Source organism: Nonomuraea rubra, from assembly GCF_014207985.1.
GTDB classification, from domain to species: Bacteria; Actinomycetota; Actinomycetes; order Streptosporangiales; family Streptosporangiaceae; genus Nonomuraea; species Nonomuraea rubra.
This window is the reverse complement of record NZ_JACHMI010000001.1, coordinates 9998006-10054890: the sequence shown is the minus strand read 5'-3', so window position 1 is coordinate 10054890 and position 56885 is coordinate 9998006. Positions and strand designations below refer to the sequence as shown.

51 protein-coding genes (2 of these 51 running past the window's edge) are annotated in these 56885 nt (G+C 71.7%); 24 read left to right on the top strand and 27 right to left on the bottom strand.

Features of this window, described 5'->3' with window-relative positions:
• The 3 genes in view from HD593_RS45765 to HD593_RS45755 are tightly spaced (at most 2 nt apart) and all read right to left on the bottom strand, a layout consistent with a single transcriptional unit that may run on beyond the window.
• Positions 1-203 carry the 5' end (the start) of a carbohydrate ABC transporter permease gene (locus tag HD593_RS45765; RefSeq protein WP_185109174.1) on the bottom strand. 649 nt of this gene lie to the left of the window's left edge, so only the first 203 of its 852 coding nucleotides appear in the window; the start codon lies at positions 201-203; the stop codon falls past the left edge of the window.
• Positions 200-1210, bottom strand: a complete 1011-nt coding sequence (locus HD593_RS45760) for a carbohydrate ABC transporter permease (protein WP_185109173.1) — start codon at positions 1208-1210, stop codon at positions 200-202. The genes HD593_RS45765 and HD593_RS45760 overlap by 4 nt, the downstream gene beginning before the upstream one ends.
• Before the next feature lie 2 nt (positions 1211-1212).
• Positions 1213-2532 carry an extracellular solute-binding protein gene (locus HD593_RS45755; protein WP_185109172.1) on the bottom strand — a complete coding sequence of 440 codons (1320 nt, stop codon included), beginning with the start codon at positions 2530-2532 and terminating at the stop codon, positions 1213-1215.
• Between the two features lie 136 nt (positions 2533-2668).
• On the opposite strand from HD593_RS45755, the gene HD593_RS45750 reads away from it, so the two are divergent.
• The 3 genes from HD593_RS45750 to HD593_RS45740 all read left to right on the top strand — a co-directional run bounded on the left by HD593_RS45750 (position 2669) and on the right by HD593_RS45740 (position 5641).
• Positions 2669-3817 carry an ROK family transcriptional regulator gene (locus HD593_RS45750; RefSeq protein ID WP_185109171.1) on the top strand — a complete coding sequence of 383 codons (1149 nt, stop codon included), beginning with the start codon at positions 2669-2671 and terminating at the stop codon, positions 3815-3817.
• A 12-nt stretch (positions 3818-3829) separates the two neighbouring features.
• Positions 3830-4480, top strand: a complete 651-nt coding sequence (locus tag HD593_RS45745) for a M15 family metallopeptidase (RefSeq protein ID WP_185109170.1) — start codon at positions 3830-3832, stop codon at positions 4478-4480.
• Positions 4481-4555: 75 nt separating this feature from the next.
• Complete coding sequence (locus HD593_RS45740) at positions 4556-5641, top strand: carboxylate-amine ligase (protein ID WP_185109169.1); 1086 nt, start codon at positions 4556-4558, stop codon at positions 5639-5641.
• On the opposite strand, the gene HD593_RS45735 is transcribed toward HD593_RS45740, so the two are convergent.
• The 13 genes from HD593_RS45735 to HD593_RS45675 form a co-directional block, all read right to left on the bottom strand.
• Positions 5638-6378, bottom strand: a complete 741-nt coding sequence (locus HD593_RS45735; protein WP_185109168.1) for a sulfite exporter TauE/SafE family protein — start codon at positions 6376-6378, stop codon at positions 5638-5640. The genes HD593_RS45740 and HD593_RS45735 overlap by 4 nt on opposite strands.
• Positions 6375-8156, bottom strand: coding sequence for a gamma-glutamyltransferase family protein (locus tag HD593_RS45730; protein ID WP_185112530.1), 1782 nt, complete (start codon positions 8154-8156; stop codon positions 6375-6377). The genes HD593_RS45735 and HD593_RS45730 overlap by 4 nt, the downstream gene beginning before the upstream one ends.
• A 48-nt stretch (positions 8157-8204) precedes the next feature.
• Positions 8205-9167, bottom strand: a complete 963-nt coding sequence (locus HD593_RS62695; protein ID WP_312904202.1) for an ABC transporter ATP-binding protein — start codon at positions 9165-9167, stop codon at positions 8205-8207.
• Positions 9164-10129, bottom strand: a complete 966-nt coding sequence (locus HD593_RS62690) for an ABC transporter ATP-binding protein (protein WP_185109167.1) — start codon at positions 10127-10129, stop codon at positions 9164-9166. The genes HD593_RS62695 and HD593_RS62690 overlap by 4 nt, the downstream gene beginning before the upstream one ends.
• Positions 10126-10953 (bottom strand): ABC transporter permease, encoded by an 828-nt coding sequence (locus HD593_RS45715; RefSeq protein ID WP_185109166.1) that lies wholly within the window; start codon positions 10951-10953, stop codon positions 10126-10128. Before HD593_RS45715 ends, HD593_RS62690 begins: the two co-directional genes overlap by 4 nt.
• On the bottom strand, positions 10946-11905 hold the full coding sequence (locus tag HD593_RS45710) for an ABC transporter permease (RefSeq protein ID WP_185109165.1): 960 nt from the start codon (positions 11903-11905) through the stop codon (positions 10946-10948). Before HD593_RS45710 ends, HD593_RS45715 begins: the two co-directional genes overlap by 8 nt.
• Entirely contained in the window at positions 11905-13521 is a 1617-nt protein-coding gene (locus tag HD593_RS45705; RefSeq protein ID WP_185109164.1) for an ABC transporter substrate-binding protein, read from the bottom strand. Before HD593_RS45705 ends, HD593_RS45710 begins: the two co-directional genes overlap by 1 nt.
• A 90-nt stretch (positions 13522-13611) precedes the next feature.
• On the bottom strand, positions 13612-14289 hold the full coding sequence (locus HD593_RS45700) for a GntR family transcriptional regulator (protein ID WP_185109163.1): 678 nt from the start codon (positions 14287-14289) through the stop codon (positions 13612-13614).
• Between the two features lie 25 nt (positions 14290-14314).
• Complete coding sequence (locus tag HD593_RS45695; protein ID WP_185109162.1) at positions 14315-15103, bottom strand: hypothetical protein; 789 nt, start codon at positions 15101-15103, stop codon at positions 14315-14317.
• A 10-nt stretch (positions 15104-15113) separates the two neighbouring features.
• Complete coding sequence (locus tag HD593_RS45690) at positions 15114-16868, bottom strand: hypothetical protein (RefSeq protein WP_185109161.1); 1755 nt, start codon at positions 16866-16868, stop codon at positions 15114-15116.
• Positions 16859-17611 carry an ABC transporter ATP-binding protein gene (locus tag HD593_RS45685; RefSeq protein WP_185109160.1) on the bottom strand — a complete coding sequence of 251 codons (753 nt, stop codon included), beginning with the start codon at positions 17609-17611 and terminating at the stop codon, positions 16859-16861. Before HD593_RS45685 ends, HD593_RS45690 begins: the two co-directional genes overlap by 10 nt.
• Positions 17608-18213, bottom strand: coding sequence for a TetR/AcrR family transcriptional regulator (locus tag HD593_RS45680; RefSeq protein WP_185109159.1), 606 nt, complete (start codon positions 18211-18213; stop codon positions 17608-17610). Before HD593_RS45680 ends, HD593_RS45685 begins: the two co-directional genes overlap by 4 nt.
• 69 nt (positions 18214-18282) lie before the next feature.
• Complete coding sequence (locus HD593_RS45675; RefSeq protein WP_379478778.1) at positions 18283-22881, bottom strand: ATP-dependent helicase; 4599 nt, start codon at positions 22879-22881, stop codon at positions 18283-18285.
• A 189-nt stretch (positions 22882-23070) separates the two neighbouring features.
• Between HD593_RS45675 and HD593_RS45670 the strand changes: the two genes are divergently transcribed.
• On the top strand, positions 23071-23457 hold the full coding sequence (locus HD593_RS45670) for a VOC family protein (RefSeq protein WP_246547069.1): 387 nt from the start codon (positions 23071-23073) through the stop codon (positions 23455-23457).
• 12 nt (positions 23458-23469) lie between these two features.
• Here HD593_RS45670 and HD593_RS45665 read toward each other — a convergent pair whose 3' ends face one another.
• Positions 23470-23664, bottom strand: a complete 195-nt coding sequence (locus HD593_RS45665) for a hypothetical protein (protein WP_185109156.1) — start codon at positions 23662-23664, stop codon at positions 23470-23472.
• 44 nt (positions 23665-23708) lie between these two features.
• Here HD593_RS45665 and HD593_RS45660 point away from each other — a divergent pair, with 44 nt between their 5' ends.
• Positions 23709-23903 carry a DUF3046 domain-containing protein gene (locus tag HD593_RS45660; protein WP_148439320.1) on the top strand — a complete coding sequence of 65 codons (195 nt, stop codon included), beginning with the start codon at positions 23709-23711 and terminating at the stop codon, positions 23901-23903.
• On the opposite strand, the gene HD593_RS45655 is transcribed toward HD593_RS45660, so the two are convergent.
• Entirely contained in the window at positions 23900-24175 is a 276-nt protein-coding gene (locus tag HD593_RS45655) for a hypothetical protein (RefSeq protein ID WP_185109155.1), read from the bottom strand. The genes HD593_RS45660 and HD593_RS45655 overlap by 4 nt on opposite strands.
• Before the next feature lie 82 nt (positions 24176-24257).
• Entirely contained in the window at positions 24258-25445 is a 1188-nt protein-coding gene (locus HD593_RS45650) for a retropepsin-like aspartic protease (protein ID WP_185109154.1), read from the bottom strand.
• 65 nt (positions 25446-25510) lie between these two features.
• On the opposite strand from HD593_RS45650, the gene HD593_RS45645 reads away from it, so the two are divergent.
• The 4 genes from HD593_RS45645 (at position 25511) to rny (ending at position 31000) form a co-directional block, all read left to right on the top strand.
• Entirely contained in the window at positions 25511-26266 is a 756-nt protein-coding gene (locus tag HD593_RS45645) for a TetR/AcrR family transcriptional regulator (protein WP_185109153.1), read from the top strand.
• A 196-nt stretch (positions 26267-26462) separates the two neighbouring features.
• Positions 26463-27548 (top strand): recombinase RecA, encoded by a 1086-nt coding sequence (gene recA, locus HD593_RS45640; RefSeq protein WP_185109152.1) that lies wholly within the window; start codon positions 26463-26465, stop codon positions 27546-27548.
• Between the two features lie 11 nt (positions 27549-27559).
• Entirely contained in the window at positions 27560-28567 is a 1008-nt protein-coding gene (recX, locus tag HD593_RS45635) for a recombination regulator RecX (protein WP_185109151.1), read from the top strand.
• Between the two features lie 816 nt (positions 28568-29383).
• Positions 29384-31000: a ribonuclease Y gene (gene rny, locus HD593_RS45630; RefSeq protein ID WP_185109150.1), complete on the top strand. Its 1617-nt coding sequence runs from the start codon at positions 29384-29386 to the stop codon at positions 30998-31000.
• Positions 31001-31098: 98 nt separating this feature from the next.
• On the opposite strand, the gene HD593_RS63970 is transcribed toward rny, so the two are convergent.
• From HD593_RS63970 to HD593_RS45600, 6 genes are all read right to left on the bottom strand, one after another.
• Positions 31099-32949 (bottom strand): S9 family peptidase, encoded by a 1851-nt coding sequence (locus HD593_RS63970; RefSeq protein ID WP_185109149.1) that lies wholly within the window; start codon positions 32947-32949, stop codon positions 31099-31101.
• 50 nt (positions 32950-32999) lie between these two features.
• Positions 33000-33845 (bottom strand): glutamate ABC transporter substrate-binding protein, encoded by an 846-nt coding sequence (locus tag HD593_RS45620; protein ID WP_246547067.1) that lies wholly within the window; start codon positions 33843-33845, stop codon positions 33000-33002.
• A gap of 99 nt (positions 33846-33944) precedes the next feature.
• Positions 33945-34862, bottom strand: a complete 918-nt coding sequence (locus tag HD593_RS45615) for an amino acid ABC transporter permease (protein ID WP_185109147.1) — start codon at positions 34860-34862, stop codon at positions 33945-33947.
• Positions 34859-35527 carry an amino acid ABC transporter permease gene (locus tag HD593_RS45610; RefSeq protein ID WP_185109146.1) on the bottom strand — a complete coding sequence of 223 codons (669 nt, stop codon included), beginning with the start codon at positions 35525-35527 and terminating at the stop codon, positions 34859-34861. The genes HD593_RS45615 and HD593_RS45610 overlap by 4 nt, the downstream gene beginning before the upstream one ends.
• Before the next feature lie 58 nt (positions 35528-35585).
• On the bottom strand, positions 35586-36446 hold the full coding sequence (locus HD593_RS45605; protein ID WP_185109145.1) for a glutamate ABC transporter substrate-binding protein: 861 nt from the start codon (positions 36444-36446) through the stop codon (positions 35586-35588).
• 20 nt (positions 36447-36466) lie between these two features.
• Positions 36467-37222: an amino acid ABC transporter ATP-binding protein gene (locus tag HD593_RS45600; protein WP_185109144.1), complete on the bottom strand. Its 756-nt coding sequence runs from the start codon at positions 37220-37222 to the stop codon at positions 36467-36469.
• Positions 37223-37359: 137 nt separating this feature from the next.
• Between HD593_RS45600 and miaB the strand changes: the two genes are divergently transcribed.
• From miaB to HD593_RS45580, 4 genes are all read left to right on the top strand, one after another.
• Entirely contained in the window at positions 37360-38856 is a 1497-nt protein-coding gene (miaB, locus tag HD593_RS45595) for a tRNA (N6-isopentenyl adenosine(37)-C2)-methylthiotransferase MiaB (protein ID WP_221525314.1), read from the top strand.
• 1314 nt (positions 38857-40170) lie between these two features.
• The gene (locus HD593_RS45590) at positions 40171-40740 is read left to right on the top strand and encodes a hypothetical protein (protein WP_185109142.1); all 570 of its coding nucleotides are present in this window, start codon (positions 40171-40173) and stop codon (positions 40738-40740) included.
• Between the two features lie 151 nt (positions 40741-40891).
• A complete protein-coding gene (locus HD593_RS45585) occupies positions 40892-41635 on the top strand; it encodes an isocitrate lyase/PEP mutase family protein (protein ID WP_185109141.1) in 744 nt (247 codons plus the stop codon).
• A 47-nt stretch (positions 41636-41682) separates the two neighbouring features.
• Complete coding sequence (locus tag HD593_RS45580) at positions 41683-42336, top strand: class III extradiol ring-cleavage dioxygenase family protein (protein WP_185109140.1); 654 nt, start codon at positions 41683-41685, stop codon at positions 42334-42336.
• Here the strand turns inward: HD593_RS45580 and HD593_RS45575 are convergent.
• Positions 42309-43226, bottom strand: coding sequence for a ribonuclease Z (locus tag HD593_RS45575; RefSeq protein WP_185109139.1), 918 nt, complete (start codon positions 43224-43226; stop codon positions 42309-42311). The genes HD593_RS45580 and HD593_RS45575 overlap by 28 nt on opposite strands.
• A gap of 1 nt (position 43227) precedes the next feature.
• Between HD593_RS45575 and HD593_RS45570 the strand changes: the two genes are divergently transcribed.
• From HD593_RS45570 to HD593_RS45545, 6 genes are all read left to right on the top strand, one after another.
• The gene (locus tag HD593_RS45570) at positions 43228-43740 is read left to right on the top strand and encodes a methylated-DNA--[protein]-cysteine S-methyltransferase (protein ID WP_185109138.1); all 513 of its coding nucleotides are present in this window, start codon (positions 43228-43230) and stop codon (positions 43738-43740) included.
• A 13-nt stretch (positions 43741-43753) separates the two neighbouring features.
• On the top strand, positions 43754-44659 hold the full coding sequence (miaA, locus tag HD593_RS45565) for a tRNA (adenosine(37)-N6)-dimethylallyltransferase MiaA (RefSeq protein ID WP_312904199.1): 906 nt from the start codon (positions 43754-43756) through the stop codon (positions 44657-44659).
• 9 nt (positions 44660-44668) lie between these two features.
• Positions 44669-45481, top strand: a complete 813-nt coding sequence (gene dapF, locus HD593_RS45560) for a diaminopimelate epimerase (RefSeq protein ID WP_185109136.1) — start codon at positions 44669-44671, stop codon at positions 45479-45481.
• A gap of 48 nt (positions 45482-45529) precedes the next feature.
• Complete coding sequence (locus HD593_RS45555; RefSeq protein WP_246547065.1) at positions 45530-46285, top strand: SCO6745 family protein; 756 nt, start codon at positions 45530-45532, stop codon at positions 46283-46285.
• Positions 46286-46304: 19 nt separating this feature from the next.
• Positions 46305-48581 (top strand): tetratricopeptide repeat protein, encoded by a 2277-nt coding sequence (locus HD593_RS45550; protein ID WP_185109135.1) that lies wholly within the window; start codon positions 46305-46307, stop codon positions 48579-48581.
• 118 nt (positions 48582-48699) lie between these two features.
• The gene (locus tag HD593_RS45545; RefSeq protein WP_185109134.1) at positions 48700-49458 is read left to right on the top strand and encodes an SDR family NAD(P)-dependent oxidoreductase; all 759 of its coding nucleotides are present in this window, start codon (positions 48700-48702) and stop codon (positions 49456-49458) included.
• A gap of 7 nt (positions 49459-49465) precedes the next feature.
• On the opposite strand, the gene HD593_RS45540 is transcribed toward HD593_RS45545, so the two are convergent.
• Positions 49466-50467, bottom strand: a complete 1002-nt coding sequence (locus HD593_RS45540) for a helix-turn-helix domain-containing protein (RefSeq protein WP_312904196.1) — start codon at positions 50465-50467, stop codon at positions 49466-49468.
• A gap of 31 nt (positions 50468-50498) precedes the next feature.
• Between HD593_RS45540 and HD593_RS45535 the strand changes: the two genes are divergently transcribed.
• From HD593_RS45535 to HD593_RS45515, 5 genes are all read left to right on the top strand, one after another.
• Entirely contained in the window at positions 50499-51116 is a 618-nt protein-coding gene (locus HD593_RS45535) for a GNAT family N-acetyltransferase (protein WP_185109133.1), read from the top strand.
• Between the two features lie 82 nt (positions 51117-51198).
• The gene (locus HD593_RS45530; RefSeq protein ID WP_185109132.1) at positions 51199-53649 is read left to right on the top strand and encodes a GcvT family protein; all 2451 of its coding nucleotides are present in this window, start codon (positions 51199-51201) and stop codon (positions 53647-53649) included.
• Positions 53646-54848, top strand: coding sequence for a sarcosine oxidase subunit beta family protein (locus tag HD593_RS45525; protein ID WP_185109131.1), 1203 nt, complete (start codon positions 53646-53648; stop codon positions 54846-54848). The genes HD593_RS45530 and HD593_RS45525 overlap by 4 nt, the downstream gene beginning before the upstream one ends.
• On the top strand, positions 54848-55090 hold the full coding sequence (locus HD593_RS45520) for a sarcosine oxidase subunit delta (protein WP_185109130.1): 243 nt from the start codon (positions 54848-54850) through the stop codon (positions 55088-55090). Before HD593_RS45525 ends, HD593_RS45520 begins: the two co-directional genes overlap by 1 nt.
• A protein-coding gene (locus HD593_RS45515; RefSeq protein WP_185109129.1) for a 2Fe-2S iron-sulfur cluster-binding protein crosses the window boundary here: on the top strand, positions 55087-56885 show its 5' portion. 1264 nt of this gene lie beyond the right edge of the window; only the first 1799 of its 3063 coding nucleotides appear in the window; the start codon lies at positions 55087-55089; its stop codon lies beyond the right edge, outside the window. Before HD593_RS45520 ends, HD593_RS45515 begins: the two co-directional genes overlap by 4 nt.

The window sequence follows — 56885 nt, the reverse complement described above, 5'->3', positions numbered from 1 at the left end:
ACGCCCTCGGTCAGCACCCGCTCGAAGTGCTCGAACGTGAAGTGCGTCGGGAACGGGATGAACTCCGTGGTGAAGATCTGGTCGTTCTCCTTGAAGCCCGTCGAGACCATCCAGTAGACGGGGAAGGTCGCGAACAGGAAGACCAGCAGGCCGGCGGCGTTCAGCGCGACCTTGCCGAGCCTCTTGCGGGCGATCGGGCTCACATCTCCTCCTGCTTCACGATCTGCCTGACGTAGAACACGGTGATGATCAGCAGGATGATCGTCAGGACGATGGAGATCGCCGCGCCGGTGCCCAGCTTCTGCGGGGGCCGGAACGCCTCGGCGACGGCGTACATGGACAGGTTGAAGCCGTCACGGTTCGTGGGGCCGTTCATGAGCACGTAGAGCTGGCTGAACACCTTGAAGTCCCAGATGATCGACAGCATCGTGAGAACGGCGAAGACCGGCCGGAGCATGGGCAGGGTGATCTTCCTGAACGTGTGCCAGGCCCCCGACCCGTCCACCTTGGCCGCCTCGTACAGCTCGGCGGGGATGCCCTTGAGCCCGGCCAGCACGGAGACCGCGATGAACGGGAAGCCGGCCCACACCACGCAGATGACCAGCGCGATGTAGAGGGGCAGGGTGTCGTTGAGCCACGGGGTGCCGCTCCAGCTCGTCTGGCCGTCCGGCGGGGCGGCCAGCCAGTCGGGCAGCAGGTTCAGCGCCCAGTTGACGATGCCGGCCTCCGCGTCGAACAGGGAGCGCCAGATGACGCCCTGCGCGACGGGCGGCACGGCCCAGGCGAACATGCAGCCGATGACCACGAACAGCGACATCTTCCTGCCCAGCCGGTGCAGCAGCACGCCGACCGCGGTGCCGAGGATCAGCGTGAGGCTGACGCCGAAGAAGGCGAAGGCCAGGCTGTTGCGCAGGGCCGACCAGAAGATGTCGTTGGACAGGACCTTCTCGAAGTTCTCCAGGCCGACCCACTCGGCGGGCCTGGTCCCCCTGACCTGCGCCAGCCCGACCTTCTGGAACGACATGATGCCGAGCTGGACCATCGGGTAGAGCAGCAGGCCGGCGATGACCAGCAGTCCGGGGACGAGCAGAAGGTACGGGATGCTCCAGGCCGGCATCCCGCTGGCGCGCACGCGCCCGGCGTCCTTGCGCCGGTGCCCCGGGGAGGGGGAGGAACCCCTGCCCCGGGTGACCGTTGTCGTGTTCGCCATCGTTACTGGTTCAGGATCTCTTCGAGTTCCTTGTTGGCGTCAGCGAGGGCGGTGGTGGTGTCCTTCTTGCCCTCGATGACGGCACGAGCGGCGTTCTGCAGCACCGCCTTGGTCGCGTCGGCCTCGGACCAGTTGGGGTCGGCGGGGAACGCCTTGGCCTTGGCGAACGCCTGCGCGAACGCGCCCTGCGCCGGGTCCTCGTTCATCGCCTGGAGGGTGTCGGGGTAGACAGGGAGCAGGCCGCCCTCCTTGGCGTACCGGTCGGCCCAGGTCTTGCTGGTGGCCAGCTTGATGTACTCCTTGCCCAGCTCCGCCTGCTGGGTGGTGCCCCACAGCGCGATGTCGTTGCCGCCGAAGAAGGAGGGCGCCACGCCGCCGGTCTTGGCGGGCAGCGGGAAGAAGCCGATCTTGTCGCCCTTCAGCTTGCCCTTGGACTCCTCCTCGATGCCCGACAGGTCCCAGGCGGCGGTGAGGTACATCGCGACCTTGTCGTTGGCGAAGCGGGTGCGGATGTGGGTGGTGTCGTGCGTCAGGTTCGCCTTGTTGGACAGGCCGGTGGTGACCAGGCCGGTGTAGGTCTCGAAGCCCTTCTGGAAGCCGGGCTCGGTGAGCTTGCCGACCCACTTGTCGCCCTCCTTGACGGCGTACTCGCCGCCCTCGGACCAGGCGAAGGCCGCCAGCAGGTGGTTGGCGTCCGAGCCGCCGTTGAAGGCGAAGCCGTCCACGCCCTTCTTCTCGGCCTGGATCTTCTTGGCCGCGGCGACGAGGTCGTCCCAGGTCTGCGGGACCTCGATCTTGAGGTCCTCGAACCAGTCCTTGCGGTAGAGCACCGCGCGGGCCCCCGCGCCCCACGGCACGGCGTAGATCTCGTTGTCCACGGTCTCGTAGCCGTAGAGGTTCTGGGGGATCTGGGACCGGTCGCCCTCGCGGGCGATGTCGGTGATCGGCGTCAGCGCGTCCTGGCTCTGCCACATCGGGACCTGGTCGTTGCCGATCTCGGTCACGTCGGGGCCGGTGCCGGTCGCGGCGGCGGCGAACTTGTCGGCCACCTGGGGCCACGGGATCCACTCCAGCTTGACCTGCGCACCGGTCTGCTTGGTGAACTCGGCGTTGAGCTCCTCCATGTACGTGGCCGCGGCCGGGTTGCTGTTCCCGAGCCGCCAGACGCTCAGCGTCTTGCCGGCGAACTTGGGGCCGGAGGCGGCGGCGCTGGGTGAGGACGAGGGGGGTTGCTCAGCGGAGCCACCGGAGCCACAGGCGGCCAGGCCCAGGGCCAGCGCGGCCGTGGTGACCGTAGCGGCTGTGATCTTCGCGATCCTCACAGGGTTCTCCCTTCCCGGGTGCTGGCCTACGGTCCGCACCAGGCTGATCGTCAAATCCGAACGATGCTGGTAAACTAACAAGAAACTTTCTTAAAAGAAACGCCCGTTAGCCGATCGTGACGAGAAGGGTGCGCCGATGAGCCGAGACCCGGGAACCCCCCGGTTGCTGCGCCGGTTGAACGACCGCGCCGCGCTCGAACTGCTCCTCGGAGACGGTCCTCTCACCCGTGCCGAGCTCGGTGAGCGGACCGGGCTCTCCAAGGTAACCGCAGGTCAGCTCCTCGCGCGCCTGGAGGAACGGGGGCTCGTGGAGGTCGCGGGCGAGCGGGCGGGAGGCAGGGGGCCGCACGCCGCCCTGTACGCCGTGGTCCCGTCGAGCGCGTACGTCGCCGGCCTGGAGGTCCTGCCCGACAGCCTCACCGTCGGTGTGGCGGACATCACAGGCAGAGTCGTGGTCGAGATCACGGTCAACCCCTCCGACGCGCGCGATCCGGTCAAGGCGGTGCACGCCGCCGTGCAGCGGGCGTGCGACGCCGCCAGTGTCAGCCTGTCGCAACTGCGGGCGTTCGTCATCGGCACGAGAGGCGTGGTCGACCCGGCCACCGGCGACGTGCGCATCTCGGTGGACCTGCCGGCCTGGCACGTCGGCGTGCTGGCCAGCCTGCGCGAGACGCTCGGCGCCTCGGTGACCATCGAGAACGACGTCAACCTGGTCGCCCTGGCCGAGCACCGGCACGGCGCCGCCGTCGGCCACGACGACTTCGTGGTCATCTGGGCGGGCGTCGGCCAGGGCCTCGGCGTCATGCTCGGCGGCAGGCTGCACCGGGGCATCACCGGCGGCGCCGGCGAGATCGGCTGGCTGCCCGTCCCGGGCGAGCCGCTGCCCACCGACGTCACCCGGCCGCAGACGGGCTCGTTCCAGCGCCTGGTGGGCCACGACGCGCTGCGCGGGCTCGCCGACGAGCGCGGCGTGAGCGGCCACACGGTGCCCGACCTGGTACGCGGCGGCGACGAGGCGTACCTGGACGCCGTGGCGGCCCGGCTGGCCCTGGGCGCGGCGGCCGTCACGGTCGTGCTCGACCCCGGCCTCATCGTGCTGAGCGGCGACATCGGCCGGGCTGGCGGCGAGCGGCTGGCGGCCAAGGTGCAGGAGGCCGTGGCCAGGGTGTGCCCGAGCCGCCCGACCGTCGTCACGACCAGGGTCGCGGGCAACCCGGTGCTGCGCGGCGCCCTGGTGGCCGCCCTGGAACAGGCCCGGGAGCAGGTCTTCTCCGACACTGTGTGAGAATTCTTGCCCATGTGGCAGTCCCCGAACGAGGTCGTGCTGATCTCGGACCCCCGCGTGACCTCGATCCCGGCGAAGGAGAGCGGCGAACCGCTCGCGGACGTGCGCGGGCGGCTGCGCGTGGACCGGCGCATGGCCGACGAGCAGGGCGCCTACGCACACCTGCGCGCCGGCGTGCTGCGGCGCCTGGAGCACGCGGAGAGCCTGTTGCCCGACGGCTACCACCTGCTGATCGTCGAGGGGTACCGCCCCGTCGCCACCCAGCGCCGCATCTTCGACGAGTACCGCGCCACGCTCACCGGGCTGACGGCCGAGGAGTCGTACGTCGCGGCCAGCCGCTACGTCTCCCCGGTCGAGGTGGCCCCGCACACCGCAGGCGCCGCCGTGGACCTGACCCTGTGCGCCCCCGACGGCACCGAGTACGACATGGGCACCGAGGTCAACGACAACCCGGAGCAGAGCTCCGGCGCCTGCTACACCGCCGCCCCGAACATCTCCGACGACGCCCGCGCCCACCGCAAGCTGCTCGCCGCCGCGCTGGAGCCCGCCGGCCTGGTCAACTACCCCACCGAGTGGTGGCACTGGTCGTACGGCGACCGTTACTGGGCGATGACCACCCGCGCCGCGCACGCACTCTACGGCCCCGTGGAGTTCACCCTCTGACAACCGGGTTTTCCCGGGGGTGAGGTAGGGGCACAACTCCCTACGGAGGGTTGGACTCCCCAGCGAGGTGTGGGCATGGTTCCGCTCATCGGGATCGAGGAGGAGTACCTCATCGTCGATCCCCGCACCCGCCACGTGGCTCCCCGGGCGGCCGAGGTTCTGGCCGCCGCGACGGACATGCTCGACGTGGTACAAGAAATCACCCGATTCCAGGTGGAGGCCCGTACGCCGCCCTCCGCCGACCTGAGCGAGCTCGGCTCGCAACTGCGCGCGGCCCGCAAGGAGGTGGCGGGCGCCGCCCGCTCGTGCGGCCTGGCCGTCGTCGCCAGCGGCATCCCCGTGCTCGGCAACGTCATGCCGCCGCCGCTCACCGACGACGACCGCTACCACCAGGGCCGCACGCTCTACCGCGCGCTGCAGGACGAGATCAGCATCTGCGCCCTGCACGTGCACGTGGACGTGCCCGACGCCGAGCACGCCGTCTACGTGGGCAACCACCTGCGGCCCTGGTTACCGACGCTGATCGCGCTGGCCGCCAACTCGCCGTTCTTCGTGGGCCGCGACACCGGGTACGCCTCCTGGAGGGTGATCAGCTGGGGGCGGTGGCCGGTCTCCGGCGCGCCCCCGTTCTTCCCGTCGTTCGGGGCGTACGAGCTGGCCCTGCGGGCGCTGGCGGAGTCGGGCGCGCTGCTCGACGCCAAGACCGTCTACTGGGACACGCGCCCGTCGTCCCGCCTGCCCACCGTGGAGATCAGGGTGGCCGACGTGCCGCTCGACGTGGCCGACAGCCTCACCCTGATCGGGCTCATCCGCGGGCTGGTGGTCACCGCGCTGGCCGCCGTCGCGCGCGGCGACCGCGGCCTGCCCGTGCCCGCCGAGGTGCTGCGCGCCGCCTACTGGCGGGCCGCCCGCGACGGGCTGCAGGGCGACAGCCTCGACGTACGGCACGGCACCCTCGTGCCCGCCGCGGTGCTGGCCGGGCGCCTCCTGGAGCACGTACGCCCGGCGCTGGCCGAGGCCGGCGACCTGACGTTCATCCAGGAGGGCCTCGACCGGCTGCTGCGCAAGGGGTCGGGGGCCACGCGGCAGCGGCGGGCGTACGCGAGGGGGAACGCCCTCGAAGAGGTGGTGGACGACCTCATCGAGGCCACCGTCGCCTAGTGCAGGGCCAGCGCGACGGCCACCCCCAGGCCGAACGCGACGACCACGCCCCTGAGCACCTTGGCGGGCATCAGCCTGGCCAGCCGCGTGCCGAGGAACCCGCCTGCCAGGCTGGCCGGCGCGATCACCGCCGCGGCCCGCCACTCCACGGGCCCGAACAGGGAGAACGCGACGACCGAGACCGAGCTGACGACCAGCGAGAGCACGGCCCGCACGGCGTTGACGCGATGCAGGTTGTCGTGCAGGAACAGGCCGAGCACGGTCAGCAGCACCACGCCCATGCCGCCGTTGAAGTAGGCGCCGTAGCACCCGCCGGCGAACACCCCGGCGTACACCATGGGGCTGGTCCGCTCATCGGCCTCCCCGCCGATGAGCTTGCGCAGCCACGGCTGCGCGAGCAGGGCGAGGCTGGCGAAGGCCACCAGCCACGGCACCATCGACTCGAACAGCTTGCCCGGAGTGAGCAGCAGCAGCGAGCTGCCCACGCAGGCCCCCAGCACCGCGGTGATCGACAGCAGCGTGGCCCTGCGCCGCTGCCCCTTCAGCTCGGCCCGGTAGCCGAGCACACCCCCCAGATAGCCGGGCCACAACGCCACCGCGTTCGTGACGGTGGCGGTCAGGCCCGGGTAACCCAGCGCCAGGAGGGCGGGGAACGAGATGAGCGTCCCCCCGCCCGCCAGGGCGTTCACCACACCGGCCAGCAGGCCGGCACCGAGCAGGAAGAGCAGGTCGGTCATCGGCCGGCAGCGTAGCCCTGGGCGCCACGCGGGTTGGCGGCGGCCTTGAGGAAGGCGCCGTCACGGGCGACCGCGCTCAGCCGGCCGAGCGACCACGAGTCCTGTACCTCGACCTCGTGCCCGCGCCGCCGCAGCTCCGCGATGACGCCCGCGTCCACCCGGTCCTCGACGTGCATGACGCCGGGGCGGGAGCCGCGCGGGAAGAACGAGCTGGGGAAGTGCTCGGAGTGGAACATGGGGGCGTCGATGGCCTCCTGGAGGTTCAGCCTGCCGTGGACGACCGCGAGGAAGAAGTTCAGGCTCCACTGGTCCTGCTGGTCGCCGCCCGGGGTGCCGAACGCCAGCCACGGCTTGCCGTCCCTGAGCGCGAACGACGGCGACAGCGTCGTACGCGGGCGCGCGCTGGGCCGCAGCGCGGTGGCCACGCCCTCCTGCAGCCAGAACATCTGGGCCCGGGTGCCCAGGCAGAAACCCAGGCTCGGGATGGTGGGGGAGCTCTGCAGCCAGCCGCCGCTGGGGGTGGCCGACACCATGTTGCCGAAGCGGTCCACGACGTCCACGTGGCAGGTGTCGCCCTTGACCATGCCGTCGCGGGAGACCGTGGGCTCGCCGACGCCCTTTCCGACTGTCGGCTCGCCGACCCCCTGCGGCTTGCGGGCGCCGGAGAGGCCGGGCGCGTCGCTGGCCGTGCCCGGGTCGGGGAAGACGGGCAGCCGGGGGGCCCGGCCGCCGGGAGCGCCCGGCCGCAGCTCCAGGCTCGCCCGGTCGCCGATCAGCCGCCGCCGCTCGGCGTTGTAGGCCGGGCTGAGCAGGTCGGCCATGGGCACGTCGGTGTCGCCGTACCAGGCCTCGCGGTCGGCGAAGGCCAGCTTGGCGGCCTCCGTCACCGTGTGCAGGTAGTCGGCGCCGAGGAAGTCCATGCCGTCCAGGTCGAAGCCGTCGAGCAGGGCGAGCTGCTGCAGGAACGCCGGGCCCTGGCCCCACGGCCCGGTCTTGGCCACGGTGTAGCCCCGGTAGTCGTAGGTCAGCGGCTCCTCCACCGAGGCCGACCAGCCCGCCAGGTCGTCGCCCGTGAGCAGGCCGCCGTGCACCTCGCCCGAGCTGTCGCGCCAGGCCGTCGTCGCGCTGAACTCGGCGATCGCCTCGGCCACGAAGCCCTCGTACCAGGCCTTCCTGGCGGCGGCGAGCTGCCCCTCGCGGGTGCTCGACGCGGCCTCGGCCTCGGCGACCACCCGGCGGTAGGTGGCGGCCAGCACGGGGTTGGCCAGCTTCGAGCCGGGTTTCGGAACGTTCCCATCCGGCAGCCAGGTGGCCGCCGACGTCGGCCAGTCCTGCCTGAACAGCTCCTCGACCGAGCCGATCGTGGCCGAGATGCGCTCCAGCACCGGCACGCCGTGCTCGGCGTAGTGGATCGCCGGCGCCAGCACGTCGGCCAGCGACCAGGTGCCCCAGCGCTCCAGCATCAGAATCCAGCCGCCGAACGCTCCCGGCACGGTCGCCGCGAGCAGCCCGGTGCCGGGCACGACGTCCAGGCCCAGCTCGGCGAAGCGCTCGATGGTGGCCGCGGCGGGGGCCACGCCCTGACCGCACACGACCGACACCTTCTGCTCGGCCTCGCTCCACAACAGGATCGGCACCTCGCCGCCGGGGCCGTTCAGGTGCGGCTCGGCGACCTGCAGCACGAACCCGGCCGCCACCGCGGCGTCGAACGCGTTGCCGCCGCGCTCCAGGACGCCCATGCCGGTGGCGGAGGCCAGCCAGTGCGTGCTGGCGACCATGCCGAAGTCGCCCGACAGCTCGGGCCTGGTGGTGAACAAGTTTTCTCCTTACTTGGCCGCGTCGGGGACGCGGTCCGCCGTTACCAGGTGGCACGCGGCGGGGTGACCGCTGCCACGCGGGTCGTTCAAAAGAGGCTCGGAGGTGCGGCACTCGTCGTAGGCGAGCGGGCACCGCGTGTGGAAGCGGCAGCCGGGCGGCGGGTCGATCGTGCTCGGCACGTCGCCGCCGAGCACGATCCTGCGCCGCTCCCGCTGCCTGGCCGGGTCCGCCACCGGCGCCGCCGACAGCAGGGCCTGCGTGTACGGGTGCCGCGGCCCCGCGAAGATCTCGGCCGTCGGCCCGGACTCCACGATCCTGCCCAGGTACATGACGGCGATCCGGTCGGCCAGGAACTCCACGACCGACAGGTCATGGGTGATGAACAGGCACGAGAACCCCATGTCCCGCTGCAGGTCGGTGATCAGGTTGAGCACCGACGCCTGCACGGACACGTCCAGGGCCGACACCGGCTCGTCCGCCACGACCAGCTTGGGCTCCAGGATCAGCGCCCTGGCCAGCCCCACCCGCTGCCGCTGCCCGCCGGACAGCTCGTGCGGGAACCGCTTGCGCATCTCCTGGCGCAGCCCGACCTTCTCCAGCATCGCCGCCACCCGGTTCGCGACCTCGCGCCGGTCGGTGACCTTGTGCCGCAGCAGCGGCTCGGCCACGATCCGCTCGATCGTGAAGCGCGGGTTGAGCGAGGAGAACGGGTCCTGGAAGACCATGTGCACGTCCCTGCGCAGCGGGCGCATGGCCCGGCGCGACAGGTGGGTGATGTCCTTGCCGCCCAGCTCGATCGAGCCCGCGGTCGGCTCGGTCAGGCGCAGCACGCACTTGCCGACCGTGGACTTGCCGCTGCCCGACTCGCCGACCAGGCCGAGCACCTCGCCCTCGCCGATCTCCAGCGACAGGCCGTCCACGGCCCGCACGGGGCCGTAGTGCTTGACCAGGTTGTCGATCCGCAGGATCACGACTGACCTCCGGGGTGGAAGCAGGCCGCCAGGTGGTCTTCGGCCTGGCGTTCGAGCAGGGGCCTGGACGCCCGGCAGTCCGCCTGGGCGAACCGGCAGCGGTCGTGGAAGGCGCACTCGTCCGGGTCCGACAGCGGCGAGGGCACCATGCCGGGGATCTCCGCCAGGCGGCCGTTCACGGCGGCGGAGGGCAGGGCCTTCATCAGGCCCAGCGTGTACGGGTGCCGCGGGTTCGCGAACAGCTCGGCCACCGGGGCCTGCTCGACGGCGCGGCCCGCGTACATGACCATGGCCCTGTCGGCGATGTCGGCCACCACGCCCAGATCGTGCGTGATCAGGATGATCGCGGTGCCGAGCCGGTCGCGCAGGTCGCGGAAGACGTCCAGCACGCCCGCCTGGATCGTCACGTCGAGCGCCGTGGTGGGCTCGTCGGCGATCAGCACCCGCGGCGAGCAGGCCACGGCGATGGCGATCATCACGCGCTGCCGCATGCCGCCGGAGAGCTGGTGCGGGTACTCCTTCATCCGGCGCACCGGCGCCGGGATGCCGACCAGCTCCAGCAGCTCGACGGCCCGCTTGGCGGCGGCCTGCCGCGACAGCTTCTCGTGCCGGCGCAGCACCTCGGTGATCTGGTACCCGACCGTGAACGACGGGTTCAGCGAGGTCATCGGCTCCTGGAAGACGACCGAGACGGTCTTGCCGCGTACCTGCCGCATCTCCGGCTCGGGCAGCGTGGTCAGCTCGCGGCCGTCCAGCTTGATCGAGCCGGACAGCCGCGTCGTGTCGGGCGGCAGCAGCCGGGGGATGGACATCGCGGTGACCGACTTGCCGCAGCCCGACTCCCCGCACAGCGCGAGGATCTCGCCCTCGTCCAGGGTGAGCGAGATGTTCCTGACCGCCTGGACGTGGCCGTCCTCGGTGTCGAAGCCGACCTTGAGGTCGGTGATCTCCAGCAGGCTCATCGGTGGCTCCTCGGGTCCAGTACGTCGCGCAGCCCGTCGCCCAGCAGGTTGAAGCCGAGCGTGGCCAGGGCGATCATCAGCCCGGGCCAGATGGCCAGCCACGGCGCGTCGCTCAGGTACTGCTGCGCGGTCGTCAGCATCACGCCCCACGACGGCGTCGGCGGCTGCACGCCCAGACCCAGGAACGACAGCGTGGACTCGCCGATGATCGCCGCCGGGATCGCCACCGTGGCCTGCACGATGAGCGGGCTGGCGCAGTTCGGCAGCACGTAGCGGAAGATGATGTGCCCGTCGCCCGCGCCGTCGGCGATGGCCGCGGCCACGTAGTCCATCTCCCTGACCGCCAGCACCTCGCCGCGGGTGATCCGGATGATCGCCGGGAGCTGGGAGAAGCCCAGCGCCAGCACGACGCCCTTCAATGAGGGCCCGATGATCGCCGCCAGGCCGACCGCGAACACCAGGAACGGGAACGCCAGCGTCACGTCCACCAGCCGCATCACGATCGGGTCCAGCCAGCGCCGGTAGAAGCCGGCGACCAGCCCGATCGGGATGCCGACCACCATCGCCAGCAGCGTGGACAGCACGCCCGCCTGCAACGACACCTGGGCGCCGTGCGCGATCCTGGCGAAGGCGTCCCGGCCCAGGTCGTCGGTGCCCATCGGGTGCGCGCCCGACGGGGGAGCCAGCGTCGCCAGGTAGTCCTGTGCCGCGGGGTCGCCGGTCACCAGCGGGCCGATCAGGGCCAGCAGGACGAACGCGACCACCAGCACCAGGCCCGCCATCGGCATCGGCCGGCGCCTGAAACGTCGCCAGTGCCTAGTCACGGGCGCCTCCCGACAGCCGGATCCGGGGGTTGAGGAAGGCGTAGGCGATGTCGACCAGCAGGTTCACCAGCACGTAGCCGATGACCGTGACCAGCACGACCGCCTGGATGACGGGATAGTTCCTGGTCAGCACCGCGTCCACGGTGAGCTTGCCGAAGCCGGGGATGACGAAGATCTGCTCGGTCACCACGGCGCCGCTGATGAGCGCGCCGAGCTGCAGGCCGAGCACGGTCACCACGGTCGTCAGGCTGTTGCGCAGCGCGTGCGCGCCCACCACCTTGGCCTCGGACAGGCCCTTGGACCTGGCCGTCCTGACGTAGTCGGCCGACAGCGCGCCCAGCATGGCCGAGCGGGTCTGCCGCATCAGGATCGCCGCGAAGCCGGTGCCGAGCACCAGGGCCGGCAGGATCATGCGCTGCAGGTTCGCGGCCGGGTCCTCGGTGAACGGGACGTACCCGGAGGCCGGCAGCACGCGCCAGGTGACGGCGAACAGCAGGATGCCGAGCAGGCCCAGCCAGAAGTGCGGCACCGACAGCCCGGCCAGGCCGAAGCCGGTGGCCACGTAGTCGGCGAACCTGCCGCGGCGGACGGCGGCCACGATGCCCGCCCCCACGCCGACGACGATCGCGACCAGCATGGCCAGCAGCGACAGCTCCAGCGTCACCGGCAGCCGCTCGGCCAGGATGTCGGCCACGGGGATCTGGTCCTGGGTCGAGCGGCCGAAGTTGCCGGTGAGGGTCTGGCCGACGTAGTCCACGTACTGCGCGGGCAGCGGCTTGTCCAGGCCGAACTCCTTGCGGATGGCCTCGATCGCGGCCGGCGAGGCCTCCTGGCCGGCCATGACCGAGGCCGGGTCACCGGGCAGCGCCCGGATCCCCAGGAAGATCAGGACGCTGGACAGGAACAGCACGAGCACGGCCGATCCGCAGCGCCGGAGGATGAACCAGAGCATCAGGCGGCGAACCCGGCGGTGACGTAGCGGGGCAGGCCGTCCTTGAAGTACTGGACACCGGCGACGGTCTTGTGCATGCCGAGGTAGTACAGGTTGTGGTACAGGTACACCACGCCACGCAGCTCGGCGGCCTTCTTCATGGCGCTGCCGTACAGCTCGGCCCGCTTGGCGGTGTCCGTCTCGGCGGCGGCCTGCTTGATCGGGTCGTCGATGCCGGGGTCGGACATGCCCGCGTAGTTGTTGCTGCCCTGGGTGGTGACCAGGTTCGTGAGGTTGCCGTCCGGGTCGACGCGGCCGGACCAGCCGCTCAGCAGGACGTCGAACTTGCCTGCCTTGCCCTGCTCCAGCACGCTGACGAACTCGGCCGTCTGCACGCTCACGTTGAAGCCGGCCTCCTTGGTCATCGACTGGATGACCTGCGCCAGGCGCTGGTTGACGGCGTCGTTCGGGGTGGCGAGGGTGACCGCGATCGGCGTCGGCACGCCGGACGCCTGCACGAGCTGCTTGGCCTTGGCCAGGTCACGCTTGGGGCAGGTCAGGTCCTTCGGCCGGTACGGGCTGTCCAGCGGGACGGGGTAGCAGTCGACCTCGTGCAGCCCGTTGTAGACGGCCTTGTTGATGGCGTCGCGGTCCAGCGCCAGCTCGAACGCCTCGCGCAGCTCGGGGCTCTTGCCCAGCGGCGTGTCGATCGGGCCGGGCTTCTCGGTCGAGCCGCTGGCGTTGCCGATGTTGATCTGGAAGCCGTAGTAGCCGAGGCCGCCGCCGGACACGACGGTCAGGTTCGGGTCGGACTGCACGCCCGCGACCGTGTTCGTGGCGAGCTGGTCGGCAACCTGCACGTCGCCGGACTTGAGGTTGGCGGCCCGCACGTTGGGGTCGACGATGATTTTGTATACGAGCTTGTCGAGCTTGACCTTGGCGGCGTCGTAGTACTCGGCCGACTTCTCCAGCACGATCTGGCTGCCGGAGGTGCGGCTGGCGAACTTGAACGGCCCGACGCAGACCGGGCCGGCACCGAAGTTGTCGCCCTCGGACTCCAGCGCCTTCGGCGACATGATCATGCCGGCGCGGTCGGCGAGCTGCGCGGTCAGCGGCGTGAACGGCTGCGTCAGCGTGAGCTTGATCGTCGCGGGGTCGACCACCTCCACCTTGGTCACGGCGGCCAGGTCGGCCTGCCGCGCCGACTTCTCCCAGGTGCGGTGCCGGTCCAGCGACTTCTTGACCGCCTCGGCGTCGAGCGGGGTGCCGTCGTTGAACTTGACGCCTTCGCGCAGCTTGATCGTCACTTCCCTGCCGCCGTCCGACAGCTCGGGCATGGCCGCGGCGAGCTGCGGGATCAGGGTGGAGGAGGCGTCGATGTCGTAGAGCTTCTCGCACATGTTCGCGAACACCTCGCGGCCCACGAGCGTGGTCGAGATGCTCGGGTCCAGGGCGTCGGGGTCGGCGTTGAGCGCGATGTTGAGCGTGCCGCCGGCCTTGACCGGCCGGTGGTCGGCCGAGGCGCTGGCTATGGAACTCGGTGCCGCGGGCGTGCTGCTCGTTCCGCCTCCACCACAGGCCGCCAGGGCGAGGGGGAGAGTGACGAGCGCCGCGACGACCTTGGGGGACGGTCGCATGATGCCTCCGTTGAAACGTTTAGGAGACTGTATACAAGATGCCACATTTCAGCGGTGTTTCATCACCCTATGTTGTTACCTGAGCGTTTCCTAATCGTTTGGGTGTTTTGTCCTGCGGCCGACGGCCTCCAGGAACGACCGCCGGGCGGCGGCCACGTGTGCGATGGCTCTGGCCTGCGCTTCGTCCTCGTCGCCCGCCGCGATCGCCTCGCACAGGCTCAGGTGCTCGGTCCAGGAGTGCGGCCCGCGCGCGGCGGCGGTCTGGCTGAAGATCCACTGCGCCCGCTGGAGCATGGGCTTCATCATCAGCGCCAGGTACGAGTTCCCCGTCGCCTCGCCCACGGCCAGGTGGAAGGACGTGTTCAGATCGGCCACCTCCTCCAGCCGCCCCGCCTCGACCGCCTCCCTCGCCTGGTCCAGCAGCCGGCGCAGCCGATCGGCCGTGGCGGGGGAGCGCTTGCGCGCGGCCAGCCGCGCCGCCAGCCCTTCGATGGCCATGCGCACGTCGAAGAGCTCCTCGCCCTCCTCGGCCGACAGCCGGGCCACCGTGGCGCCCAGGCGGGGGACGACCTGGATGAATCCCTCGGCGGCCAGCACCCGGATGGACTCGCGTACGGGGTTGCGCGAGACGCCGAGCGCGGCGGCCAGCCGGTCCTCGACCAGGCGTTCACCCTGGGCGAGCTCGCCGGAGAGAATGCGGCGGCGCAGCTCCTTGGTGACCTCGTCACGCAAGGTCTGATGGGCCCCGCCCAGCGTCATATCAGTCATAGGGGGATTTATCGTATACAAGATGTTAGGGATGCCGCGCCGGATACCAGTCGGTGTCCGTAACTTCTCTCGCGACCTCCCAGAGCCGGTCGAACTCCGCCACGAAGTACCGGCACCACTGATGATCGCGGCGGTTGGAGAGCGTGAAGCCCGGCGTGGGCCCCGGCGAACGATGACCGCCCAGCTCGACGTGGACCAGGCCGTCCTCGTCACCGGCATCCAGCGCGAACATCATGAACGCTGGCACGAACGGCAGCAGCCTGACCTCCAGCCGCTCCCTGACGGGCAGGTCCCGCAGCAGGTACAGCGTGGATCTGACGCGGTGCTCGAACACGTCGGGCTGGTCCGGGATCGTCGACCGCCTGGCGGCCTCCTCCGGCACGGGGCCCGCGGGATCGATCAGCAGCACCTTGACCGACGCTCCCCGCTCCAGCGCCTTGCGCAGATCGTTCACGTAGGAGCGCATCGTGCGGTTGAGCGTCACCCCGGCGAAGCGGAGGTCGAGGCTGCGGCTGATGCGCGCGTCGAACTCCTTGGTGTCGCCGGACAGGAAGTCACCGCCGGGCATCCCCGCCTCCAGCAGGCGGCTCAGCTCGGCGACCCGCTTCTCGAGGTCGGCGACCTGGTGGCGGGGGCCCAGCGCGTTCACCGCCACCAGTGCCAGCGTGGCCAGCGTGGCGGCGCCCACGACCTTCGCGTCCACGAGGTCGAAGACGCCGAGCACGCCGACCACCAGGGCGATCGCCGCCGTCAGGTAGATCTCGAGGTTCTTGCCGGTGGCGAGGTCCGCGCGTAATCGCGCCAGTGGTCGCATACCGCGGTTCCTACCCCGCGGCGGCCCTCTTCGCCCGCAACCACAACCACAGGGCGGTGCCGTACATGGCCAGGCCGAGCAGGACGAACCCGATCGCCACCGGCCAGCGCAGGCCGGGCGGCATGTGCGTGGCCAGGAACCACGACTGCCGGAGCTGCCCGTTCGACAGGAAGACCATGGCCACGATGCCCTGCGGCACCAGCGGGATCGCGCCGAGCGACGAGCAGATGATCACGATCAGCCGCTGTGTCCGCGTCATGTTGTCGGGCAGCTTGAACGTCTCCGACGCCTTGGCGCCGCTGTCGGGCCGGCGGCCCGTACGCATGAGGTGCAGCAGCTCCGGCCCCTGGGCCGTCAGCCGCCGCTCCGCCAGCAGGCCGAACCCCCACCAGCACAGTGCCCCGGACAGCAGCCCGGCCGGCACGCCCCACCAGCCGAAGAACACCGCCACCGCCACGGCCGGCGCCGCCGTGAGCGCCACCAGGAGCAGCATCAGGTACGCCATGCCGGTGGCCGAGCCGTCGTCCTCGCTCGTACGCAGCGGGTTGCCGCCCCGGTTCTTCGGGTCGATGCCCGGGATCAGCCCGACCACCGACACCAGCGGCACCAGCCCCACAGCCCCGCCGATCAGCGCGAACGTGGCCGCCATGACCAGCGGCCACGGGCCGCCCACGATCGCCGTGCAGGCCACCGCCAGCACCAGCCCGACCGGCCCCACCGCCGCCAGCCAGGCGAGCTGCCTGCCCCGCACGTCGGAGGCGCCCGGGGTCATGAGCGTCAGCCAGTGGGCGGTGCCGTCGGTGCCGTACGCGTTGGCGGTCATCGCCGCCGCCATCATGATGAACAGCGGCCCGGCCAGCGGCAACATCTCCGCGATGCCCAGCACCAGCGGCACGGCCGCGAACGCCACGCCATACGTGAAGGCGAAGGCGAGCTGGTGGTTGCGCACCAGGTCCCGCGTCCACGACCGCAGCTCCTTGGCCACCACGGCGCCGTGCGGGGTGGCGGCCCGCATCGGCCTGCGGCCCCGCGTCGAGGGCCGGCTCCGGCCGGCCCGCCTGGTCAGCAGCGCCGCCCACGCCGCCAGCAGCAGCACGACCAGCACCGCCATCGCGGCCAGCGCCAGGTACTCACCCTGTACGGCCAGCAGCCCCCACCCGGACGGCAGGTACCGGACGACCTCCGGGACCTGCCCGCCCTGGCCGAAGGCCACCATGAACACCCAGATCTGCCCCAGGAAGGCGAGGATCACCCCGTTGACCACCCCGGCGCCGATCGCCCCGATCCTGGAGCCCAGCGCGAGCCCCATCAGCGCCACGGTCACCTTCGACAGCAGCACGAACACGGCCAGCTGCAACACCATCGCCGGCACGGCCACGAGCGCCCCGGCGACGCCCTCGCGTACGCCCGCGACCACCAGCCCCGCCAGCGCGAGCAGGCTGACCGCGGGGGCCACACCCACGAACGCCGCCACCAGCAGCCCTGCCGCCATGCGCTGCGGCCGCAGGCCGAGCAGCGAGAAGAACTCCGGCCGCAGCGTCTCGTCACCCCCGCCTGAGAACACCGGGCCGATGATCCAGCCGAGCAGCCACACGGAGTACGCGGCGGCCAGCCAGTCGCCGTCCAGGAACGCCAGCACGATCGTGCCGCCCGCCAGCAGGACGCCGACACTGCCGGCGGAGGCCATCATGCCGCCCTGCTGGCCCTGGGTCGAGTGGCGCAGGATCGACAGCTTCATCCTGGCCATGGTGAGCGCTACAGCCATGACAGCCCCCTGGCGGCGGTGGAGCCGGCGCCGACCAGCTCGACGAACCGGTCCTCCAGCGTCGCCGTCCCGCGCACCTCGTCCAGCGGGCCCGCCGCGGCCACCCGGCCCTTGTCGATCACGCCCACGTGGTCGCAGAGCTGCTCCACCAGCGCCATCACGTGGCTGGACAGCACGATCGAGCCGCCGCCCGCCACGAAACCGCGCAGGATCTGCTTGATCGTCGCCGCCGACACCGGGTCCACCGCCTCGAACGGCTCGTCCAGCACCAGCAGCCTGGGCGCGTGGAGCAGCGCCGTGGCCAGGCCGATCTTCTTGCGCATGCCGGTGGAGTACTCGATGACCAGCGTCTTCTCCGCCGCGTCCAGCTCCAGCACCGACAGCAGCTCCTCGGCCCGCTCGGCCACCACCTCCTTGCTCAGCCCGCGCAGCAGGCCGAGGTAGGTCAGCACCTCGCGGCCGGTGAGCCGCTCGGGCATGGCCATCCCGTCGGGCAGCACGCCGACGAGCTGCTTGGCCCTGGCGGGGTCGGCCCACGCGTCCGCGCCGAAGATGCGCGCGGTGCCCGCGTCGGGGCGCAGCAGGCCCACCGCCATGGACAGCGTGGTCGTCTTGCCGGCGCCGTTCTGCCCGACCAGGCCGTAGAACGAGCCCTGGGGAACGCTCAGGTCGACGTGGTCGACGGCGACGTTCTCACCGAAGGCCTTGGTGAGGCCCTTGATCTCTAATGCGGGCGCCGTCATGGCTGTCTCCTGGTGGCGAGGGTGAAGGTGGTGACCAGCTCGCGGGCGAGCAGGTCGAGGTCGAAGGCGGGGTCCTTGAGCAGCCGGCCGGGCACGGCGTCGATGGCGCCCCTGATGGCGATGGCCATGCTGCGCAGGTCGAAGTCGCGGAACTCGCCGGAGCGCTGCCCCCAGTCGAGCAGCTTCTCCAGGTCGGTGATGGCCACGTCGGCCTGGTGGTCGTACGGGCCGGCGCGGCTGCCCTCCCCGACCGCGTGCGTGACGATCTGCACCAGCGCCAGGAGGGGCTTGCGATGCAGCCGCATGAACTCGAGGTTGCTCTCGATGTAGGCGCGCAGGCCCTCCATGGCGGTGGTCTGGGCCAGGATGCGCGGGATCATCAGGTCGGTGGCCAGCTTGGCCACCTCCGCGACCACGGCCTCGATGAGCTGGTCCTTGCCGCCGAAGTGGTACGAGATGACGCCGGTGCTGATCCTGGCTCGCTGGGCGATCCTGGCCAGGGTCGTGTGGGGGTAGCCGTGCTCGGCGAGCACGTCGATCGCGCACTCGATGATCTGGGCCCGGCGCGCCTCTTCAATGAACGTTCGACTTTCTGGCGTCACGCTCAGGATTTTAAACGGTCATTCAAATTTTGGGGAGACCGGGGGCCGGCCTCATGCCGGAAGGGTCGTTCAGGCGCGCAGGCGCAGCCCTCGCGGCGTCGGGTGGAAGCCGGCCGCCTCCAGGGCCGCCGCCAGCGGCGAGTCGACGATGGCGGTGCCGTCGGCCCGCTCCACGGTCAGCTTGCCCAGCGCCCCGTCACGTACGGCCAGGGCCAGCGCGTCGACCGCCGGCTGCAGCCGGTCGCCGTCGTGGAACGACAGCAGCGTCTTGCCGCCGCGCTCGACGTACAGCACCAGGTGGCCGTCCACGAGCACGACCAGCGAACCGGCCTTCCTGCCGGGCTTGTGCCCGACGTCGCCGGGGTGCTGCGGCCAGGGCAGCGCGGCGCCGTACGGGCTGGCCGGGTCGGCGGCGGCCAGCACCACGGCCCGCCGCCCCTCACCACCGCTTCCCGGGGACCCGATCGCGGGCGCCATGGCCCGCATGCGGTCCACCGCCCCGGGCAGCGCGAACTGCGCGCCGCCCAGCCCCTCGACGAAGTACCCCCTGCGGCACCGCCCGCTCTCCTCGTAGGCCCGCAGCACCTGGTAGATCGGCGTGAACCCGCCGGGCAGCCGCTCCGACGTCACCGCCCCGCGCGTCACCACGCCGTGCCGCTCCAGCAGCACCTCGGCCTGCGCGTTCGCCCGCTGGGTCGCGTCGGGGGCGGCCGGCGGCAGCAGCCACCACCGGCCCGCCACCGTCGGCGGGCCGCTCCTGCTCGGCAGCACCGCCCTGCGCCGCCGCGTCGTCGCGGGCCGGTGGGCGGGCCGCCCGGTGCCGAGCGTGGCCCGCAGCGGGGCGAGCGTGTCGCCCGAGACCCGCCCGGACCACACCAGGTCCCACAGCGCGGCCACCAGCGTGGTGTCGTCCTGTGCGGAGCCGAACTGGTCGGAGATGCCGCGGAAGAACAGCGCGCCGCCCCCGCCGAGCAGCTCCAGCACGCGCTCGTGCACCGGCGTCATCGTGATCTCGGCAGGTTCGGGCATCAGCAGCGGCGCCGTGTCGGCGAAGTACAGCGACACCCAGCCGTCGCCGCCGGGCAGCGAACCCTGCCCCACCCAGATGACGTCGCCCGCCGAGGTCAGCTCGTCGAGCAGGGCCGGATGGTAGCCGGGCACCCGCGAGGGCAGCACCAGCGTCTCCAGCGCCGACGCGGGCACGGCGGCCCCCTGGAGCTGCTCGATCGAGCGCACCAGCGCGTCCATCGCCTGCGCGGAGCCCCCCTTCGCCACCTTCTCCGAGCTGGTGACGCCGTGCCAGGCCGGCAGGAACAGCGCCAGGGTCTCCGGGGCGACCGGCTCGACCTCCTTGCGCAGCCTGGCCAGCGACCTGCGGCGCAGCATCCGCAACACGCCCGCGTCGCACCACTCCTCGCCCCGCCCGCCGGGCCGGAACTCACCGCTGACGACCCGCCCCGTCGCGGCCAGCCGCCGCAGCGCGTCGGTCACCACGGCCACCCCGAGCCCGAACCTGGCGGCGGCCGTGCCCGCGTGGAACGGGCCCCGTGTACGGGCGTGCCGCGCCACCAGGTCGGCCAGCGGATCGGCCACCGGCTCCAGGAACGCGTGCGGGATCCCGACCGGCAGTGGCACGCCCAGCGCGTCACGCATGCGCGCGGCGTCCTCGATGGCCGCCCACTGCTCCTCACCGGCGACCCGCACCCTGATCGCTCGCCGCGACCGTTCGAGCTCCTCCAGCCAGGCCGGATCACCGCCGCGCACACTCACGTCGGGCGCCAGCAGCGGCCCGTGCGAGCGCAGCAGGTCGGCGAGGTCCTCCAGGTCGCGCAGCGGCCGGTCGAGCCTGGCCAGCTCGCGCTCGCTGTCGGAGATCACGTCGGGGTCGAGCAGCTCGCGCAGGTCGGCCTGGCCGAGCAGCTCGGCCAGCAGCGTGGTGTCGAGCGCCAGGGCCTGCGCCCTCCGCTCGGCCAGCGGGGCGTCGCCCTCGTACATGAACGCGCCCACGTAGTGGAACAGCAGCGCCGCCGCGAACGGCGAGGCCTGCGACGTCTCCACCTCCACCACCCGCACCCTGCGCGCGGCGATGTCGCGCATGAGCTGGACCAGGCCCGGCACGTCGAAGACGTCCTGAAGGCACTCGCGCATCGTCTCGAGCACGATCGGGAACGAGGCGTACTGCGAGGCCACGCCGAGCAGGTGGGCCGCCCGCTGCCGCTGCTGCCACAGCGGGCTGCGCCGGCCCGGCGTGCGGCGCGGCAGCAGCAGCGCCCGGCCCGCGCACTCCCTGAACCGGGAGGCGAACATGGCCGACCCGCCCAGCTCCTCGGTGACGATCTGCTCGATCTCCTCGGCGTCGAAGGCCGCCACGTCGGTGGGCGGCTCGGCCAGCGTGTCGGGGATGCGCAGCACGATGCCGTCGTCGGAGTGCACCGCCTGCACGTCGATGCCGTAGCGCTCGCGCAGCCGCCGGCTGATCGCCAGCGCCCACGGCGCGTGCACCCGGGCGCCGTACGGGGAGTGGATGACCACGCGCCAGTCGCCCAGCTCGTCGTGGAAGCGCTCCACCAGCAGGGTGCGGTCGTCGGGGACGTAACCGGTCGCCTCGCGCTGCTCCTTCAGATAGGCCAGCAGGTTGCCCGAGGCGTACTCGTCCAGGCCCGCCTCCCGCATCCGGTCCGTCGAGCCCTGCTTGGCCTGCTCGCGCAGGAACTGCCCGATCGCCCGGCCCAGCTCGGCCGGCCGCCCCGGCGCGTCGCCGTGCCAGAACGGCAGCTTGCCCGGCTGCCCCGGCGCGGGCGAGACGAGCACCCGGTCGGCCGTGATGTCCTCGATCCGCCAGGAGGTCGCGCCCAGCACGAACACGTCGCCGACCCGCGACTCGTAGACCATCTCCTCGTCCAGCTCGCCCACCCTGGAGGCCCGCTCGCCCACCAGGAACACGCCGAACAGGCCCCGGTCGGGGATCGTGCCGCCGTTCGTCACCGCCAGCCGCTGCGCGCCGGGACGCCCCTGGAGGGTGCCGGTCACGCGGTCCCACACGATGCGCGGCCGCAGCTCGGCGAACTCCTCGCTCGGATAGCGCCCGGCCAGCATGTCGAGCGTGGCCTCCAGCGCGGTGCGCGGCAGCGTGGCGTAGGGGGCGGCCCGCCTGATCACGCTCTCCAGCTCGTCGACCGTCCACTCGTCGAGCGCGGTCATCGCCACGATCTGCTGGGCGAGCACGTCGAGCGGGTTACGCGGATAGCGCAGCTCCTCGATCAGACCGCTCTTCATCCGCTCCGCCACCACGGCGGTCTGCACCAGGTCGCCCCGGTACTTGGGGAAGATGACGCCCCTGGACACCGCGCCCACCTGGTGACCCGCCCGGCCGATGCGCTGCAGCCCGCTGGCCACGCTCGGCGGCGCCTCCACGCACGCCACCAGGTCGACCGCGCCCATGTCGATGCCCAGCTCCAGGCTGGAGGTGGCGACCACGGCAGGCAACCGGCCCGACTTGAGCGCCTCCTCGATCTGCGCCCGCTCCTCCTTGGAGACCGAGCCGTGGTGGGCGCGTACGATCTCCGTCACCACGCCCTTGCTCGCACCCGCCTGCGCCATCACCTCGGCGGGCATCGGCTTCGACGGCCCGGTCTCCCAGATGGACAGGTCGACGGTCTCGGTGCCCTGCTCCCGCTCGTAGGCCAGCTCGTTCAGCCGCGTGCACAGCCGCTCGGCCAGCCGCCGCGAGTTGGCGAAGACGATCGTGGAGCTGTGGGCCTCGATCAGGTCGAACAGCCGGTCCTCGACGTGGGGCCAGATCGACCGGTTGCCCGGCTCCGGCGCGAACTCCTCCTCCTGGGCGGCTCCCTGCGCGCGGCCCTCCATCTCCGTCATGTCCTCGACGGGGACGACGACCTCGACCTCGATCCGCTTGTCGGACGGCGGCTGCACCACCGTCGCCGGCCGCGCCCCGCCCAGGAACGCCGCCACCTCGCTCACCGGCCGCACGGTCGCCGACAGCCCCACCCGCTGCGCGGGCCGGTCGAGCAGCGCGTCGAGCCGCTCCAGGCTGAGCGCGAGATGGGCGCCGCGCTTGGTGCCCGCGACCGCGTGCACCTCGTCCACGATCACCGTCTCCACGCCGCGCAGCGCCTCCCGCGCCTGGCTGGTGAGCAGCAGGAACAGCGACTCAGGGGTGGTGATCAGGATGTCGGACGGCTTCGCGGCGAACCGCCTGCGGTCCTCGGCGGGGGTGTCGCCCGAGCGGATCGCCACCGAGATCTCGGGCACCGGCAGGCCCAGCCGCCGCGCCGTCTGCTTCAGCCCGGCCAGTGGCGCGCGCAGGTTGCGCTCGACGTCCACGGCCAGGGCCTTGAGCGGCGACACGTACAGGACCCTCGTGCCCTTGCGCTCCTTCGCCTGCTCCGGTGCGGCCTGCTCCGATGTGGTCTGCTCCGGTGCGGCCTGCCCTGGGGCGGCCTGTTCCGGGGCGGCGGCCAGCCGGTCGAGCGACCACAGGAACGCCGCCAGCGTCTTGCCCGAGCCCGTCGGCGCGACGACCAGCGTGTGGTCGCCCCGCGAGATCGACTCCCACGCCCCCTCCTGGGCGGCGGTGGGCGCGTGGAAGGCCCCGGCGAACCATTGCCTGGTCACCTGGCTGAACTGGGCTAGGGAGCTCACCTGCACATAGTGCCTCCCGCCACCGACAGAAAACGCATTTGGCGCGGTGGCGGGTGATTGAGCCGGCGCCCTGGCGGACATACAGCGACCGTGACCACCATCGATTACACGGCCATCGAAGCCCGCCGAGCGGAGATAAGGCAGCGCTACGTTTTACCGCACCGGCCGTCCAGCAGCGCGCGTGGTCTGCACCACATGGCGCTCATCTCGTCCGACGTGGAACGCACCATCAAGTTCTACCAGGAGCTCCTGGAGTTCCCGCTCACGGAGATCATCGAGAATCGCGACTACAAGGGGTCGAACCACTTCTTCTTCGACATCGGGAACGGGAACCTGCTCGCCTTCTTCGACTTCCCCGGCCTCGACCTCGGGCCGTACCAGGAAGTGCTCGGCGGGCTGCACCACATCGCGATCTCCGTCGACCCCGCCACGTGGGAGAGGCTGCGCGGGAAGCTGGAGATGGCCGGCGTGCCGCACCAGATAGAGAGCGGCGCCTCCATTTACTTCAAGGACCCCGACGGCGCCCGGCTGGAGCTGCTCGCCGACCATCTCGGTGAGATGTACGGCGCGCGCGTGCTGTGACCCGTGAGGTGACTAGCGCCGCGACGCCCTGCGCGTGCGCGGCTTGCCCGCACGCGGCTCCTGCCTGAGACCGGCGTGCCGCTCGGCACGCTCCTCCTTCTCCTTCCGTACGGCCAGCCGCAGCTCGAGCAGTAACCGGCGGCGCCTGGCCCTGTTGGCCTTCGTCTTGGCTGTCTTCGGGGGTGAAGACTTGGGGGTCTTTGGCATGGGGATGTCCTACCCACCCCTCGGGCGCTTCCATACTTGAGTTCATGCGCCTGACCGAGTTCTGGAGACGGATGAACGCTCACTTCGGTGAGATGTACGCGGAGTCGTGGGCCCGCGACTACGTCCTGGCCCCGCTCGGCGGCCGCACCGTCGTTCAGGCGCTGGCCGACGGCGAGAGCGCCAAGACGGTGTGGCGGGCGGTCTGCCAGGTGGAGGACGTCTCGCCCAAGCTGCGCTAGGCCGGCTGCCCCTGATCGAGCGCGTCACGCAGCGCCGTGGCCGCGCGCTCCGGCTCGGCCGCCGGGCACTGCCCGCCCGGCGACCACAGGAACTGCCAGCCGTGGTTCGACGGCGTGGCGAAGATGATCGTCTGGCGGCCCGTGCGCGGGTGCCACACCCACAACACCGGGTCCTCGCCGCCGACCATGCGGCTCACCAGGCCGTGGGCGGGTAGCAGCTCGGCGAGTGCCTCGAGATGGACGCGTCGTTCCCCGGTGTAGCCGCTCGCCACGTGCCGCCTCCAGTTGTCGCTCTGAGATGAGTCTCCCCAGCTCATGGCGCCCGGCAACACGCGAGAGGCAACCGCCCGCGCGTCATTCCCCGGGGGTGTCCATCAGGATGCGCATGCCCGCGAAGTCGAACGTGAGCGCGTACGGACGGAAGAACTCGTGCGTGGGCAGCCCGCCGATCCGGAACCCGAACCCGTGCTCGAACCACTCGGGGAACACCCCCGCCAGACCGGGGACGTCGTGGCGCACGGCGGTGCCGAGCGTCACCCGGCCGGCCGTCACCGGATGCGGGCCGCCGTCCGCGGGGACGGCGATCCCGGCCGCTTCGAGGGTGGAGCGGGGAGCCGTGAAACCGATGTCGCCGCCGCCGGTGTCGACGAAGAACACCATCCGGTCGAGATGGTTCACGGTGCCGTGGGACAGCAGGAAGTGGTCGCCCAGGAACCACAGGGGCGCGCTGTGCCCGGCCTGGCCGGCCTGCACGGCCGCGCGCACGTCCCGGCTGTCCTGGCTGTTCCGGCTGTTCCGGCGCAGGACGAGTGCCCGGCCCGGGTAGTCGATGGTGGACAGGAAGCGGGCCAGCACGCTGGTGCCGATCGCGCCCTGGGTCTGCCTGCCGTCGGGCGCGGTGAGGCGGATCTCGTCCGGGATGGTGTGCACCGGCACCTGCTCGATGGTCAGGGCGCCCAGGGTGAGGCGGTCCACGCGGCCCTGGAGGTTCGGGTGCTCGCCGTAGAGGGTGCGGCCCGTCGTATGGCCGTACGTGGGGATGCCGAGGCGGGCGGCGTAGTCGTCGTTGAGCGCGAACAGCGCGCCGGTGTCGAGGAAGAACAGGGCGGGCGGCGCGCCGTTCAGTGACGCCTCGATCATGGGCAGCGGGCTCTCCGCCGCGAACGGGATCCGCGTGGTCGCGGGCCCCGAGATCTCGTATGGCGTGCGCCCGGCGAAGCTCCTGAGCTGCTCGGGCGTGGCCGAGAGAGCGCCCTCCACCACCTCGGGCAGGAGCCCGGCCAGCTCGGCGAACTTGTCAGCCCGCCACAGGGTGTCGGCCAGGTGGCGCAGCGCGCGCCCGTGCCGGGGGTCCAGGTGCAGGACCCTTCTGAGCAGGCGCTCGGCCGCCGGGAGCCGGTTGGACAGGAGGGTCAGGTAGGCGTGCTGGGCGAGGGCGTGCACGTGGTCGGGGTCCGTCGCGAGCACCCGCCGGTAGAGGTCGCCGGCGGTGTCGAAGTCGCCTGCCTCGAACAGCTCGTCGGCGCGCTCCAAGGTGTCCATTCGCTTCCCTCTTTCGCATACTCTTCGGTATTCGGATACCAGTCAGTATTTGGATACTCTTGGGGATGTCAACCCGGTGGAGAGTGCGGAGCGTGGTGGCGATGGAACGGCTCAGCAGGCAGGAGCAGCGCGAACGCAACCGGCTCGCCCTGCTGGAGGCGGCGGAGAAGGTGTTCGCCGAGCGGGGGATCCAGGGGGCGTCGGTGGACGAGGTGGCCGCCGAGGCCGGGCTCACCAAGGGGGCCGTGTACTCGAACTTCGACGGCAAGGAGGATCTGCTGCTCGCCGTCCTGCGGCACGGGCTGGGGCGGGAGGCGCGGGCCCAGGCCGAGCGGCTGCTTCACGGCGGGCGTGAGGCGGGGGCGCTGGTGGAGGAGTTCGGGGCGTACTGGGTGGAGGGCGCCCGGGGTGGCGGGCAGGACTCCTTCGCCCGGCTGACGGTGGAGTTCATGGTGCACGCCACTCGCCATCCGGCCGTGCGTGAGCAGCTCGTCGCCGTGTTGTTCCCCGATGAGGGGACGGGTTCCGGGCGGCATCCGCTGGCGCCGGAGGGGAGCGGGCTGGCTGAGCTTCCGTACGGGGAGGCCGACGCCATCCTGAAGTCGCTGGACCTCGGCATGCGCCTGCTGACCCTGCTCGCGCCCGAACGCTGCCCCCCGGAGCTCTTCCTCGAAGCGCTCCGCCTCCTGTCCGCGCCGAAGGCGGCCGGGCCGGGTGGCGGGGTGGCGGGTGAGGAGGCGGGCGCGGCGGCGGGTGGCGCGGTTGGCGGGGCAGCGGGCGCGGCGGCGGGCGGGGCGGTTGACGAGGCGCGGCTGGGCTGACGGCTGGCCAGGGAGAACGGGCAGATGTGCGTACTCTCATGGTCGACCTGCGTGTTCTTGCTGTGATCGAACAGCCGTTCGGCTACCATTGAGACAGCCGAGCCGCCACGTCTTCCCCGACACGGCAGAAATTGTCGGTGGCAGGCCGTAGCTTTCACTCGACTGATCGGACCACGACCCTCCAGGGGGAGTTCCCATGGCTATCAACGACCGCGAGAAGGCCCTCGAGACCGCGCTGGCTCAGATCGAGCGTCAGTTCGGCAAGGGCTCCGTCATGAGGCTGGGCGACGAGGCCCGAGCTCCCATCGAGGTGGTCCCCACGGGGTCGATCTCCCTTGACGTCGCCCTCGGCATCGGCGGCCTGCCGCGCGGCCGCATCGTCGAGATCTACGGCCCCGAGTCCTCGGGTAAGACGACGATCGCCCTGCACGCCGTGGCCAACGCCCAGCGGGCCGGAGGCATCGCGGCGTTCGTCGACGCCGAGCACGCCCTCGACCCCGAATACGCCAAGAAGCTGGGGGTCGACACCGACGCCCTGCTGGTCTCCCAGCCCGACACCGGTGAGCAGGCGCTCGAGATCGCCGACATGCTGATCAGGTCCGGCGCCGTCGACATCATCGTCATCGACTCGGTCGCGGCCCTGGTGCCCAAGGCCGAGATCGAGGGCGAGATGGGCGACAGCCACGTCGGTCTCCAGGCCCGCCTCATGTCCCAGGCCCTGCGCAAGATCGCCGGCGCCCTCAACAGCACCGGCACCACCGCCATCTTCATCAACCAGCTCCGCGAGAAGATCGGCGTCATGTTCGGCAGCCCCGAGACCACGACCGGTGGTAAGGCGCTGAAGTTCTACGCCTCGGTCCGGATGGACATCCGCCGCATCGAGACCCTCAAGGACGGCACGGAGGCGGTCGGCAACCGTACCAGGGTCAAGGTCGTCAAGAACAAGATGGCCCCGCCCTTCCGGGTCGCCGACTTCGACATCCTCTACGGCGTGGGCATCTCCCGCGAGGGCGGCCTCATCGACATGGGTGTGGAGCACGGCTTCGTCCGCAAGTCCGGCGCCTGGTACACGTACGAGGGCGACCAGCTCGGCCAGGGCAAGGAGAACGCCCGCAACTTCCTGAAGAACCACCCCGACATGGCCAACGAGATCGAGAAGAAGATCAAGGACAAGCTGGGCGTGGGCCCGCGCCTCGACGCTCCCGCCGCTGCCGCCCCTGCTCCGGCCGCCGCTCCGTCGGGCCGTGGCTCGAAGTCCACCCCCAAGCCGGGTGACGTCTGATCGCTGACCCCATGAGCAGCACGGACCGGCCGCAAGCGCCCCAGCCGCCGGAGCGGGGCGCCTGGCCCGACCCCACGTCCTCCCGCCCGCGCGACCTGGCCGGCTCCGCCACGGACGGCTGGCCATCGGTGGCGGAGTGGCGCGAGCAACGCGACCGCCTGCGCGCCGCCACTCCTCTCGAGGACGACACCCCCGCCCCACACGGCCGGCCGGCCGTCACTCCGCCGCCTGTCTCCGGTGAAGCCGACGGAGGAGACGACCGTGGCGCCAGGCGGTTCGGTGATGGAGCTGGACGGACTGATGAAGGGCTCGGCTGGCTCGGTGAGGGTGCCGGGCCGGTTGAGGGCGCTGGGCCCGCTGAGGGTGCCGGGCCGGTTGAGGGCGCTCGGTCGGTTGAGGACGGCGGAGGGCTGTTCGGGGGAGGTGCTGGGGGACGGTCCCGGCGGGGCGGCCGGAAGGGCACTCGGCGGCGGGGGCGGCTGCCCGACGGGCCAGACGACGAGAGCCCGGCCGGTACGGGGCCCCAGGCGGATCCTGAGTCGGTGGCGCGGAACATCTGCCTGCGCCTGCTCACCATGGCACCCAAGACGCGCGCCCAGCTCGCCGAGGCCCTGCGCAAGCGGGACGTGCCGGAGGAGGCAGCGGAGGCGGTGCTCAGCCGCTTCTCCGAGCTGGGGCTGATCAACGACGAAGCGTTCGCCGCGGCCTGGGTCGATTCCAGGCACCACGGCCGAGGGCTGGCCAAGCGCGCCCTGGCGGCCGAGCTGCGCCACCGGGGCGTCGACAGTGACACGGTCAACGAGGCCGTGGAACGGCTGGATCCCGACCAGGAGGAGGAGACGGCCAGGCGGCTGGTGGAACGCAAGCTCGCAGCCACCCGTTCGCTCGACCCGCAGACCCGTACCCGTCGGCTGGCCGGCATGCTCGCACGCAAGGGCTACCCCTCCGGCCTGGCCTTCCGCGTCATCCGGGAAGCGCTCGAACAGGAGGGCGTCGAGGTGGAGGAGGACTTCTCCTGAGGTACGTTCCGATGTCCCCGCTTCTCGGGCGTCATGGGACGGATCGGCACTCGGATGTCATGGGGACGGACCGGTCGGTCTCCGTTTTCGCAGGTGACGGCGACCTTTCGTAAGCGACCGTGATCAGCGCATGTGGCCGTGAACTGCATAGGTGGCCGTGAACTGCGCACGTGGCGGTGAACTGCGCACGTGGCGGTGAAGTTCGCAAGTGGCGGCGCATCTCGCAAGTGGCGGCGAGCTTCGCGAGTGTCGTGATCTTCGCATGTAGCGATGAGCTTCGCGAGTGTCGTTGAGCTTCGCAAGTAGCGATGAGCTCGCAGGTGGCGACGACCTTCAAAGTGGGCGGCGACGCCTCTGCTTGTCGCGCCCGGCGGCGCGTGGGGGGCCTTGGCCGTTCGGCGACCCGGTGTCGACCTGGCCGGCGTACGGTCGTAGCGTCGCATGGGCGACATGCCGCAGTATGCCCCAACCGGATGGGCGATTCCGGCACTCATGGGTGACACCTGTCTGAACGTGGAGATGCAGGCCTGTAAGACACGCTTGATGACGCGTTTGCTTGCTCGTGACCTGTTCGACGCATAACCTCGACGGCAGTGAGGAGTTACTCCGCGCAGTGCGGATTGCCATACCGGTGAGCGACGGACGAATTGAACAAGGCAGGAGAGGTGTCGGCACGAGCGGTCGACGCCCCATCAGCCTTGGCTTGACATCGATCCCGGCGATGACGCCGACAGGGCTTTCCGCGGCGCGCCTGTGACCCCTCCCGTTTGTGGCCGCGTTATGAGTTCTTGACGACGCGAGGAGGGCGGGGCACACATGGGGCCGCTGGTCGTGGTGCTGATGGTGGCGGTGCTCGTGCTCGCGTTCGGAATGATCGTGGCGCTTCTCGTCGTCGTACGCCGCACCTCGGGCAGCCTGCCCGGCAAGGCGAAGCCCAGCGCCGAGCAGGTGGAGGCGGTGCACGAGGAGCTGGAGCAGGCGCGGGAGGAGGCGCGGGAGATCCGCCACAAGGCGGAGAGCGACGCCGAGGACATGCTGCGCAGGTCGGAGGCGGCGGCCGAGAGCGCGGCGCAGATGCGGCGCGAGGTCGAGGAGGAGAGCCGGATACTCAAGTCCGAGCTCAAGGAGCTGCGCGCAGACCTGGAACGCCGGGAGGCGAGGCTGGCCGAGCGGGAGCAGCGGCTCGACGAGGAGGCCAGGCGGCAGGCGGAACGTGACAGGAAGCTGGCCGAGACCGAGGTCGAGCTGGCCGACCGGCGCGAGGAGCTGCTGCAGGTCGAGCAGGAGCGGCGGCTCATCCTGGAGCGGGTGGCCGGGCTGACCGGCGAGCAGGCCAAGAACGAGCTGGTCAAGGAGATCGAGAACCAGGCCAAGCGCGAGGCCGCGCTGATCGTCAGGGAGATCGAGGGCGATGCCCGCAAGGAGGGCGAGAAGCGCGCCACGAAGATCGTGACGCTGGCCGTGCAGCGGCTGGCGGCCGAGCAGACGGCCGAGTCGGTCGTGAGCGTGCTGCACCTGCCGGGCGACGAGATGAAGGGCCGGATCATCGGCCGTGAGGGCCGCAACATCCGCGCCTTCGAGTCCACGACCGGCGTGAACCTCATCATCGACGACACCCCCGAGGCGGTCCTGCTGTCGTGCTTCGACCCGGTCAGGCGGGAGACGGCGCGGCTGACGCTGGAGAAGCTCGTGCTCGACGGCCGCATCCACCCGCAGCGCATCGAGGAGGCGCACGACCGCAGCCGCCAGGAGGTCCAGGACCTGTGCGCGCGGGCCGGCGAGGACGCCCTGGTCGAGCTGGGCATCACCGACATGCACCCCGAGCTGACGCTGCTGCTCGGGCAGTTGCGCTACCGCACCTCCTACGGGCAGAACGTGCTCAAGCACCTCATCGAGTCCGCCCACATCGCCGGCATCATGGCCGCCGAGCTCAAGATGAACCAGTCGCTGATGAAGCGCTGCGCCCTGCTCCACGACATCGGCAAGGCCCTGACGCACGAGGTCGAGGGCAGCCACGCGCTGATCGGCGCGGAGATCGCCCGCAGGTACGGCGAGGAGGAGGACGTGGTGCACGCCATCGAGGCGCACCACAACGAGGTCGAGGTGCGTACCGTCGAGGCGGTGCTCACGCAGGCGGCCGACGCGATCAGCGGCAGCCGGCCCGGCGCCCGGCGCGAGTCCCTGGAGGCGTACGTCAAGCGGCTGGAGCGGCTGGAGGAGATCGCGCAGTCGTACGACGGCGTGGAGAAGGTGTTCGCCATGCAGGCCGGGCGGGAGATCCGGGTCATGGTCAAGCCGGACGCCATCGACGACATCCAGGCCCAGGTCATCGCCAGGGACGTGGCCAAGCAGGTGGAGGAGGAGCTCACCTACCCCGGGCAGATCCGCATCACGGTGGTGCGCGAGTCGCGGGCGACCGAGTTCGCCCGCTGAGCCGAGCCCAACATAGCCGGCAGGACCGAGCCGGCAGGACCGAGCCGGCAGGACCGAGCCGGCAGGACCGAGCCGAGCACTCCGACGACGATGATCGGCTACGAGAAGATCTGCTGGTAGAAGGCCAGCTCCGCCGCCAGGGCCGCCGCGCGGGTCTCGATGCGGCGGAAGCCGTGCGACTCGCCCTCGAAGGCCAGGTACGTGCACGGCACCCCGCGTTCGGCGAGCGCGTCGGCGAAGGCGGAGGACTGCTCGGGCGGCACCACGGGATCGTCGAGCCCCTGCAGGAGCAGCATGGGGCAGCTCACCCCGTTCACCAGCGCGAGAGGCTCGCGCGCGGCGTACACCTGCGGATCCTCCGGCCCCACCAGCCACTCCACGTACCGGGACTCGAAGTCGTGGGTGTGCGCGGCGAGCGGGCCGAGGGCGCTGATGCCGTAGTAGGAGACGCCTCCGGCGAACACGCCGGAGCGGCAGCAGGCGGCCATCACCGTCCAGCCACCCGAGCTGCTCCCGCGTACCGCGATGCGGCCGGGGTCGGCCAGGCCCTCGCCGGCCAGCCATTCGGCGGCGGCGATCGTGTCCTCGACGTCCACCACGCCCCACTGGCCCCTGAGCCGGTCGCGGTAGGCGCGGCCGTAGCCGGTCGAGCCGCCGTAGTTGAGGTCGAGCACGCCGATGCCGCGTGAGGTGAGGAACGCCTTCTCCAGGTCGAGCGCGGTGTCGGCGTGGGCGGTCGGGCCGCCGTGCACGAAGATCACGTACGGGGGTGTGCCGTCGGTGGCGAGGGGGTGGGGCGGGTACAGGTACGCGTGCACGTCGGCCGAGGGGCGCCGCACGAGCACGGGCTCGGGGACGGGCAGGTAGGCCGGGTCGGGCAGGGGGGCGGCGTCGTGTTCGAGCGCCTGGTGCCGGCCGGTGGCGGTGTCGACGGCGATGACGGAGCGGGATGCGGTGGCGGCGTACCCGATCCCGATGACGGACGTGCCGTCGGCGGCCAGCGAGGCGTTCCAGCCGGTGCAGGGCAGGTCGAGGTCGGTCAGCGTGCCCGCGCCGGGGTCGAGCAGGCCCAGCCGCAGGTCGCCGCGCCCGTGCAGGACCGCGAGCCGCCCGCCGGGGAGCACCGCGTACGGCATCCCGCCGAGCTGCCACGGCGGCAGCGTGAACTCCTCCTCGGCCGGGTGGAGCGCCCGCGCGTCCTCGCCGCGCAGGCCCACCTCGTAGAGGTTCCACCAGCCGGAGGCGTCGGAGATCAGGTAGAGCCGGGAGTCGTCCTTCCAGGCGGGTGCGAGCACGGACTCGGCCGGGCCGCCGCGGACCCGCCACGCGGTGCCGCCGCCGTCGAGGGCGCCGTCGAGGGCGCCGTCGAGGGGGACGACGCGCAGCTCGGTGCCGTCCCAGGGCATGCGGGGGTGGTTCCAGCAGACGTAGGCCAGATGCCGCCCGTCGGGCGAGACGGCCGGACCGGCGTAGAAGTCGCAGCCGGTGGCCCACACGCGGGCCTCGCCGCCGTCCAGCGGGATCGCGACGACGGCCCTGGTGACCTTGCCGTCCTCGTCGTGCTGCTCGCGTACGCACCACACCTGGCCGCCGTGCACCAGCAGGTCCGCGTAGCGGCAGCCGTCGTCGGTGAGGGGCTCCGGCTCGCCGTCACCGGACACGACGTACAGCCGCTGGTCCTCGAGGTTGGCGAAGACCACGTCGCCCGCGGGGGTCACGGTGTACGGGCTGCCGCCGTACTCGTGCACCCGCGTGCGCGCGCACCAGGGCGGGGGCAGCACGTCGCGGCGGGTGCCGTCGGCGGCGCGGTGGACGATCACCGTGCGCCCGCCCTCGTCGGGACGGTCCTCGGTCCACCACACCTGGCCGTCCATGGCCACGGGCCAGCCGGGACGCACGCCGGAACCGGCCACGTCTCTGGTCGATATGGGGGAGGGCCAGAAGGGCATACCCGCATCCTGCCGGAAGATCGCTTGGAGTGCGGCCCGGTCCCCGTAGATCAGGGACAGCCCTCGGGCCGCGGCAGGGCGGACGGCAGGACGAGATCAGTCCTGCCGAACCATTTGCGCAGCAGCCGCGCGGTCGTCCCGTCCCGCCACATGCCGGCGATGGCCCGGTTGACGGCCTCGCAGGTCTCGGTGTCGCCCTTCTTGATCCCGACGGACCACTTCTCGTCCGTGATCGGGTCGTTGAGCAGCCGGAACCTGCCGGGGTCCTGCTCGGCGAACCCGGCCAGGATCAGGCTCTCGGTGCTGACGGCGTCCAGCTGGTCCGCGGCGAGCTTGCGTACGCAGTCGGAGTAGTTGGCGGCGTGCACCAGCTGGGCCGGCAGGTCCAGCTTGCCGTCGGGGGGCGGGTCCACGATCCGCCGGTACGAGTTCGACCCCTCGGCCAGGCAGATCCGCTTGCCCCGCAGGTCGCTCGTCTTCTTGATGCGCGTGTCGTCCGCCCGGACCATGGTGTCCTGGGGGACGATCGCGTACGGCCCGCCGAAGGTCACCTTGGGCTTGCGGGCCTCCGTGATGGAGTAGGAGGCCACGATCATGTCCACGGTGCCGTTCTGCAGCAGCGCCTCGCGGGTGGACGACGGCGCCTCGCGCCAGGTGATCCGCACGTCGGAGCGGCCGGTGAGGTGGCTGACGAGGTAGCGGGCCACGTCGGCGTCGAAGCCCTGGGGCTCCTCGTTGCCGATCTTCAGCCCCAGGCCCGGCTGGTCCCACTTCGTGCCGACGACGACGGTGCCGGTGTTCTCGACCTTGTCCACGACCGTGGCGTACGAGCCGCCGCCGCCACACGCGGCCAGCCCCACCGTCACAGCCGCCCCCGCGAGCGCCGCCCTGCGCATGCTCACCCGGATACCCGCGTCAGGCGCACTGTAATGCGGAGCTGGGGCTTTCTTTGACATCTCGGGCGGCGAGCATGACGCCCGCCGCCCGGGAAGGGGTCATTCCAGGGGCTTGTCGGGCGCCAGCCCGCCGCCCTCGGTGCCCTGGCCCGCGCCGACGCCGACCTCTGCCGAGCCGGGCGCGGCGACCGGGCGCGCCGCCGTCTTGCGGCTGCGCCTGCTGCGCTTCTCCAGCCACGTGGCCAGGTAGCTCAGCGCCATGTTGAGCGCCAGGTAGATGACGCCGATGACGATGGCCGCCGGGATCAGCGAGCCGAAGAAGCGGGCCGGGAGGATCTTGAAGCCGGTGTTGAGCAGGTCGACGTAGGCGATGATGTAGCCGAGCGCGGTGTCCTTGAGCAGCACCACGAGCTGGCTGACGATCGCCGGCATCATCGCCGTGACGCCCTGCGGCAGCAGCACCAGCCTCATCACCTGGTTCTTGCGCATGCCCACCGCGTACGCGGCCTCGGACTGCCCCTTGGGCACCGCGTGCACGCCGGCCCTGACGACCTCGGCCAGCACCGAGCCGTTGTAGAGCATGAGGCCGAGCACGACCGCCATGAAGGCGTAGTCGCCGCCACCGGCGATCATCGGCGCCAGGTAGAAGATGAAGAAGATCAGCAGCAGCAGCGGGATGGCCCTGAACACCTCGACCACCACGCCGGCCGGCACCCGGATCCACTTGTGGTCCGAAAGCCTGGCCAGGCCGAAGATCGCGCCGAACGCCAGCGCGAGCACCGCCGCCACGGCCGCCGCCCGCAACGTGCCGATGAGGCCGGGGATGATGTAGAAGTCCCAGGTCTCCCACTGCAGGAACGGCTGCCAGATCTTGCCCTCGAACTGGCCCTTGGCGTCGAACCCGCGGTAGATGCCGTACAGGACGGCGGCGACCGCGATGACGCTGACCACCGTGAGCGTGTGGTTGCGGATCCGCCCGCGCGGGCCCGGCGCGTCGAACAGCACGGAGGTGCTCATCGGACCACCGCCAGCCGTCGCGCCAGCCAGCCGGTGAAGAACCCGATCGGCATGGTCAGCGCCATGAACGCGACGACGATGCCGAGGAAGATCGGGATCGACGCGCCAGTCGTGTCGAACGTGATCTTCATGACCGCCGCGGAGTCGAGCAGGAACCCGCCGGCGGTCGCGACCGTGGTGTTCTTGATCATGGCGATCATCACGCTGCCCAGCGGCGCGATGACCGCGCGGAAGGCCTGGGGCAGGATGATCATCGTCAGCGACTGCATGAACGTCAGCCCGATCGCCCTGGCCGCCTCGGCCTGGCCCATCGGCACCGTGTTCACGCCGGCGCGCAGCGCCTCGCAGACGAAGGCCGCCGTGTAGAGCGACAGCCCCATCGCGACGATCCAGAACGAGTTGGTCGTCGGCGTCTCGGAGAAGACCAGGCCGAGCTGGTCGCTCAGGCCCAGCGCGGAGAACGCCAGCACCAGCGTCAGCGGGGTGTTGCGTACCACGTTGACGTAGACGGTGCCGGCCGCGCGCAGGACCGGGGTGGGGGAGACCCGCATCGCCACCAGGATCGTGCCGAGGAGCAGGGCGGCGATCGCGCCCACGATCGACAGCTTGACATTCTCCAGGAAGCCCAGCGCGAGGTCCGGCCCGTACTTGATTAGTTCGTCCATCGTGCTCCACCGAAGGGGCGACGGGCGGCCGGGTCACCGGCCGCCGTCACCGACGTGGTCAGGCGCAACCCTCGGCCTCCGGCGCGGCCGTGGACACGTTCAGGCCCTGGATGCCGCCGAACCACTTGTCCAGCAGCGTCTTCATGGTGCCGTTGCTCCACAGCGTGGCCACCGCCTTGTTGACGGCCTCGCAGGTCTTGGTGTCGCCCTTCTTCAGGCCGATGCCGTACTTCTCGTCCGTGAAGCCCTGGCCCAGCACCTTGAAGTTGCCGCCGGCCTGCTTGGCGAAGCCCGCCAGGATCAGGTCGTCGGTGGTGACGGCGTCGAGGTTGCTGCCGGAGAGCTTCTGCACGCACTCGGAGTAGTTGGCCGCGTCGACGGTGGTGGCGTCGAGGTCGAGCTCGCCGTCCGGGGGCGGGTCGGTGATGCGCTTGTACGAGTTCGAGCCCGCCGCCTTGCAGATCTTCTTGCCGACGAGGTCCTGCGGCTTGTTGATCGAGGCGTCGTCCTTGCGGACCATGACGTCCTGGTGGGCGACGACGTACGGGCCGCCGAAGGTGACCTTGGTCTTGCGCTCCTCGGTGATGGAGTAGGTGGCGAAGACGATGTCGACCGTGCCGTTCTGGAGGAACGGCTCGCGGTTGGACGAGGCCGACTCCTTCCACTCGATCTTCACATCCTTGCCGCCGGCCACTTCCTTCAGCACGGCCTTGGCGACGTCGACGTCGAAGCCCTCGGGCTCGTTGCCCATCTTCAGGCCCAGGCTCGGCTGGTCCCACTTGGTGCCGACCACGACCGTGCCGCCGCCGGTGATCTTGTCGGCCACGGTGGCGTACGTCTGTTCCCCACCGCCACAAGCGGCCAGGCCCGCGGCGAGTGCCGCAATGGAGAGCACCGCTCCCGTTCGACGCATGTGCATGTGTACCTGCCTCATAACTCTCAGTGCGTGAGGATCTTCGAAAGGAAGTCGCGCGCACGATCCGTCTGCGCGTTGGTGAAGAACTCGTCGGGGGTGTTCTCCTCGACGATCTGCCCGTCCGCCATGAACACGACCCGGTTGGCGGCGCGGCGGGCGAACCCCATCTCGTGCGTGACGACCATCATGGTCATGCCGTCACGCGCCAGCCCGATCATCACATCGAGCACCTCCTGCACCATCTCGGGGTCCAGTGCGGAGGTCGGCTCGTCGAACAGGATCATCTTCGGATCCATGGCCAGCGCCCTGGCGATCGCGACGCGCTGCTGCTGACCGCCGGAGAGCTGCGCGGGGTACTTGTCGGCCTGCGCCGCGATGCCCACCCGCTCCAGCAGCTCCATCGCCCGCTTGTCGGCGGCGTCCTTGGGGACGCCGCGGACCTTGGTCGGGCCGAGCGTGACGTTCTCGCGGATGGTCTTGTGGGCGAACAGATTGAACGACTGGAAGACCATCCCGACTTCGGACCGCAGCCTCGCCAGCGCCTTGCCCTCGGCCGGCAGCACCTGGCCGTCAAATATGATCTTGCCGTCGTTGATCGTCTCCAACCGGTTGATCGTGCGGCAGAGCGTGCTCTTCCCGCCGCCCGAAGGGCCGATGACGACCAGAACCTCGCCGCGAGAGACGGTCAAGTTGATGTCCTTCAGGACGTGCAGCGCCCCGAAGTGCTTGTTGACGTTCTCCAACTGGACCAGTGGAGTGGCGTCCCCGTTCTCCGTCATGGAGTAAAACGTAGAGGGCGTTAGAACGCTGTGCACTAACCGAGCGGTACCGATCCGATCACATCATGCCGCCAAGCTGGCCTTTTAGATCCATACGGGCCGCCGCAAGCCGCACAACGACTACCCTTGAACGTGCCATGACTGTGACCCAGGAGGGCGCCCGCACGTACCAAGTGCGCACATACGGGTGCCAGATGAACGTCCACGACTCCGAGCGGCTGTCAGGCCTGCTGGAGGACGCCGGCTACGTGCCCGCCCCCGACGGCGAGACGGCCGACGTGGTCGTGTTCAACACGTGTGCCGTACGGGAGAACGCCGACAACCGCCTCTACGGCAACCTCGGACACCTCCGGCCGGCCAAGACGCGCAACCCGCGCATGCAGATCGCCGTCGGCGGCTGCCTGGCGCAGAAGGACCAGGGCGAGATCGTCCGCAAGGCGCCGTGGGTCGACGTGGTCTTCGGCACGCACAACATCGGCTCGCTGCCGGTGCTGCTGGAGCGGGCCCGCGTCGAGGGCGAGGCGCAGGTCGAGCTGAAGGAGTCGCTGGAGGTCTTCCCCTCCACGCTGCCCACCAAGCGCGAGTCCGCGTACGCCGCCTGGGTGTCGATCTCGGTCGGCTGCAACAACACCTGCACGTTCTGCATCGTGCCGTCGCTGCGCGGCAAGGAGAAGGACCGCCGGCCCGGCGACATCTTGGCCGAAGTCCGGACATTGGTGGATCAGGGGGCGCTGGAGGTCACGCTCCTCGGCCAGAACGTCAACACCTACGGCGTCGAGTTCGGCGACCGGCTCGCCTTCGGCAAGCTGCTGCGCGCCTGTGGCGACATCGACGGCCTGGAGCGGGTCCGCTTCACCTCGCCCCACCCGGCCGCCTTCACCGACGACGTGATCGCCGCCATGGCCGAGACCCCCAACGTCATGCACCAGTTGCACATGCCCCTGCAGTCCGGCTCCGACCGGGTGCTGCGGGCGATGCGCCGCTCGTACCGGGCCGAGCGCTACCTCGGCATCATCGAACGGGTCCGCGCGGCCATGCCCGACGCGGCCATCTCCACCGACATCATCGTCGGCTTCCCCGGCGAGACGGAGGAGGACTTCCAGGGCACCCTGGACGTCGTCCGCCAGAGCCGCTTCGCCAACGCCTTCACCTTCCAGTACTCCATCCGTCCCGGCACCCCCGCGGCCACCATGCCCGACCAGGTGCCCAAGGAGGTCGTGCAGGAGCGCTATGAGCGGCTCGTGGCCCTGCAGGAGGAGATCTCGTGGGAGGAGAACAAGAAGCAGGTCGGGCGGACGCTCGAGGTGCTGGTGGCGGAGGGCGAAGGCCGCAAGGACGACGCCACGCACCGGCTGTCGGGGCGCGCGCCTGACAACCGCCTCGTGCACTTCGCGGTCGGCGCCGAGACGCCGCGGCCGGGGGACATGGTGACGGCCGAGGTCACGTACGCGGCCCCGCACCACCTGGTGGCCGACGGCGCTGCCCTGGCCGTCCGCCGCACCCGCGCCGGCGACGCCTGGGAGGCCCGCCAGGGCGCTCCCTCGTCGTCGGGTGCCGGGGTGCTGCTCGGCATGCCCACCATCGGCCGCCCCGCCCCGCTACCCACCTCCACCGGCGGCTGCTCAGCCCACTGACGTCCCTCCCGGCGACGGCCGGCGGCTCTCGGCAGCTCGGGGCCGCGCGGTGGCTGCTCGGCGGTGTGTTGTGCGGCGGCATGCCGGCGGCTGGGCGGAGGCATGCCGGCGGCCGGCGGTGCCTCGACCGAGGTCGAGTGGTGCTTCGGCGGCGTCCCGGCGGTGCTTCGGTCGCGGTCGGGTGGCGATCCGGCGGACGCCCGGCGGTGACCCCGCGGCCGCCCGGCGGCGCGCGTGCCCGTGCCTAACCGGCGCCGGGTCGGCGGGTGGTGTGCGGTGGCGGTCGGCGCAACGTGGTCGGCGGCTGACAAGGGCGTGTCAGGCGTTGTGGGGTGGCGTGCTCGCAGGTGGAGGCCCGTCCGCGAGGGTGTGGCGAGGACGGGCCCGGGTGGTCAGCGGGTGAGGTCGGCGAGGACCTGATCGCAGGGCTGCCGGCGGAAATCGTTCATGGTGGCGCAGGGGTTCGGCAGGCCGCGTCCCCGGGCGGGCGGGGAGGTGTCGGCGTGCTGGCTCGGCCGGCGCGGGGGAGGCGCCTGCGGGGACGCTCGCGGCGTCGGGGATTCCTGTGCCCGGTCAGGAGTCGCCGAGCGTTCCCGGGGAGGGGCCGGCGAACGCCCCGGGGAGGCGGCACGGCCAGGGGTGGGGGATGAGTGTCGGGGGCGGTTGAGGGACGTTGGGACAGGCCCGATGGTCCCCGCGGGGACGGTGATCGGCACGGCCCCGCCCGGCGACGGTGCGACCACGCCCGCGGAGTACGGGTACGGGCTCCCGCCCGGAGGTGGTGAGGCGCCTGGAGCGGACGAGAGCGCGGCGTCCCAAGGCGGGGGAGCTGTCACGTTCCAAGGCGGTAGGTCGTCGGGGTTCCACGGCGGCACGGCCTCGATCCAGGGCGGTGACAAGGGCCCGAGCGCCATGGCCGCCGCCTGCGTCGACGGGAATGGGACCGCTCCAGGAGAAGCCGCCACCGCAGTTGCTGTTTGTGTCATGTTCGATGCCCAGAGTGGCGAAGCGGACGTATTCGATCTCGCGGAAAGCGAAGTTTCCTGATCAAATTCCCCATGTCTTTGCGGTGAAGCGTCGGTTGAGTTGCTGAATGCCAGGAATATTCCCGCTCCGGCGGTGGCGAGCACGCCGATGACTCCTGCCAGCGGCGCGAGGGCCGGTCGGCTACCTGGGCAAATGGATCGAAGGGGGGACAAGTCGTGATTCCTTTGTGATTGGTGTGCGAGCATTCAGCCGTTGCGGCTAGTGTGGTCCATCACCCGCGGAAGCCGGCGAGCTTTCCCCGATACGACCGCAGGGAGCTGTAACCCCATGCATGATCCGAACGTGCCGGATCGCCACGAGATCCTGGACGGCCCGGGAGACATCCGCCCGCCGTCGGGAAATAGACGTCCGAGAAAAGCGACGAACAAGAAGCCGCTCATCATCGCCGCGTCGGCGCTCGTCGCCCTGCTCGCGGCCGGCGGCACCGGCTACCTGCTGGCGGGGAACCCCGGCCAGGCCGCCCAGCAGAGCGGCGGCGGCCCCGCGCCGGCCCAGACCACCGGCGGCACCGACGACCTCGGTGGCGAGGACGCCACGATGGGCGACGTCACCACCGAGTCCCCCGAGGACGGCGACCTGTCCACCGACGCCCCCGACGACGGCAGCATGGGCGACGTCGCCGACCCCGGCACGGGCGGCACCGACGACACCGGTTCGACGGGCACGGACCCCCGGCCCGCCACCCAGGCGAACAGCGGCAAGAAGCCGGCCACGACGTCCCCCACCAAGGCGCCGCAGTCCTCCGGCAGCGACACCCCCGCCGACACCCCCGCCGACACCCCGGCCAACGGTCCCGCGGGCGAGGTCGCCGGCCAGTGCTCGAAGAGCGGCTGCTAGGAACGGGTGAGTTCGCCGGTCCCTGCCCGAAGAGCGGACGGTGCGGGCCGGTTCGCGAAACGCCCATGCGGGCCGGACGAAGAAGTGGCTTGCTGTCTTATGGGAGGAACTGGCTCTACAAGGGAGCCACTGCCCCTCCTACGGTTGAGCCATGACCACTGACAACGCGTCCGCACTCCGTGCGCTGCACGTCCCCGGCACCCCGTTGATCCTGCCCAACGTCTGGGACGCCGCCTCCGCCCGCGCCGTACGGGAGGCGGGTTTCCCCGCCGTGGCCACCAGCAGCGCCGCCGTCGCGCGCGTGCTGGGCTACGACGACGGCGAGCTCACCCCCGTCGGCGAGATGATGGCGGCCGTCGCCCGCGTGGCCAGGGCCGTCGAGGGCGTGCCGGTGACCGCCGACGTCGAGCAAGGGTACGGGCTCAAGCCCGCCGAGCTCGTCGAACGCCTGCTAGAAGCGGGAGCCGCCGGTTGCAACCTGGAGGACTCCCTGCCGGGCCGCGGCGAGCTGGTGGATCCGGGTGAGCAGGCGGAGTTCCTGGCCGAGGTGCGGGCGGTCGCAGGGGACGCGCTGGTGATCAACGCGAGGGTCGACGTGTACCTGTACGGCCCGGCGTCCAGGCAGGAGGCCGTCACGCGCGGGCGGCGGTATCTGGAGGCGGGGGCCGACTGCGTGTACCCCATCCTGCTGGCCGACGAGGACGAGATCGCGGCGCTGGTGAGCGAGCTCGGCGCGCCGGTCAACGTGTACTTCGGCGCGCGGACACCGGGCCTCGGAAGGCTGGCGGAGCTCGGGGTGGCCAGGATCAGCTTCGGGAGCGGGCTGCACGAGGCGTCCCAGGCCTTCACCCGGGGCCTGATCGCCGACATCCGCGAGGGCCGCAGGCCCTTCTGAACACTCCGGGTGAGGCCGGCAGGGCGTGGCCACGTACGCTTGCGCTCGTGCTAGTCGCCGCCGCCGTCTGCCCGTCGACCCCGCTGGTCGTGCTCGGGATGCCCGAGCTGCGTTCCGCCTGCCACGCCGCGATCGCGGCACTGCGCGAAGCACGTCCCGACACGCTGGTCGTGGTGGGCGGCGCCGAGGCGACCCGCGCGTACGAGGCGGGTGCGGCGGGCACCCTGCGCCCGTGGGGAGTGGACCGCACGGCGGGTGCAGGGGAGCCGGTGCTGCCGCTGTCCCTGACCGTCGCCCGCCTGCTGCTCGAAGCTCAGGAGCCTCAGCGCTGCCAGTCCGTGGCGTTCGGCGCGCCGGCCGCGGACTGCCTGGCGCTGGGCGGGGAACTGGGCGGGCGCGGCGACCGGGTGGCGCTGCTGGTCATGGCCGACGGCTCCGCCTGCCTGAGCCCCAGGGCGCCGGGCAGGTACGACGAGGCCGCGGGCCCGTACAACGAGCTGATCGCGAAGGCGGTCGCGACGGGCGACCCCGCCACGCTGGCCGCGCTCGACCCAGCGGAGGCCGACAGGTTGTGGGTGAGCGGCCGGGCGGCGCTGCAGGTGCTGGCTGGGGCGGCGGGCGCGCGGGCGTACCGGGGGCGCCTGCTGACGGCGTCGGCGCCGTACGGGGTCGGCTACCTCGCCGGGACCTGGCTGGCCTGACGCTTCGGCACGGGGATCCGCATCAGGTCGCGGGCCGTCACGACCTCGCCGTCGAAGCTGCGCCGTACCTCCTCGACGAAGGAGGGCTCGGCGTCGAAGCCGTACCGCTCGGAGAAGTGCGTGAGCACCAGCCTGCGCACGCCCGCGTCCGCCGCCACCACGCCCGCCTCGAACGCCGTCAGGTGCCCGTACTCCTTGGCCAGCGCGCTCTCGGCGGACAGGAACGTGGTCTCGATCACCAGCAGGTCCACCCCGGAGGCCAGCTCGAAGACGGAGTCGCAGAGCCGGGTGTCCATCACGAACGCCACGCTCTGGCCGGGCTTCGGCACGCTGCACTCGGCGAGCGTCACGCCGCGGACGGAGCCGGTGCGCTGCAGCTCGCCGACCTCGGGGCCGCGGATGCCGTGGGCGGCCAGCTTCTCGGGCAGCATGCGGCGGCCGGCGGGCTCCTGGACGCGGTAGCCGTACGACTCGACGGGGTGGGACAGGCGGCGCGCGACGAGCGGCCCGACGCCGGCCAGGTCGCCGGAGAGTGGATGCTCGGAGACGACGTCCGTGTCGGCGAACGCGGCGGCGTGGCGCAGCCGCCGCCAGAACGTCTCTCCGGAGCCGGGGAAGACCGCCCGCACCGGGTGCCGCACCCTGTCGCGGGCGATGCGCTGGACGACGCCCGGCACGCCCAGGCAGTGGTCACCGTGGAAGTGGGTCACGCAGAGCCAGTGGACGTCGTTCGCGCTCAGCCCGGCGTGCACCATCTGCCGCTGGGTGCCCTCGCCCGGGTCGAACAGGAAGCCCTGGCCGTCCCAGCGCAACAGGTAGCCGTTGTGGTTACGGTGTCGGGTAGGAACGGCGCTGGACGTGCCCAGCACCACGAGCTCACGTGAGGACACGATGACCACCACGGTTGCCTACGCCGAGGTGCCCACGCCTGTGGGCAGCTTCGTGCTGGCCGTCACCGAGACCGGCCTGGTCGCGTCGGGCTGGGGGACCCGCGACCGGCTGGCAGGCCGCCTCGACCTGGCTGAGGTTCATGATGCGGATCGTACGGCCTCCGTCGTCGCGGAGCTGAACGGTTATTTCGCGGGCGAGCTGAGGACGTTCGAGACGCCGATCGACTGGCGGCTCATGTCGGGCTCGCGGCTGCGGGTGCTGCGGGCCCTGCACGAGGTCCCGTACGGCCGGACGGTCACCTACGGCGAGCTGGCCAGGCTGAGCGGCTCCAGCGTGCCCGCCCGCGGCATCGGCTCGATCATGGGCTCCAACCCGATCCCGATCGTCGTGCCCTGCCACCGGGTGATCGCGGGCAGCGGGCTGGGCGGGTTCAGCGGCGGCGAGGGCGTGGAGACCAAGCGCTGGTTGCTGACCCATGAGGGATACCTGCAGCCGACGCTGCTCGATCTCTAGCACACTGGTCGGTGTGTCTCAGCAGCCAGTCATCGCCGTCGTGGGCCCCACGGCCGCAGGAAAGTCCGATCTCGCCGTGGACCTCGCCCTCAGGCTGGGCGGCGAGTGCGTCAACGCCGACTCCATGCAGCTCTACCGCGGCATGGACATCGGCACGGCCAAGCTGACGAAGGAGGAGCGGCGCGGGGTGCCGCACCACCTGCTGGACATCTGGGACGTGACGGTCACGGCGAGCGTGGCCGAGTACCAGAAGCTGGCCAGGGCGGTGATCGACGCCGTCGAGGTGCCCGTGCTGGTTGGCGGCAGCGGCCTGTACGTGCGGGCGGCCATCGACGAGCTGGAGTTCCCCGGCACGGAGCCGGAGATCAGGGCACGGCTGGAGGCCGAGCTGGCCGAGCGCGGCCCGGCCCCCCTGTACGAGCGGCTGCGCGAGCGCGACCCGGCCGCCGCGGCGGCGATCCTGCCGAGCAACGGCCGCCGCATCGTGCGGGCGCTGGAGGTGATCGAGCTGTCGGGCCGCCCGTTCTCGGCCACGATGCCGTCCTACGACGCCGTGTACCCGAGCGTCCAGATCGGGCTGGAGGTGCCCAGGCCGGAGCTGGACGCGCGGATCGAGCTCAGGGTGCGGCGCATGTGGGAGGCGGGCCTGGTGGACGAGGTACGCGCGCTGCTCGGCCAGGGGCTGGCGGAGGGCCGTACGGCCGGCCGCGCCCTCGGCTACGCCCAGGTGATCCGGTTCCTGGAGGGGGAGTGGAGCGAGGAGCAGGCGATGGCCGAGACGGTCAGGCTGACCAGGCGCTTCGCCCGCAGGCAGGAGTCGTGGTTCCGCCGGGATCCGCGGGTGCAGTGGCTGCCGTACGACGCCCCGGACCTGCTTGAGCGGTCCCTGGCGCGAATCGCGGGACCCGCGTGCGAATAAACTTTTACAATGCGCTTTCTCAAGGGGCACGGCACCGAGAACGATTTTGTCATCCTGCCCGATCCCGAGGGCGTGGTCGACGTGTCGGCCGCGCTCGTCGCCAAGATCTGTGACAGGAGAGCAGGCATCGGCGCCGATGGCGTGCTCCGCGTGGCCCGCGCCAAGGACAGTCACGAGGTGAGCGATCAGGCCGCGCAGGCCGAGTGGTTCATGGACTACCGCAACTCCGACGGCAGCGTGGCCGAGATGTGCGGCAACGGCGTGCGCGTGTTCGCCCGCTACCTGCTCGACGCCGGGCTCGAGCACGGCTCCGAGTTCTCGATCGCGACCAGGGGCGGGCTGCGCAAGGTGCACATCGAGCCCAACGGCGACGTCACGGTGGACATGGGCAAGCCGGTCGTGCACGGGGAGAGCGTGGCCACGCTGGGCGGGCACGAGTACCCGGGGATCTGCGTCGACATGGGCAACCCCCACCTGGCCTGCTCGATCGGCGAGCCCGTCGCCCAGCTCGACCTCACCCACCAGCCGGGCTTCGACACCGGCGTCTTCCCCGGCGGGGTCAACGTCGAGCTGTTCAACCCGGTCGGCGTCAGCCGCGCCGTCATGCGCGTCTTCGAGCGCGGCTCGGGCGAGACGCGCTCGTGCGGCACCGGCTCGGTGGCCACGGCCGTCGCCGCCGCGCACCTGTCCGGTGACACCACCGGCACGTGGACGGTCGAGGTGCTGGGCGGCACGCTGACGGTGATCCTCGACGAGGACACCAGCTACCTGTCCGGCCCCGCGGTGATCGTGGCCAGCGGCGAACTGATGCTTGCAGAATGAAGTTCTAATAGGGGATGCTGGGTCTACTTCGCGAACTGAGAGGTGGACATGGCAGACCCACGCACCACCGCCGTACGGGTGAAGACGCCGATCGGCCAGATCGGCGGCGGGTTCATGATCTCCCGAGAGGTCAAGGCCATCTGCGACGAGTACGGCCTCGGCCCCCGCGAGGTCTACTTCAGGGGCCGCTGCGGCGTGCTCGGCGAGTGTGACGCCGACGTCGTCACCGCCGTAGCCGTCTTCTTTCCGGCCGCGCACGTCGAGGAGAACTGGAACGGCGGCCGCAAGCTCCCCGCCGACCGGGCCGTCGAGCTCTACGCCGAGGCCTGCCACGCGTGGGGCCGGCGCAAGCTGGGCGGCTACCAGGGCTGCGCCAGGATCGCCGAGCTGCTGGAGCCGGTGGTCGAGCAGGCCTCACCGGTCGGGGCGCCGCTCTTCGCGGGCTGGCGGGCCGTGCCGCTGCCCGGCGACCCGCCCGCCAGGGCCGTGCAGCTCATGCACGTCGTCCGCGAGCTGCGCGGCGGCCTGCACGCCAACGCGGTGCTCGCGGCCGGGCTGCACCCGCTGGACGCGACGCTGGCCGCCGACCACACCGGGACCCCGCTCGGGCAGTCGCAGGGCGCGGCCATCGCCAGGTTCTTCACCTGGCCGGAGCCGTACGCCGAGCCCGGCCCCGACGTGCTCGCGCGGCGCGCGGCCGTGGAGGAGACCACCGACGATCTCATGGCGCCGGTGTTTTCGGTCCTGACGGACAGCGAATCGGACGAGCTGATCGACCTTCTGCGTTTTGGGCACGCTCGTTGACCTGGCAGACTGACTGCCCATGGACGTGGACATCTGGGCCTGGGTCGGCGAAACCCAGCAGCAGCTTTCCGAGGCGGGCAACGTTGGCCTCGCCATGGCGCTGGGAGACCTCCCTGCACAGGCCTATGAGGGCCGGTATCCGCAGCTCGACGTGATGGCCCCGGCCATCGCGCAGCAGGCCGAGAGCCTGGAGCTGCCCTGGCTCGAGTTCTACGCCCGCTACTGGCATCTGATCGGCCGGATCGGCGACCGGGCCCAGGGCGCGGTCGCCATCGACGACGCCCAGCAGCTCCTGGCGTTCGCTCAGCGCGAAGACGTGCGCGAGTGCCCCGCCGTCCCGGCCGCCGTCGAGGCGCTGGCCGTGGTCTGGGCCAACACCGACGGCCCCGGCTACGCCACCGACCGCCTCGAGACCCTCGGCGCCTACCTCGAGAGCACCACCCCGGAGAAGCCCGCCTTCGCCGGGCTGGTCACCCAGTACGTCGCGGCCCTCATCGACGCGGGCAAGCCGGGCGAGGCCGTCACCTACGCCGAGTCCGCCGTCGAGCGGCTGCGCACGGCCGGGCGCGAGGCGAGCTGGGAGCTGGGCGCCGAGAGCGCCCGCGCGCTGCTGGCCGCCGGCCGCGCCGAGGACGCGCTCACCGCGCTGCAGGCCGCGGCCGGGTTCCAGGCCGACGACCCGGTGGCCAAGGAGCACCGCGACGGCGTGCGCCGGGCGCTGATCCTGGCCACGCTCGGCCGGATCGCCGAGGCCGTCGACGCGCTGCCCGACCTCGACGTCGTGGGCGAGCACCCGCGGGTGTGGGTGGAGTGGTCGCGGGCGGTCAACAAGCTGGCCGGCTCGGCGCAGATCACCAACACCTGGCAGCTCGGCCGGGTCCTGCGCCAGTGGATGGACTACTTCGGCATGATGGGCGGCTACCGCTCCCGCGTCGAGCTCGCGCTGGTCGCGGGCGAGCTGGCCATCGGCAGGCAGGGCGTCTGGCAGGCCAGGCTGCTGGCCGATCTGGCCGAGTCCGGCAGCGCCGAGCTGCGCGAGCCCGGCGACCTGAGCGAGCGCATCAGCGCGCTGCGGGCCACCGCCGACGCCACCGCCGAGCCCGAGGCCCCCGGCCCGGTCGAGGAGCGGGTGGGCCTGTTCGACGCCGCCGACGGCTTCAACGCCGACCCGGAGAAGTGGGTCGGCTGGCTGGCCCCGCTGTCCGGCCAGGACATCGAGGCCACCCGCCGGCACACCACCACGCTCGGCTTCCTCGGCTACCCCGCCACCGGCGCCGACATCTACTGGAAGCTGCTGGTCGACAGCGGCGACATCGCCGGCGCCGACTCCGACGACGTGGCCTACCTCACCACGCTGCTCATCGAGGCCCGCCAGGACGAGCGCCTGGAGCAGATGGCCGCCCTGCTGCCGCACGCCGCCCAGCACCTCACGCTGGCCAGGCTGCACAGCGCCCGCGAGCGCTGGCAGGAGACGGTCGACGCGGCCGAGCACGCCATCCACGCGGGGGCCGGCATCGAGGCCCGCCGCCTGCTGTCCGGCGCCGCCCAGCAGCTCGAAGCCAACGGCAGGGCCGCCGAGGTGCTGCTGGAGGTGCTCGACGAGCTGACCGACGAGGACGTCTGGCGCATGATCGTCATGGCCACCTCGGCGGAGGACTGGGAGACCGTACGCAAGGGCGCCGCCAAGATCGGCATGCCGATCAAGTCCAAGGAGGGCCCGATCGAGGAGGAGATGGGCCTCATCCGGGTCATCCTCCCCGCGCCCGACGGCGGCCAGCGCCAGGTCCTGTCGATCCGCACCGGCCCCGCCACCGCCAGGCTCGCCCTGCCGCAGCCGCGCGGCATGGAGTACAACGCGGGCGACCTCGTCGTGTTCGACCCGCAGCTCCTCGAGCCCGTCCCCGACGACCCGCAGGAGCAGCAGAACTTCGTGCCCCCGTTCGCGGCGGTGCGCATCCTGCGGCCCGGCGGCTACACCAGTTACTTCTTCGACGGCGCCGCGCCGAGCGAGGAGGACTGGGCGGAGTTCACCGAGGTCATGGCCGAGCGCGGCTGGCCGATGTGGGTCTACAGCGACGAGAACTACACCGTCACCCACCCGACCAGCAGCGAGCCGCTGCCGGGCGTGTTCGGCTGGGTCGCGGTGCCGCCGGACGTGTCGCCCTCCGAGGTCGACGCGCTCCTCGACGACGCCACCGAGCGCTGGGTGCACCCGCTGGCCTGGCTCGACCTGGCCCGCGAGATCGACGTCGAGGTCGAGCGGCACGAGCGGATCGTCAAGGAGTACGGCCTGTAGGTCCGCCTACCGGCCCGGCGGTGCGGAGCGAGCCCCTGCTGTGCCATCCTCCCCGGTAGGGCTTTCACCGGCGGAAGGAACGCGGTCAGTGGCTGAGGCGCGGAGTACGGATCCAGGCGTGCTGGGGCGGTTCCGGCTCGACGGCAAGGTGGCGATCGTCACCGGGGCGTCCGCCGGGCTGGGGGTGGCGTTCGCGCGCGGCCTGGCCGAGGCGGGCGCCGACGTGGTGATCTGCGCCCGGCGCAAGGAGCGGCTGGAGGAGACGCGGCGGCTGGTCGAGGAGACCGGCCGCCGGTGCCTGGCCGTGCCCGCGGACGTGGCGCAGCCCGGCGACTGCGACGCGGTCGTGGCCGCCGCCGCCGAGGCCATGGGCTCCGTGGACGTGCTGATCAACAACGCCGGCGTCGGTACTGCCGTGCCCGCGCTGCGCGAGTCGCCCGAGGAGTTCCGCCGGGTGGTCGAGGTCAACCTGCACGGGACGTACTGGATGGCGCAGGCGTGCGCCCGCGTGATGCGGCCGGGCTCGTCGATCGTGAACATCGGCAGCATCCTCGGCGAGACCACGGCCGGGCTGCCCCAGGCCGCCTACAGCGCGTCCAAGGCCGGGGTGGTCGGGCTGACGCGCGACCTGGCACAGCAGTGGACCGGGCGGCGCGGCATCCGCGTCAACTGCCTGGAGCCCGGCTTCTTCGCCTCGGAGATGACCGAGCAGTACAAGCCGGGCTACCTGGAGCAGATGATGGAGTCGCGGGTGGTCATGAAGCGGGCCGGGGATCCGGCCGAGCTGGTGGCGGCCGCGGTGTTTCTGGCGAGCGACGCGGCCTCGTACATCACGGGGGTCGCGCTGCCGGTGGACGGCGGCATCCTGATCACCTAGCGAGCGGTCACTCGGGCAGCAGGTCGTGGTGGGCGGCGAGGAAACCGGCGTGGAAGCGGGTCCGCGCGCCGAGCTGCTCGCACAGCACCTGGACGCGGCGCTGCACCGTACGCGGGCTCAGGCCGAGCTGCCGGGCGATGGCGTCGTCCTTCATGCCGGCCGCCAGCAGCGCCAGCACCTCCTCGTCGGGGCCCTGCCGGTCCTGTTCCAGGCCCTCCGGGGTCAGGCGGAGCGGGACGGCGGCACGCCAGAGCGTCTCGAACAGGCCCACCAGGGCGTCCAGCAGCGCCGACGGGTGCACGACCAGGGCGCTCTCCACGGCCCGGTCCTCGTCGGAGACCAGCGGGAGGATGGCGGTGCGGGCGTCGGCGACGGCGAGCTTGACCGGCACCTGGCCGAGCCGGGCCTGCTCGCCGTCGGCGATCGCGCGGCGGGTGTGGGCCAGCATGCCGGGCTGCTCGAAGGCCAGCGGGCTGTAGATGCCGCGGGTGACGGGCGCGCCCTGGCGGGCGGCGCGGCGGCGGTTCTCGCGGTCGTCGCTGATGTCCACCGCGTACGGCGGATGCACCAGCACCAGCATCTCCCGGGTGGCGTTGCGTTCGAGCTGGAGGTACCGCCTGGCCACGGCGTCGCGGCCGGTCACCACCTCCAGCACCTCCTCGGGATGCGGCCCGCCGCGGTCGGCGACCTCGGTGGCCAGGAGGGCGGCGGCGGCGCGGCTGTGGGTGAGCTCCTCCTGGCGGCGGGCGACGAGGATGTCGATGGCGATGTTCGGGGGCGTGGCGACGAGGCGGAGCGGGCGGCCGGCCACGCGGGAGATCAGGCCGAGGTCCTCCAGCCTGGGCAGCATGCGGCGGATGGCGGCGGCCGACGAGCCGGTCTCGGTGGCCAGCTCGCTCAGCGTCGCCGGGCCGTGCCGGAGCAGGGCACGGTAGGCGGTCTCCTCGGCGACGGTGACGCCGAGACCTTCGAGTAATCGCCGCTGCTGCGCCATGTCGCCCTTTCTCACGCGTGCCCAGCGTACTGGTACGTTGTCGCGAATGATCTCCCCTTATGTGCGTTCGTACCAGTCCCGGGATCTGGACAGTGTCTACGACATCTGCGTGCGCACCGCCGACGCCGGAGGCGACGCCCGCGGCATGTACGCCTCCGACCGGCTCATGGGCGACCTGTTCGCCGCCCCGTACGTGATCCTCGAGCCCGAGCACGCGCACGTGGTGGACGACGGCGAGGGCAACGCCGTCGGCTACATCGTGGGCACGGCCGACACCGAGCGGTTCGTGCGCCGTTACCGGGAGGAGTGGATCCCGCGCGCGGCGCTGCCCGTGCCCGCCGACCCGCCCGTGACGCGGGACGACGAGATGCTGGCCCTGCATCACCGGCCCGAGCGGATGATCCTGCCCGAGCTGGCGGGGCATCCGGCGCACCTGCACATCGACCTGCTGCCGGACTGGCAGGGCAAGGGGTGGGGGCGCAGGCTCATGGGCGCGTTCGTCGACGGGCTGCGCGGGGCGGGGGTCGAGGGCCTGCATCTGAGCATGCTGACCAGCAACGTGGCGGCGCGGGCCTTCTACGACCGCCTGGGGTTCGAGGAACTGGCCGTGCCGGGCGCGGGTGTGGTCACGTATCTCGTACGGGACACTTCGCCGGTGCGGTAGCTCTTGTTCCGGCGGGTCCTGGACTTTATGGTCGTTGCGTAGTCCGGTGCGTGTTGCGTAATAAGGAACAACCGGAGGCACCATGAGCCGACCTCGTTTGGTGATCGTGGGAGCGGGGATCGTGGGCTGTGCCCTCGCCGACGAGCTCACCGAGCGGGGGTGGACGGACGTCACGGTCGTGGACCAGGGCCCGCTCTTCGCCGCCGGAGGGTCCAGCTCCCACGCCCCCGGCCTCGTCTTCCAGACGAACCCGTCCAAAACCATGACCGAGTTCGCCGCCTACACCGTGGCCAAGTACGCGGCGCTGGGCGGCGGCTGCTTCAGCCAGGTGGGCGGGCTGGAGGTGGCCACCACCCCGGAACGCTGGGCCGACCTGCACCGCAAGCTCGGCTGGGCCGAGTCGTGGGGCGTCGAGGCGCGGCTGCTCGACGCCGGCGAGTGCGCCGAGCTGTGGCCGATGCTCGCCACGGACCGGGTGCTCGGCGGGTTCCACGTGCCGGGCGACGGGCTGGCGGCGGCGGTGGCCTGCGGCGAGGCGCAGGCGGCCAGGGCCGTCGAGCGCGGGGCCCGCTTCCTGGGCGGGCACACCGTGGTCGGGATCGAGCAGCGGGGCGGGCGCGTCACGGGGGTGTCCGTCGTGACGTCGGGGGAGTACCGGACGATCCCCGCGGACGTGGTGGTGTGCGCCGCCGGGTTCTGGGGGCCGTCGATCGGGAAGCTGGCCGGGCTGGCCGTGCCGCTGCTGCCCCTGGCCCACCAGTACGCCAAGTCGGGGCCGCTGGGCCGGCTGGAGCCCGGACCGATCCTCCGCCACCAGGACCGCGACCTGTACTTCCGGCAGCACGGCGACCGCATCGGCATCGGCTCCTACGCCCACCGCCCCATGCCGGTCGCCCAGGACGAGATCGGCCCGCGGTCCACCACGATGCCGTCGGTGCAGGCGTTCACCGAGGAGGACTTCGACCCCGCCTGGCGCGACGCGGTGGAGCTGATGCCGGCGCTGGCCGAGTCCAAGTACGAGGACGGCATCAACGGCATCTTCTCCTTCACCCCCGACGGCTTCCCGCTGATCGGCGAGGCCCCGCATCTCGACGGGTTCTGGCTGGCCGAGGCCGTGTGGGTGACGCACTCGGCCGGAGTGGCGCGGGCGCTGGCCGAGGTGCTGGTGAACGGCCGCTCGGCCGTCGACCTGCACGAGTGCGAGCTGAACCGGTTCGAGCGGACGCAGCTCTCGCCCGCCTTCGTCGAGGAGCGGGGCAAGCAGAACTTCGTCGAGGTCTACGACATCATCCACCCGCTGCAGCCGATGGAGTCGCCGCGGCCGCTGCGGACCAGCCCGTTCTACCTGCGGCAACGCGAGCTGGGGGCGTACTTCCTGGAGGCGGCGGGGTGGGAGCGGCCGCACTGGTTCGAGGCGAACACGCCGCTGCTGGAGGAACTGGTACGGCGGCGCAGGGACGCCTTCGCCGACGTCCCGGAGGAGGCACGCGGCGCGGCCACGGAGCCGCTGCTCGGGCTGGCGCAGCGGGACGAGTGGGCGAGCCGCTACTGGTCGCCGATCGCGGCCGCCGAGTCGTACGCGGCCAGGGAGCGGGTGGCGCTGTTCGACATGACGCCGCTGAAGCGGATCGAGGTCGGCGGGCCGGGGTCGGCGGCGTTCCTGCAGCGGATGACCACGAACAACGTGGACAAGAAGCCCGGCTCGGTCACCTACACGCTGCTGCTGGACGCCGGCGGCGGCATCCGGTCGGACCTCACGGTGGCGCGGCTGGACGAGGAGACGTTCCAGATCGGCGCGAACGGCAACCTCGACCTCGACTGGCTGACCAGGCACGCCCCCGGCGGGGTGCGGGTGCGCGACCTGACGCCAGGGACGTGCTGCGTCGGCGTGTGGGGGCCGCAGGCGAGGGAGCTGGTGCAGGGACTGACGGACCTGGACCTGTCGCACGAGAACTTCCGCTACTTCGGCTGCAAGTCCGGATATGTCGGGCAGGTGCCGGTGCTGGCGATGCGGGTCTCGTACGTCGGCGAGCTGGGCTGGGAGCTCTACACCACCGCCGACCAGGGGCTCAAGCTCTGGGACACGCTGTGGGCGCCGGGGCTGGCCATCGCCGGGGGCCGGGCCGCGTTCAACAGCCTGCGGCTGGAGAAGGGCTACCGGCTGTGGGGCGTGGACATGACGACCGAGCACAACCCGTACGAGGCGGGGCTGGGCTTCGCGGTCAGGGACGACAAGGACTTCATCGGCCGCGACGCGCTGACCAAGGACGTCAGTCGCAGGCTGGTGCCGCTGCTCTGCACCCAGGTCGTCATGGGCAGGGAGCCGGTCAGGCACGGCGGCCGCACGGTCGGGTACGTCACCAGCGCCGCCTACGGCCACACCATCCAGCGCCCCATCGCGTACGCCTGGCTGCCGGCCGAGCTGGCGGAGCCCGGGACGCATGTTGACATTTCCTACTTCGGCCGCCGCGTGCCCGCGGTGGTCGCCGCCGAGCCGCTGTACGACCCCGGGATGGAGAAGATCAGGCGTTGACCCACCCCGACTTCCTCTGGCGCAACCCCGACCCCAGGCCCGCCTACGACGTCGTCATCGTGGGCGGCGGCGGGCACGGCCTGGCCACCGCCTACTACCTGGCGAAGAACCACGGCATCACGAACGTGGCCGTCCTCGAACGCGGCTGGCTGGCCGGCGGCAACATGGCCCGCAACACCACGATCATCCGCTCCAACTACCTGTGGGACGAGAGCGCCGCGATCTACGAGCACTCGCTCAAGCTCTGGGAGGGGCTGAGCGCCGAGCTGGACTACGACCTGCAGTTCAGCCAGCGCGGGGTGCTCAACCTGGCGCACAACCTGGGCGACGTGCGCGAGGGCAGGCGCCGGGTGAACGCCAACCGGCTCAACGGCGTGGACGCCGAATGGCTCGAACCGGACGAGGTCAAGAAGTTCTGCCCGATCATCAACGTCTCGGGCAGGGCCCGCTATCCCGTCATGGGGGCCACGCTGCAGCGGCGCGGCGGCATCGCCAAGCACGACCACGTGGCCTGGGCGCTGGCGCGCAAGGCGGACGCGTACGGGGTGGACCTGATCCAGGGGTGCGAGGTCACCGGGTTCGAGATCGCCGGCAACCGGGTCGTCGCCGTACGGACCTCGCGAGGCAGGATCGCCGCCGGGAAGGTCGCGCTCGCCGCGGCCGGGCACACCTCGGTGCTCGCCGCGCAGGCCGGGATCCGGCTGCCGCTGCAGTCGCACCCGCTCCAGGCGCTGGTGTCGGAGCTGCTGGAGCCGGTGCTCGACTGCGTCGTCATGTCGAACGCCGTCCACGTGTACGTCAGCCAGGCGCACAAGGGGGAGCTGGTCATGGGGGCGGGCATCGACGCGTACAACTCCTACGGCCAGCGGGGCGACGTCCAGGTGATCGAGGCGCAGATGGCGGCGGCGCTGGAGCTGTTCCCGGTCTTCAGCCGGGTGCGGGTGCTGCGGACGTGGGCCGGCATCGTGGACGTCTCGCCCGACGCCTCGCCCGTCATCGGCCGCACGCCCGTGGACGGCCTCTACGTCAACGCCGGCTGGGGCACCGGCGGCTTCAAGGCCACGCCGGGCTCCGGCTGGGTGTACGCCCACACGATCGCCCACGAGCGCCCGCATCCGCTGGCGGAGCCGTTCGCGCTGGAGAGGTTCACCACGGGCGCGCTCATCGACGAGCACGGCGCGGCGGCGGTGGCGCACTGATGATCCTCCTCGACTGCCCGCACTGCGGCCCCCGCGACGCGAACGAGTTCCACTACGGCGGCCAGGCCGGGATCTCGTACCCCACCGGCGAGACCTCCGACGAGGAGTGGGCCGCCTACGTCTTCATGCGCGACAACCCCAAGGGCTGGTTCCACGAGCGCTGGTTCCACGTGCACGGCTGCCGGACCTGGTTCACCGTCGAGCGGCACACGGTCACCCACGAGATGAGGGACTCTCGATGAGGTTCACGTTCGACGGGCGCGCTCTGCGGGGCGAGCCGGGTGACACGCTGGCCGCCGCGCTGCTGCGCAACGGGGTCAGGGTGGTGGGCCGCAGCGTCGCGCTCGGCCGGCCGCGCGGCGTCTTCACCGCCGGCCCCGAGGAGCCGAACGCGCTGGTCAGGGTGGGCGCGGACCCGATGCTGGCGGCCACCGTGGTCGAGCTGTACGACGGGCTGGAGGCGTGGAGCCTGAGCGGCAAGGGCCGGGTGGACCTCGACGCCGTGGACGATCGCCGCTGCGACAAGGGGTACCTGCACTGCGACGTGCTCGTGGTCGGCGGCGGGCCCGCCGGGCTGGCCGCCGCGACGGCGGCGGGGAGGGCGGGCGCGCGGGTGATCCTCGTGGACGAGCAGGCCCGGCTGGGCGGCGACCTGCTCAGCTCCCGCCTGCTCCTCGACGGCGCGCCCGCGATGGACTGGGTGGCCGGGCTCGACCTGCCGGGACGCGTGCTCACCCGGACGACCGCCGTCGGCTACTACGACCACAACTACGTGGTGGCCGTGGAGCGACGGGCGCGGGGCGAGCGGCTGTGGCACATCAGGGCGCGCGAGGTGGTGCTGGCGACGGGGGCGCACGAGCGCTCGATCGCCTTCCCCGGCAACGACCGTCCCGGCGTGATGCTCGCCTCCGCCGCCCGCGCCTACGCCAACCGGTACGGGGTCGCGCCGTGGCGGCGGGCCGTGGTGTTCGCGTGCGCGGACTCCGGGTACGAGGCGGCCCGCGACCTGGCCGCGGCCGGGGTGGAGATCGCCGCCGTCGTGGACCCCCGCGTGGCGGGCGACGTCGTGACCGGAACGACGGGCGACGCGGACGGCGTGCTGAACGGCGTCCAGGTGGGCCCGCGGCACGTCGAGGCCGACCTGCTGGCCGTCGCGGGCGGCTGGAACCCGGCCGTGCACCTGTTCAGCCAGTCGCAGGGACGGGTCCGCTTCGACGAGCACCTCCAGGCGTTCGTCCCCGGCACCTCCGCCCAGGCGGAGCGCTCGGCCGGCGCGTGCAGGGGCCTGTACGGCACCCGCGAGGCCATCGCCGACGGCTACGCGGCGGGGGCGGAGGCCGCCGGGCACGACGCGCACGGTCTGCGGGTGCCCGAGTGCGACGAGCGGCCCGCGCGCCCGCCGGCCGCCCTGTGGGTGGTCGAGGGCGACCTCGCGTTCGCGGACCTGCACCGGGACGTGACCGTGGCCGACCTGGCCAGGGCCACGGGAACCGGGATGCGCTCGGTCGAGCACGTCAAGCGCTACACCACCGCGGGCACCGGCGCCGACCAGGGCAAGACCTCGGGCGCGGTGGTCGTCGGCCTCATGTCCGCCCTCCTCGGCGCCGCACCCGGCCAGGTGGGCACGACCACGTTCCGGCCTCCGTACGTGCCGGTGTCGTTCGCCACCCTCGCCGGACGGGACCGCGGCGAGCTGTCCGACCCCGTCAGGACCACCGCCATGCACGACGCCCACGTGGCGAGGGGCGCGGTGTTCGAGGACGTCGGCCAGTGGAAACGTCCCTGGTACTTCCCCCAGGCGGGCGAGTCGATGGAGGACGCGGTGCTGCGCGAGTGCCGCGCGGCCCGCACCGGCGTGGCCGCCATGGACGCCTCCACCCTCGGCAAGATCGACATCCGGGGCGCCGACGCGGCCGCGTTCCTCGACCGGATCTACACGAACCTGTACTCCACGCTCGCCGTCGGCGCCTGCCGGTACGGCCTGATGTGCGGCGCCGACGGGATGGTGCTCGACGACGGCACCACGGCCAGGCTCGC

Excerpts from the sequence above, each read along its gene's own strand:
- rny (WP_185109150.1), top strand. The coding sequence starts at position 29,384 with ATGGGGCCGCTGGTCGTGGTGCTGATGGTGGCGGTGCTCGTGCTCGCG.
- HD593_RS45585 (WP_185109141.1), top strand. The coding sequence starts at position 40,892 with ATGACCACTGACAACGCGTCCGCACTCCGTGCGCTGCACGTCCCCGGC.
- HD593_RS45615 (WP_185109147.1), bottom strand. The coding sequence starts at position 34,862 with ATGAGCACCTCCGTGCTGTTCGACGCGCCGGGCCCGCGCGGGCGGATC.
- HD593_RS45600 (WP_185109144.1), bottom strand. The coding sequence starts at position 37,222 with ATGACGGAGAACGGGGACGCCACTCCACTGGTCCAGTTGGAGAACGTC.
- HD593_RS45695 (WP_185109162.1), bottom strand. The coding sequence starts at position 15,103 with ATGCGACCACTGGCGCGATTACGCGCGGACCTCGCCACCGGCAAGAAC.
- HD593_RS45550 (WP_185109135.1), top strand. The coding sequence starts at position 46,305 with ATGGACGTGGACATCTGGGCCTGGGTCGGCGAAACCCAGCAGCAGCTT.
- HD593_RS45670 (WP_246547069.1), top strand. The coding sequence starts at position 23,071 with ATGGCGCTCATCTCGTCCGACGTGGAACGCACCATCAAGTTCTACCAG.
- HD593_RS45705 (WP_185109164.1), bottom strand. The coding sequence starts at position 13,521 with ATGCGACCGTCCCCCAAGGTCGTCGCGGCGCTCGTCACTCTCCCCCTC.
- HD593_RS45735 (WP_185109168.1), bottom strand. The coding sequence starts at position 6,378 with ATGACCGACCTGCTCTTCCTGCTCGGTGCCGGCCTGCTGGCCGGTGTG.
- HD593_RS63970 (WP_185109149.1), bottom strand. The coding sequence starts at position 32,949 with ATGCCCTTCTGGCCCTCCCCCATATCGACCAGAGACGTGGCCGGTTCC.
- HD593_RS45620 (WP_246547067.1), bottom strand. The coding sequence starts at position 33,845 with ATGCGCAGGGCGGCGCTCGCGGGGGCGGCTGTGACGGTGGGGCTGGCC.
- HD593_RS45520 (WP_185109130.1), top strand. The coding sequence starts at position 54,848 with ATGATCCTCCTCGACTGCCCGCACTGCGGCCCCCGCGACGCGAACGAG.
- HD593_RS45610 (WP_185109146.1), bottom strand. The coding sequence starts at position 35,527 with ATGGACGAACTAATCAAGTACGGGCCGGACCTCGCGCTGGGCTTCCTG.
- HD593_RS45710 (WP_185109165.1), bottom strand. The coding sequence starts at position 11,905 with ATGCTCTGGTTCATCCTCCGGCGCTGCGGATCGGCCGTGCTCGTGCTG.
- HD593_RS45590 (WP_185109142.1), top strand. The coding sequence starts at position 40,171 with ATGCATGATCCGAACGTGCCGGATCGCCACGAGATCCTGGACGGCCCG.
- HD593_RS45645 (WP_185109153.1), top strand. The coding sequence starts at position 25,511 with ATGTCAACCCGGTGGAGAGTGCGGAGCGTGGTGGCGATGGAACGGCTC.
- recX (WP_185109151.1), top strand. The coding sequence starts at position 27,560 with ATGAGCAGCACGGACCGGCCGCAAGCGCCCCAGCCGCCGGAGCGGGGC.
- HD593_RS62690 (WP_185109167.1), bottom strand. The coding sequence starts at position 10,129 with ATGAGCCTGCTGGAGATCACCGACCTCAAGGTCGGCTTCGACACCGAG.
- dapF (WP_185109136.1), top strand. The coding sequence starts at position 44,669 with ATGCGCTTTCTCAAGGGGCACGGCACCGAGAACGATTTTGTCATCCTG.
- miaB (WP_221525314.1), top strand. The coding sequence starts at position 37,360 with ATGACTGTGACCCAGGAGGGCGCCCGCACGTACCAAGTGCGCACATAC.
- HD593_RS45690 (WP_185109161.1), bottom strand. The coding sequence starts at position 16,868 with ATGGCTGTAGCGCTCACCATGGCCAGGATGAAGCTGTCGATCCTGCGC.
- HD593_RS45605 (WP_185109145.1), bottom strand. The coding sequence starts at position 36,446 with ATGCACATGCGTCGAACGGGAGCGGTGCTCTCCATTGCGGCACTCGCC.
- recA (WP_185109152.1), top strand. The coding sequence starts at position 26,463 with ATGGCTATCAACGACCGCGAGAAGGCCCTCGAGACCGCGCTGGCTCAG.
- HD593_RS45660 (WP_148439320.1), top strand. The coding sequence starts at position 23,709 with ATGCGCCTGACCGAGTTCTGGAGACGGATGAACGCTCACTTCGGTGAG.
- HD593_RS45665 (WP_185109156.1), bottom strand. The coding sequence starts at position 23,664 with ATGCCAAAGACCCCCAAGTCTTCACCCCCGAAGACAGCCAAGACGAAG.
- HD593_RS45570 (WP_185109138.1), top strand. The coding sequence starts at position 43,228 with ATGACCACCACGGTTGCCTACGCCGAGGTGCCCACGCCTGTGGGCAGC.
- HD593_RS45760 (WP_185109173.1), bottom strand. The coding sequence starts at position 1,210 with ATGGCGAACACGACAACGGTCACCCGGGGCAGGGGTTCCTCCCCCTCC.
- HD593_RS45740 (WP_185109169.1), top strand. The coding sequence starts at position 4,556 with ATGGTTCCGCTCATCGGGATCGAGGAGGAGTACCTCATCGTCGATCCC.
- HD593_RS45685 (WP_185109160.1), bottom strand. The coding sequence starts at position 17,611 with ATGACGGCGCCCGCATTAGAGATCAAGGGCCTCACCAAGGCCTTCGGT.
- HD593_RS45650 (WP_185109154.1), bottom strand. The coding sequence starts at position 25,445 with ATGGACACCTTGGAGCGCGCCGACGAGCTGTTCGAGGCAGGCGACTTC.
- HD593_RS45530 (WP_185109132.1), top strand. The coding sequence starts at position 51,199 with ATGAGCCGACCTCGTTTGGTGATCGTGGGAGCGGGGATCGTGGGCTGT.
- HD593_RS45535 (WP_185109133.1), top strand. The coding sequence starts at position 50,499 with ATGATCTCCCCTTATGTGCGTTCGTACCAGTCCCGGGATCTGGACAGT.
- HD593_RS45750 (WP_185109171.1), top strand. The coding sequence starts at position 2,669 with ATGAGCCGAGACCCGGGAACCCCCCGGTTGCTGCGCCGGTTGAACGAC.
- HD593_RS45700 (WP_185109163.1), bottom strand. The coding sequence starts at position 14,289 with ATGACTGATATGACGCTGGGCGGGGCCCATCAGACCTTGCGTGACGAG.
- HD593_RS45745 (WP_185109170.1), top strand. The coding sequence starts at position 3,830 with ATGTGGCAGTCCCCGAACGAGGTCGTGCTGATCTCGGACCCCCGCGTG.
- HD593_RS45730 (WP_185112530.1), bottom strand. The coding sequence starts at position 8,156 with ATGGTCGCCAGCACGCACTGGCTGGCCTCCGCCACCGGCATGGGCGTC.
- HD593_RS45555 (WP_246547065.1), top strand. The coding sequence starts at position 45,530 with ATGGCAGACCCACGCACCACCGCCGTACGGGTGAAGACGCCGATCGGC.